This window comes from Geodermatophilus sp. CPCC 205761, assembly GCF_051383655.1.
In the GTDB taxonomy this organism is placed as follows: Bacteria; Actinomycetota; Actinomycetes; order Mycobacteriales; family Geodermatophilaceae; genus Geodermatophilus.
Map to the genome: position 1 here is coordinate 1 of NZ_JALPKQ010000033.1, position 57,671 is coordinate 57,671.

Genomic DNA, 57,671 nt, shown 5'->3' on the forward strand with positions numbered 1-57,671 from the left:
GGGCGCTCCGCTCCTCGCTCGTTCCTCGCTGCGATGCTCACGCCCCTGTCCGCTCACGCCGCCACCTCGCTCTGCGCGTACGCGTGCACCAGCGCCGCGTAGCCGGGCACCCGGGCGAGCAGCTCCTCGTGCGTGCCGCGCGCGGTCACCCGGCCGCCCTCCAGCCAGACCACCTCGTCGGCCAGCGCGATCGTCGCCTGCCGATAGGCCACCACGACGACGGTGGAGGGCCTCTCGGCGTCGCGGAGCGCGTCGAGGATGCGCGCCTCGACGGTGGGGTCGACGGCGCTGGTGGCGTCGTCCAGCACCAGCAGCCGCGGGCGGCGGACCACCGCGCGGGCCAGCGCGAGGCGCTGCCGCTGGCCGCCGGACAGGGTCGCGCCCCGCTCCCCCACGCGGGTGTCGAGGCCGTCGGGCAGCCGGGCGACGAAGTCGTCGGCGGCGGCGACCCGCAGCGCGGCCGTGACCTCGTCGTCGGAGAACTCGGCGCCGAGGGTCACGTTGCCCCGGACGGTGTCGTCGAACAGGAACGTCCCCTGCGGGACGAACGCCGCCTGCCCGCTCACCTCGCCCTCCCGCAGCGCGCGCACGTCCACGCCGTCGAGCAGGACCTCCCCGCTGCCGGGGTCGACCAGGCGGACGAGCAGGCCGGCCAGGGTCGACTTGCCCGACCCGGTCGGCCCGACGACGGCGACGGTGCTGCCGGCGGCGACGTCGAAGGTGACCCCCGACAGCGTCGGCCGGACGGCCGGGTCGAAGCCGAACTCCACGTCCCGCAGCGCCAGCCCGGCCCCGCTGGTCCCGCCGCGGGCGACGGCGGTGCCGTGCGGCGTCTCCCCGGTGGCGTCGAGGACGGGGGTGACCCGGTCGAAACCGGCCAGGGCGCGGGGCAGGTCGGCCAGCACCCAGCCGATCGCGCGGATCGGCAGCGCGAGCAGGGTGAACAGGTAGGCGATGGAGACCAGGTCGCCGGCGTCGGCGGCGCCGTCGGCCACCCGGCCGGCGCCGATGAGCAGCACGGCCAGCGTGCCGAGGCTGGGCAGCGCCTCCATGAGCGGGTCGAACACCCCGCGCACCCGGCCGACGGCGACCAGCCCGTCGCGCAGCTCCTCGGCGCGGGCGGTGAACCGCGCCGTCTCGACGTCCTCCCGGCCGAGGGTCTTCACCACCAGCGCGGCGTCGAAGGACTCGTGGGCGATCTCGCTGACCTCGGCGCGCAGCTGCTGCGCCCGCCGCATCCGCGGGCTCATGACCTGTGAGTAGACGGCGTTGACCACGAAGACCAGCGGGAAGACGACCAGGCCGACCAGCGCCAGCCACGGGTCGGTGGCCACGAGGGCGGCGACGGTGATGCCGATCATCACGACCGCGCCGCAGGCGAAGGGCAGCGGGGCGACGAAGTACCAGGACGCCTCGACGTCGGAGTTCGCGTTGCTCAGCAGCTGCCCGGTCGGGTGCCGCTGGTGCCACGACAGCGGCAGCCGCAGGTACTGGCCGGTGACCCGCCGCCGGTAATCGGCCTGCAGCCGGTAGCTCATGATCCCGGCGAACAGCCGCCGGCCCAGGATGCCGAGGATCTTGAGCACGGCCACGCCGAGGACCGCCGCGGCCGCCAGGGTCAGCGCGGCGGCGGTGGTGGCGCCGTCCCGGAACGCCGGCAGGACGACGCGGTCGGCGATCTCGCCGATGACGTACGCGCTGGCCACCGTCATCCCGCCGTAGAGACTGCTGGCGAGGAAGGCCAGGGCGAACATGCCGGGCTGCTCGGCGACCGCGCGACCGACGTGGCGCATCCCTCGCCGGACCACGGCATCTCGGCGGCGGGGCACAGCTCTCCTTCTGTTCCGTGCGGGGCGGTACCGCGAGCGTACTTAGGTCGGCTAACGGCTGCCTCCGGTTTCCCGGACCCGCCTGGTCGGTAACCCCGGGCGGTGACTGCCTCTTCCCGGTCGCTGGCGGAGCGTGAGCGCGCCGGGCTCGCCGACCTGCTCGACCGGCTCGGACCCGACGCGCCCACCTGCTGCGCGGGCTGGACGACCGCCCACCTCGCCGCGCACCTCGTCGTCCGCGACCGCCGGCCCGACGCGCTCGCGGGTTTCGGGGTGGAGCGGCTCGGCGTCGCCCGCCCGCTGACGGCGTGGTCGCACCGGCTCGAGGACCGGCTGCGGGCCACGACGCCCTACCCGGAGGTGGTGGCACGGGTGCGGTCGGGCCCGCCGGTCTGGGTGCCGATGGGCTGGCCGGTGGTCGGCGACGCGGTCAACACCGCCGAGTTCGCCATCCACCACGAGGACGCCCGCCGGGCGCAGCCGGGGTGGGCACCGCGGGAGCTGGCCCGGGCCGACCAGGACCAGCTGTGGCGGGCGGTGCGCTACTTCGCCGGCCGGCCGCCCGGCGGGGTGGTGCTCCGGCGCACCGACACCGGCGCCGAGCACCGGGCGGGCGAGGGGCGGACCACGGTGGCCGGCGAGCCGATGGAGCTGCTGCTCTGGGCCAGCGGCCGCACGGACGTCGCGCGGGTCACCGGCCCCTGACGGCAGCGCAGCTCACCCGGCCCGGAGGTCAGGCCCCCACCGGCACGCGCGGGCGGAACGGGAGCTCGCGCACCGTCTCGCCCACGACGAGCGCCGTGCCGACGGGCACCTCCCGCCACACGCCGGGCAGGTCCACCAGGGGTTCGGAGACGACGGCCCGGGCCCGGTCGGGGAAGTGGGCGAAACGCTCGACGGCCGGGTACAGCAGGCGCAGCGACTCCACGTCCTCGCTGACGAACAGGGAGTTCACCACCGGGCCGCTGGCGTACCGGGCCGCGTACAACCGGTCGCCGTCGGTCAGGCCGACCGTCATCTGCAGGGGCTCCGGGACACCCGCCGCCTCGGCGACCTCCTCCACGAAGCCGGCCATGGCCTCCAGTCCGGCCACCGGGTCCTCCTCCAACCCGTAGGTCAGCGCCAGGTGGAACATCAGCTCCGAGTCCGTCGTCCCGCCGATGTTGCCGAAGAGGTCCGGCCGGACGGCCAGCAGCAGCTCCCGCCGCAGCCGGGGGTGCTCGTTGATGTACCCGTTGTGCACGAACAGCCAGTTCCGGAACCGGAAGGGGTGACAGTTGCTCTGCTGCACCGGCGCTCCGGTCCCGGCCCGCACGTGCGCGAGGAACAGCCGCGAGGTGATCTCGCTGGCCAGCTCGAGGAGGTTCTCGTCACCCCAGGCGGGGGCGGTGGTCCGGAACAGGGCCGGCGTCTCCCGGCGCCCGTACCAGCCCAGCCCGGACCCGTCACCGTTCGGCAACGGCATGTCCGGGGCGTGCCGCCGGCTCTGCTCGATCAGCGACCGTTCCGGGTCGTACAGCAGCTCCCGGGGCGCGATGGGATCCCCGACGTAGCCCAGCCAGCGGCACACGGCGCCTCCCCGGTCGCGGGAACACCGAGCAGCGTCCCACGGCTGCGCGATCCGGTCGACGCCCGTCCGCGCTCAGGTGGTCGGGTGGTCGGCCTCGTGGCGGACGGGGACTCCGGCGCCGGCCAGCGCGGCCTTGACCTCCCCGATCCGCAGCTTGCCGAAGTGGAAGACGCTCGCGGCCAGGACTGCGTCGGCCCCGGCCTCGACCGCGGGCGGGAAGTGCCCGGGCTCGCCCGCTCCCCCGCTGGCGATGACCGGGACGGTGACCTCCCGGCGCACCGCCCGGATCAGCTCCAGGTCGAACCCGGCCTGGGTGCCGTCGGCGTCCATGGAGTTGAGCAGCACCTCCCCGACCCCGAGCCCGGCGGCCTGCACCACCCACTCGACGGCGTCCCGGCCGGTGCCGCGCCGCCCGCCGTGCGTGGTGATCTCGAAGCCGGAGTCGGTGACCGCGCCGTCGCGGCAGCGCCGGGCGTCGAGGGACAGCACCAGCACCTGGTTGCCGAACCGCTCGGTGATCTCGCTGATCAGCTCCGGCCGGGCGACGGCGGCGGTGTTCACCGCGACCTTGTCCGCGCCGGCCCGCAGCAGCCGGTCGACGTCGTCGACGCTGCGGACGCCGCCGCCGACGGTGAGCGGGATGAACACGCTCTCCGCGGTCCGGCGGACGACGTCGTAGGTGGTCTCCCGGTCGCCGGAGCTGGCCGTGATGTCGAGGAAGGTGAGCTCGTCGGCGCCCTCGGCGTCGTAGACGCGGGCCATCTCCACCGGGTCGCCGGCGTCGCGCAGGTCGACGAAGTTGACGCCCTTGACCACCCGGCCGGCGTCGACGTCCAGGCACGGGATCACCCGCACGGCCAGGCTCATGCCGGCACCCGCCGCACCGCGTCGGCCTCGATCTCGACCAGCATCTGCGGGTCGATCAGCGCGGCGACCTGCACCATCGAGGTGGCCGGCCGGATGTCGCGGAACACCTCGCCGTGCGCCCGGCCGACCTCCTCCCAGCGGGAGATGTCGGTGACGAACATCCGGGTGCGGACCACGTCGGCCATGGTGAAGCCGGCCCGTTCCAGCGCGGTGGCGAGGTTGGCCAGCGCCTGGCGGGTCTGCCCGGCCGCGTCGCCGGGGTGCACGACCGCGCCGTCCACGGTGGCGGTCGTCCCGCTCACCCACGCCATGTCGCCGTGCACCACGACCCGGCTGTACCCGACCACCGCCTCCCAGGGGGTGTCCGAGCCCAGCCGCACCACCCTCACGACGCCATCTCCCCGGTCACCCGCAGCGCCTCGGGCAGGGTGAAGGCGCCGGCGTACAGAGCCTTGCCCACGATGGCGCCCTCCACCCCGACGGGAGTCAACCCGGCGAGCGCGCGGATGTCCTCCAGCGAGCTCACGCCGCCGGAGGCGACCACCGGCCGCGGGGTGGCCGCGCAGACCTCGCGGAGCAGGTCGAGGTTGGGGCCGCGCAGCGTGCCGTCCTTGGTGATGTCGGTGACCACGTAGCGGGCGCAGCCCTCGGCGTCGAGCCGGGCCAGGGTCTCGTAGAGCTCCCCGCCCTCGCGGGTCCAGCCGCGGGCGGCCAGCCGGGTGCCGCGCACGTCGAGCCCGACGGCGATGCGGTCGCCGTACTCGGCGATCGCGCGGGCGCACCACTCGGGCGACTCCAGCGCCGCGGTGCCCAGGTTGACCCGCCGGCAGCCGGTGGCCAGCGCCGCGGCCAGCGACTCGTCGTCCCGGATGCCGCCGGAGAGCTCCACGTCGACGTCGAGCTCGCCGACGACGCGGGCCAGCAGCTCCCGGTTGCTGCCCCGGCCGAAGGCGGCGTCGAGATCGACGAGGTGCACCCACTCCGCGCCGTCCCGCTGCCAGGTCATCGCCGCCTCGAGGGGGTCCCCGTAGGAGGTCTCGCTGCCGGCCTCCCCCTGCACGAGACGGACGGCCTGGCCGTCGGCGACGTCGACGGCGGGGAGCAGCTGCAGCTTCGGCACGCGTCACAGGCTAGTGAGCCGCGGATCCGACACTCCTGACCACGCTCGTCGGCCGGCTCCCGGTCGGTCGCCGCCGGTCGACGACCTCACCGCCGGCTGCACTCCACGTTGCTCAGGCCTCCCACTGCGTCCGCCTGGTTGTCGCACGTCACCGTCACGCTGGCGCGGAGCTCCCGCGGTCCGGCGACGTTGATGCCGTAGCCGGCGACCCGGCCCACCCGGTTCCCCGCGAACACGACGTCGCGCCCCCAGCCGTCGACCACCTCGTGCACCTGGAAGCCGTCCTCCGGCGAGGACGTCCCGACGTTCCCCTCGACCACCCAGCCGTTGCCCTTCACGTCCACCCAGGAGTCGGCCTCCACCATCGTGGCGCCGTCGAAGGTGTTGCCGCGCAGCACGCCGTCGCTGGTCCCCTCCTTGACGTCGACCGACTCCGCCGTCGTCCCGGCCACGTCGTTGCCCTCGATCAGGTTCCGGTCGCTGCGGTCGGGCTGGCAGTCGGTCAGCTGGCACCAGTTGCTCTCCGCGCTGCCCACGTAGATCCCCTCGCCGAAGCTGGGCTTGCGCAGCCCGGTGTCGCGGACGGTGTTCCCGGCGACGACGTTGTCGCTGCTGTGCGTGCGCAGGTGGATCGCCTCGTCGCCCATCGAGGTGACGAGCAGACCCTCGAGGCGGATGCCGGACCCGGCGTCGACCATCACCCCCTTCTGCCCGCCGGTGACGGTCAGCCCGCTGACGTGCCAGTGCGTGGCCCCGCTCAGGTGCAGCGTGTAGTCGCCGTCGACCTCACCCCCGTCGAGCACCGCGCCCCGGCCTCCGCACAACCGGATCGGCGCACCCGGCGCGGCCTGGGCGGTGGCGAGGAAGTTGCCCGCGTACCGGCCGTCGGCCAGCCGGATCACCTGGCCGGGCCGGGCGTCGTCCAGCGCCCGCTGCAGGCCGGCGGCGTCGGTGACGTCGACCACCTCGCTCCCGGTGCACTCCGCCGGTGGCGTGCCGGCGGCCGGCGGCGGAACGCCCGGGGGCCGGTCCGGCGGTGAGGGGGTCGCGGACGAGGCCGGCGCGGACGACGACCCGCTCGCGTCCGGGCCGTCGTCGGAGGGTGAGGTGCAGGCGGCGGCCGCGAGCAGCCACAGGAGGACGGCGGAGCACCCGATCCGCCGGCGCGCGGGGCGCCGGGAGGCGACCCGGGTCATGCCGACGCCCCGGACGAGGGGGTGGCGCGGCCGACGTCCACGCGCAGCACCGGCGGCCGCTCCCGGAGCACCGGGTCCGGGTAGGGCGCCGTGCCCGGGGTCAGCGGGCGACGCCGCGCCCGCAGGGCGAGCGCCAGCGGGAGGCCCAGCACCAGGACCCAGAGGACGAGCGTGGGGTGGTCGGGGACGAAGCCGGCCCAGTAGTCCCAGTTGTCCCGGTCCCGCTCCCAGCCCTCGACGTCGTTGCCGGAGACGTGCACGGAGGAGGAGCCCGAGAGCCGGAAGGTGTCCAGGCCGCTGGGCCCCTGGCCGGCGACGGTGTTGCCCTGCACCGACGAGTCACGCACCGTGCCGACGACGGAGATGCCGTGGTCGGAGGCCCCTGCGACGGTGTTCCCGACGACGTCCGAGGTCGCGTCCTCCACCCGGATGGCCGTCTCGCCGCCCGTGACCTCGTTGCCGGAGACGGTCGCCGCGCCGCGCTGCACCGAGATGCCGAAGCGGTGGTCCCCGGAGACGACCGTGTCCTCGACGGTGGTCGGTGCCGAGGTCCCCTCGATCAGGATGCCGTCGCGGTTGTCGAACACCCGGGTACCGCGGATGGCGACCGAGTCCCCGTCGACGACGCGCACCCCGGCTCGGCCGTTGCCCTGGAGCCGCCCGCCGGTGATGACCACGTCCCCGTAGGTCCGCCACGAGGCGCCACCGGCCGACACCCCCTCGGCCAGTGGGCTGCCGCAGAAGTACATGCCGTACCTGCCGTTCCGCACGGCGGTGACGTCGGTGTAGCGCACCGACTCCGACCCCCGGTCGGCGGAGAAGCCGTGCCGGCCGTTGTCGTGGGCGACCGACGACCGGACCGTCGTCTGCTCGGTGCTCCGGTGCAGGGACAGGCCGTCCACCGTGTTGTCCGCGAAGGTTGTCCCCGAGATCTCGAGCCCCTCGCCCTGGGAGGCGAAGGCGCCGTAGTGGTTGGCCCGGAACGAGGAGTCGGTCACCGAGCCGGTGGCGACACTCGTGGAGCTCCCGGTCCAGGCCACCCCGCTCGTCCGGCCCGCCCAGAAGCCGAGGTTCGAGACGTCGGTCTGCCGGAAGGTCATCTCGCCGCCCGCGGTGCGGATGTAGGCCCGCCCGTCGCCGACCGTCTCGTCCGGTCCGCCGCGGCCCGGGTCCCAGCTTGCCACCCGCAGCCGCTGCCCCTCCGCCCCGGAGAGCTCGAGATCGGCCTTCCACGCCACGAGGGAGGCGAACCCGGTGGCCTCGCTGCGCAGGCGCAGGGACGTCCCCGGCGCGTCGACGACCAGCCGGGCACCGGGCGCCACGAACACGTTCCGGATGAGCAGCACCGCGCCGTCCGGCTGCACCTGGGCCGCTCCCAGGGTCTCGAGGTCGGCCAGGCCGTACGCGAGTCCGGCCGCCGTCAGGACGAGGGTGTCGACGCCACCCACCACGACGGTGTAGGGCCCCGACCCCGGGCGGATGGTCGAGACGAGGGTGAGCAGGCGCTGGTCCTCCTCGACGAGCAGGGTGCTCTGCCGGTCGGCACCCACGCCCGTCAGCGCCCTGATGAGGGCGACCGCCGCGCCCGGGGGCCCTGCGGCCTGCACCGCGCGGTCCGACCGCGGCCCGACGAGGGCGGAGACCCCGAGCGCGGCCGCGGTCACCACGAACGCGACCAGCAGGCGGCGGCCGGTGACCCGTCGCCGGCGGGGCCCGGTCACCCGGTCACCGGGGCGGGAGTGGCCGCCGGCGCGGTCGCCGGCGACAGGCTGGCCTCGTCCTGGGCCTCGCCGCCGGTGAGGTCGCTCCGGCGGGTGAGCCAGCCCTGCTTGTTCATGGTGAACAGCGCGTAGGTCTTGATGGGCAGCGCCACCAGCGCGATGACGACGGCCACCAGGGGCAGGATCAGCACGTCCGACGGCCGGCGCCGCAGGTGGCTCGTGCTGCGGATGGCCCGCCCGAGGACGACCCAGGCGAGAGCAAGGGACAGCGCCTGCCACCCGCGTCCGGACGCACCAGCCGCGACGACGTAGTAGACGGCGGCGAACATCGTCACCGGGGTGAGCAGGATCTGCAGCACGGTGACCTGGCTGACCAGTGGCACCCGCCACAGCCAGCCGTTCCACGCAGCGGTCAGGTAACAGCGGTAGGAGTTCCGGCTCCAGCGGACGCGCTGCTTGCAGAAGGCGCGGAAGGTGCTCGGGAACATCGACACCGCCCGTGCGCTGGCCTGGTGCACCGTCTTGTACCCGCTGGCCAGCACCAGCCAGGTGAGCCGCCCGTCGTCGCCGGCGATGCAGCGGCGACCCAGGAAGAACTCGTGCTCCAGGTGCTCGAGCACCGGCAGGACGGCACTGCGCCGGTAGGCCGCGGTGCGGCCGGAGACGCAGACCACGGCACCGGCACGAGCGGTCGCCGGCACGTAGTCCAGGTACCGCAGGTTGATGATCCAGTCGGCGACCCGACGCCACAGGCTCGACGTCGGCTGGTAGACGTTCTGCCGGGTGCCGACCGCACCGACCGTCGGGTCGGCGAAGGGCATCTGCACCGAACTCAGCACCCCTGGCAGCCAGCTGGTGTCGGAGTCGCACAGCACGAGCACCTCGCCGGTCGCGGCCCGGATGCCGACCCCGAGGGCTGAGCGCTTGCCCTGGTGGGCGAAGGAGATCACCGTCAGCCGCGCGTCCTCCCGCGCGGTCAGCCGTGTGAACGCCTCGGTGTCCCCCACATCGAGGACGACGATCACCTCCGTGGGGCGCTGGGCCAGCCAGCTGTCGAGGCACCGGTCGAGAACGTCGGGGTCCTCGCGGAAGGACGGCACGACGACCGACGTCGTCGTCCGGAAGTCGTTGATCGTCGAGCGGTACCGCGCCGACAGGACCTTGCGGATGAACCAGATGGACCACGACAGGACACCCACGACGCCGAACGGCAGCAGCAGGTGCCAGTCGCGGGCGACCACGGACAGCAGGTCGGACACGACGTTCCCCCTTCAGGACATCGGTGAGGGAGGTGCGCGGGGTGTCCGGCCCGAGGAGGTGCCGTCGACGGAGGCGACCGGAGGAGCGGTCCGGGCCGGACGGGTGGACCGACGGCGTCGTCGGTCGCAGGCGCGCAGGTGCCGAACGGCGCCCATGTGTCGGAACGGGGCCCCGATGTCGGATCAGTCACCTGTGGTCAGTGAGCCCTCGGACGGATCCACGGGGGTGCGGCGAGGGCGCCCGCAGCAGGTGCGGACCCGGGCCGTCCCCCCGTCGGGGACCGGTCCCGCAGCGCAGCCAGCCGCTGGGCCCGGCGGCTCGCTCGGGTGAGATGCTGGTGCCTCGTAACTCAGAGCGCACGCACGATCTGCGCGGGGCAACCGTGTCCTCGCGCTGCCGAGTCGGTCGATCACGGTGTGTGAGAAGTCGCGGGTCAGCGGTAGCCCTCGTCACCGGCCGGGCGTCCGGCGTCCTGCACCTCGACGACGTAGCGCCAGGCGTCGGGCTGCGTGCCGTCGACGTCGGGGAAGCCGTAGACGCGAGCCAGCTCGCCGCTGGAGGTGCTCCGCCCCGACCAGCGGGCCCGGTCCGGGTCGGCGGCGAGGGCGGCGACCGCCCGGCCGACGAACAGGGGGCTCTCGGAGATGCAGAAGTGCGGGTCGACCGCCGTCCCGTCCCGCCAGTTCGCCTCGGTCACGCCGAAGAGCTCGAGCATCATCTCCGAGCGCAGCCAGCCCGGGGTGAGGGCCACCGCGGTGCCGCCCACCGGGCGCAGCTCCGCGGCCTGGGAGAACGCCAGCCGGGTGACGGCGACCTTGACCAGGTCGTAGAAGACCGAGAGCCGGACGTGGGTGGCGTTGTACGCGTCGGTGCCGTCGGTCATCTCGACGACCAGCCCGCCGGGGCGGCGGGTGAGCAGCCGCAGCGCGTGCGCGCTGGTGACCAGGTGGGTCTCCAGGCCGAGGCGGACCAGCCGCAGGCCGCGGTCGAGGTCGGACGCCCAGATCGGAACGCCCTCCTCGTAGAGCGTCTCGCCGCCCCAGATGTCGTTGACCAGCACGTCGAGCCGGCCGGAGTCGGCGTCGACGCGGGCCACCAGCGCGGCGACCTGCCCCGGGTCGAGGTGGTCGCACACGACCGGGATCCCGCGCCCGCCGGCCGCGGTGACCAGCTCCGCGGTCTCCTCGACGGTCTCGGGCCGGTCGTACTCCGAGCGCCGGCCGGCCGTGCTGCGGCCGGTGCACCAGACCGTGGCGCCGGCCGCGCCGAGGGCGACGGCGATGCCCCGCCCGGCGCCGCGGGTGGCCCCGGCGACCAGGGCCACGGTGCCGGAGAGGTCGGGCGGCGTGTACGGCATGCGCGCAGCCTGCCCCGGACCACCGACGGTCCGGGGCAGGCTGCCGGGTCGCTACCGGCGTGCGGTCAGGCCGTCGCCTCGGCGGCGAGCGGCTCCGGGTGTCGCAGCGGGAACGGGCTCATGCCGCCACCGTCGATCGGGATGGCCTGCGCGGTGATGTAGCCGGCCTCGAGCGAGGCGAGGAAGGCCACCGCGGCGGCGATGTCGTCGGGCAGGCCGACCCGGCCGACCGGGATGGCACGGCCGCGGGAGGCCAGCAGGGCCGCCTCGTCGACGTCGGGACCGGAGCTGAGGAACGCCCGGCTGGTGCCGACCAGACCCGGGCACAGCGCGTTGACCGTGATGCCCCACGGGCCCAGGTCCATGGCCAGGGCCCGGGTGAGCCCGATGACGCCGGCCTTCGACGCCGAGTACGGCCCGGAGAACGGTGCGGCGGTGAGGCCGGCCATCGAGGAGATGTTGACGATCCGGCCCGAGCGCTGCTGGCGCATGACCGGCACCGCCGCCCGGCACATGAGCCACGGCCCGCGCAGGTTGACCGCCACTACCCGGTCGAAGACCTCGACCGGGATGTCGGCGACGTCGGCGCGGTCCGGCCCCTGCGGCGCGGCGGCGTTGTTCACCAGGACGTCGAGGCGGCCGAAGCGCTCGACCGCCTCGGCGACCATGCGCTCGGCGTCGGCCTCGACCGCGACGTCGCCCAGCGCGGCCGCCGCCGTCCCGCCGCCGGCGGTGATGTCGGCGACCAGCGCGTCGACCCCGCCCCAGCCGGTGCCGCGGTCCTCCTGCTGCCGGTTGGGTACCCCGGTCGCCTGCAGGTCGGTGACGACGACCGCCGTCCCCTGCGCGGCGAGCCGGCGGGCGATCGCCTGGCCCATGCCGTCCGGCTTGCCGCAGCCGGTGACCAGCGCGACCGGCTGCGCCGTCACGCGTGCACCGCCGGGGCGCCCTCGGGGGTGGCGACCTCGGTGATCGGGGCCGGCTTCGGCGGCTTGGGGCTGCTCGGGCCGCCGTCGACCGACAGGACCTGGCCGGAGATCCAGCGCGCGCGGTCGCTGGAGAGGAACAGCACCGACTGGGCGATGTCCCACGGGCTGCCCTCCGTGCCCAGCGCCGACCAGCCCTTGCGGATCGCACGCATCTCCTGCGACATGTTCGCCGCGGCGAACGCGCCCCAGATGGCACCGACCTGCACGCAGTTCACCCGGATGCCGCGGTCGCCGAGGGTGTTGGCCGCACCGACGGTCATGTTCTCCAGGCCGGCCTTGGCCAGGTTGTAGACCATGCCCGGCCCGCGGGCCCGGACGCCGACGGAGCTGATGTTGACGATCGCGGAGCCCGCGCCCATCACCTCAACGGCGTGCCGGGTCATCTGCCAGGCGGTGGTGAGGTTGAGGTCCATCAGCTGGTGGAACCGCTCGGGGGTCACCTCGAAGATGCCCGCCCGGTCCCCGACCGCCACGTTGTTGACCAGCGTGTCGAAGCCGCCGAACCGCTCGACGACCTCCTGGACGGCCCGTCGGCAGGCGTCGTCGTCGAGCAGGTCGGCGACGACGGCGATGGCCGTGCCGCCGTCGGCCTCGATCGCCTCGACGGTCCGCAGCGCGGCGGTCTCGTCCCGGTCGAGGACGGCCACCCGCGCGCCGTGCGCGGCGAACACCCGGCTGATGGCGTAGCCGACGCCGGGCTCGTTCTGGCTCTGCTGGCCGCCGCCGGTGACCAGGGCGGTCCGGCCGGCCATCCACGGGTCCCCGGCGCCGCCGAAGGGATCGCTGAGCAACTCGCTGAACTCGGTCACTGCGCGGCTCCTGCCTGGTTCGTGGGGGTGGTGCGGCCGGCGACCGGCACCGAACTGGCCGACCAGCCGGAGAAGACGCGCACGACCATGGAGATGCCGGCGTTGCGCGCGCCCGCGACGACGATCGGCAGCACCTCGGGGCCGGATGCGCCGAACAGCGGGTCGAACGCGGCGGGGTCGGTGCCCCCGTCGGCGAAGCGGACGCCGTTGTCGCCGACGCCGTCCTTGCCGACGCGGGCCAGGTCGGCCTTGGTGCGCCCGGAGCGCTCCACCAGCCACGCTCGGACGTCGGCCTTGCTCATCCCGGCGCCGGCCAGCAGCTGCGCGTGCTCCGGGCAGAAGACGATCCCGGCCGGGTGGTGGCGGAAGATCGCCGCGCCGCTGCGGGAGATCGTGTCCGCGAAGTCGGCCAGCAGCTGCTCGGGGTCGGCGGTGTGCCGGTTGTCGACGTACTCGACGGTGCGGGTGAGCATCCCGGAGACCGCGGAGGTGCCGGCGGGCACGCCGCCCTCGACCGAGAGCGGCTCCCAGGGGCTCTCCTCCTCGTTCTCCGCGATGCAGACCTGCCAGCGGCCGGGCAGGCCCTGGGTGGCCTGCTCGAAGCCGTGCGGGACGACGCCGAGGGCGTTGCGGACCATCAGCCCGATGCTGCGGGCGACGGTCGTGTTGGGGCGGAACCCGGGGCCGAACACGCCGCCGGCGGCGTTGAAGCCGAGCTCCTGGCGCACCGGGCCGTTCACCACCAGCAGCGGCGAGGGGCCGCTGGTGCTCTGCCAGCCGCCGCCGGTGGCCGACCGGTCGCGCTGCACGGCCTCCCAGGCGGCGAGGACGACGGGGAAGTACTCGGGCCGGCAGCCGGCCATGGCCGCGTTGATGGCGGCCAGCTCGACGGTGACGGTGCGCTTGAGGTGCTCCAGCGCGCCGATCACCTCGTCGGGCTGCCGGTCGACGGTGGCGAGGAAGCGGTCGACCAGCGAGCGGGTCGCCGGGACCAGCGGCAGGCCGTCGGACCAGCCCTGGGCGTAGCAGTGCTCGATGGCCGCCTGGGCGGCCTCGGGGTCGGCGTCCGGGACGACGACCGGCGTCTCCGCGACGGTCACGAGGCAGCCTTCTGCTGCGCCGCGGCGGCGGTCACGGTGGCGACCACCTGCGGGAGCAGCTGCCGGGCCCGCTCACGGACCGCGTCGGCGTCGAGGATCGCCACCGGGTGCGCGGTGGTCAGGTACCGGTAGTCGGGGGCGCCCTGCACCTCGGCCATGCCGCTGGCGGTGGCGGTGAAGGCGTCGGAGCAGATGACCGCCGCGGGCACGCCGGCGCGCTCCAGCGCGATGCCGTCGGCCACGGCCGAGGCGCTGCAGGAGCCGCAGTCGCCGACCCCGGTGAGGACGACGTCGCACTCGCGGACCAGCTCGCCGAGGGTCTCCTCGGGCAGCGGCAGGGCGAAGGCGGTCTTGGTGCGGCGCAGCACCTCGGCCGAGGCCCCGTGCTCGCGCTGCAGCAGCCCGGCCAGCTCGTCGAGCAGCAGCGCGGCGTTGTGCTTGGTGTTCTCGAGCAGGCCCAGCCGGACGCCGGACAGGTCGGCACGGCGGGGCGCGAGCGCGGAACTGCCGATGCGGGGGGTGGTCTGGCCGGTGGGGTCGAGGATGTCGGCGAGGGTGGCCATCACGCGCCTCCACCCGGGAGTCGGGTCGGGCAGGTCGGGAACGGGTTCACGCTGGCCTCTTGGATCGTCTCGGCGGGATGTGGGCCGTCGGCCGGGCCCCGGGGACCCGGCCGGCACGCAGATCACGGCTGGCGGACGGCGCCCGGCAACCCCGCGGTGGGCGGCGAGGTGGCTGCCGCCGTCCTTGCCGCCCAATCGTGTGCGGGACCACACCGGCCGGGCGACGGGCCTTCCCCCCGGTGGAAGCCGGGCGCACCGGAACGCGCTCGGGTGACGTGCTTGACTCCACCGTGGCGGGCACGCACAGTGACCCCGCCCACCTGCTGGGTGCATGTGCCAACCACTTCCGGAGAAAGGGCGTTGATGGGAGCAACGACGGTGACGGCAGCCCCCACGGAGCGCGCGTCCGGGCGGCTCCCCGGCGGGGGGCAGGCCACGGCCGCGGGCCGCGTGCTCGCCGTCCTCTCCGCCTTCGGGCCGGCACACCCGGCGTTGACGCTCAGCGAGATCAGCCGCCGCTCGGGGCTCACGCTGACCACCACGCACCGGCTGGTCGGCGAGCTGCGGCAGTGGGGCGGCCTCGAGCGCGGGCCGGACGGCCGGTACGCCATCGGGCTGCGGCTGCTGGAGCTCGGCGCACTCGCCCCGCACGGCCTGCAGCTGCGCGAGCTGGCCCTCCCCTACCTCGACGACCTGCACCAGGCCACCCGCGCCAACGTGCACCTCGCCGTCCGCGACGGCTCCGACGGGGTCTACGTCGAGGCGCTGCGCGCCCGCGGCGCGGTCAAGCTGATGAGCCGGATCGGCGGCCGGTGGCCGCTGCACGCCACCGGCACCGGACAGGTTCTGCTCGCCTTCACCGAGCGCGAGGCGCAGGACCAGCTGCTCAGGGGCCCGCTCAAGCGCTTCACCCCCGACACGATCACCGACGTCGCGGTGCTGCGGCGGGTGCTGGCCGACGTCCGCCGCACCGGCGTGGCGATCGCCGAGAACCAGCTGACGCCCGACGCCCTGGCCGTCGCCGTGCCGGTGCGCGGTCAGCGCGACGAGGTGGTCGCCGCCCTCGGCGTCACCGTGCAGCGCGGCACCGTGCAGAGCCACGCGCTCGTGCCGGCCCTGGCCGCGACCGCCCGCGGCATCTCCCGGGCCCTCGGTGCCCCCTCGGCCAAGCCCGAGGCCAGCGGCGCCGTCCGCGCCTCCCGGACGCCGGGGGCCACGGCGCTGCGCTGAGCGCCGTCCTCACCTCGCCGTCGCCGGCCTCGCGCCGTACCACGAGGTCGGCGGCGGCACGCCGTGGTCACGACCGGCCACGCACAGCACCGCGGCCGCCGGCCCCCTCGGGGGGACCGGCGGCCGCGGTGTCGTCCTCCTACTGCTCGTGCAGGATGACGCCGCGGATGTTCTTGCCGTCGGTGAGGTCCTGGTAGGCCTCGTTGACCTCCTCCAGCTTGTACGTGCGGGTGACCAGCTCGTCGAGCTTGAGCTGGCCGGCCCGGTACAGGCCCAGGAGCCGCGGCACGTCGTAGAGCGGGTTGCAGTCGCCGAACAGGGCGCCGCGGACCTGCCGCTGGTAGCCGATGAGCGCGCCGGCGTGGAAGTGCGCGGCCTTCTCGGTCAGCTTCCCGACGCCGGTGATGGTGACCTTGCCGCCCTTGCCGGTCATCTGCAGCGCGGCGTTGACCATCTCCTCGGTCACCACACCCGGGGTGAGGATCGCGTGGTCGGCGAGCTGGCCCCACGTCGTCTCGACGACGAAGTCGTGCGCCTCCTTCGCCGAGGCGAAGGCGTGCGTGGCACCGAAGACCGAGGTGGCCATCTCACGCTTGTACTCGACCGGGTCGACGACGACGACGTTCTTGGCGCCGGCGTACTTGGCGCCCTGGACGGCGTTGCTGCCGACGCCGCCGGAGCCGAAGACCACCACGGTGTCCCCCGCGCGGACGCCGGCGGCGTAGACCGCCGAGCCCCACCCGGTCGGGACGCCGCAGCCGACGAGGCAGGCGACCTCCCAGGGGATGTCGTCGGCGAGCGGGATGGCCGCCCACTCCGAGATCACCGCGTACTGCGAGAACGACCCCACGGTGCAGAAGCCGCCGAGGTCCTCGTCGCCGAGGTGGAACCGGAAGGTGCCGTCGAGGAACATGCCGGTGCCGGCGTTGAGGCCCTTGACGCACATGTTCTGGTGCCCGGTCGAGCAGGGCCGGCAGGCGCCGCACGCCGGGATGTAGGAACAGACGATCCGGTCACCCGGCTTGACCCGGGTGACGTTCGCGCCCACCGACTCGACGATGCCGGCACCCTCGTGACCGCCCACCACGGGCATGCGCACCGGAGCGTCACCCTGGGTGATGTGGTCGTCGGAGTGGCACAGCCCCGAGGCGACGAACTTGACCCGGACCTCGTGCTCCTTGGGGTCGTCGAGCTGGAGGTCGACGAGTTCCCAGCCGCGGTGTGCCGCCCGCGCGATGGCCGCGCGCGTCGTGATGCTGCTCATGCGATCCCTCTCAGTTCCCGGTGCCACGGAGGGACACGGTCTTGACCTGCGTGTAGTCGAGCACGGCGTCGGCGCCCATCGACCGGCCGAAGCCGCTGCGCTTGTAGCCGCCGAACGGGCCGCCGATGACCCCGGCGCCCAGGGCGGCGTTGACCGCGACCTGGCCGGCCTGCAGCCCGCGGGCGAACTTGACGGCCTTGCCCACGTCGCGGGTCCAGACGGAGGCGACCAGGCCGTACTCGGTGCCGTTGGCGACCGCGAGCGCCTGCTCGTCGTCGTCCACCGGGGTGACGCCCAGGACGGGACCGAAGATCTCCTCCTGGTGGATGCGCATGGCCGGGTCGACGTTGTCGAACAGGGTGGGCTCGACGAAGAAGCCGCGCTCGTACTTGTCGCCGGACGGGCGCCCGCCGCCGAGGACGAGGTCGGCGCCCTCCTCCTGGCCGAGCTCCATGTACTTGAGCACCCGCTCGTGCTGCTTGGCGTTGATGAGCGGGCCCATGTTGACCTGCTCGTACCAGGGGCCGACCTTGACCTGCGACATGTGCTCGGCCAGGCGCTGGACGACCTCGGACTGGATGGAGCGCGCGACCACGACCCGCGAGCCGGCCGCGCAGATCTGGCCGGTGTTGAGCGTGATGCCGCGGGCGATCGCCGGGATCGCGGCGTCCAGGTCGGCGTCGGCGAGGATGACCTGCGGCGACTTGCCGCCCAGCTCCAGGTGCAGCGGGGTGAGGTTCTTCGCACAGGCGGCCATGATCAGCTCACCGGTCTGCGGCGAGCCGGTGAAGCTGATCCGCCGGATCCGCGGGTGGGCCGGGATCGCCGCGCCGGCCTCGTGCCCGTAGCCGGTGACGACGTTGACCACGCCCGGCGGGATGCCCGCCTCGAGCGCGAGCTTGGCCAGGGCCAGCCCGGTGAGCGGGGCGTCCTCGGCCGGCTTGATCACGATGGTGTTGCCCGCGGCGATCGCCGGGCCGACGTCGGTGACGAACATCGGGCCGGGCGCGTTCCACGGGATGATCGCTCCGACGACGCCGTAGGGCTCGCGGAGGGTCAGCCCGAGGGCGTCGGGGGTGTAGGTCGGCAGCGAGAGGCCCTGCACCTTGTCGGCCTGGCCGGCCGTGAAGCGCAGCTGGCCGGACATGGGCGGCGGACCCCAGTGCGGGCGGCCGACCTCCTGGGACTCCAGGGAGTCCAGCTCGGCGATGTTCTCGTCGATCAGCGCGGCCCAGCGGAACAGCAGGGCGGCGCGCGCGGTGGCGTTGGTGTCCCGCCAGGCCGGGAAGGCGGCCTCGGCGGCCTGCACGGCGGCCTCGACGTCGGCGGCGGTGCCGCGCGGCACGCGGGCGAGGACGTCGCCGGTCGCCGGGTTGATGACGTCGATCGTCTCGCCGCCGGCCGCAGGGACCCAGTCACCGCCGATGAGCTGGGCATTGTCGATGATCAGGGACGACCCGGCCGTGGGCGCCGGAGGGGCGATGGTCATGGCTGCTGTCCTCAGTGCTCGTGGATGATGACGCCGCGGATGTTCTTGCCGTCGAGCATGTCCTGGTAGCCCTGGTTGACGTCCTCGAGCTTGTAGGTCCGGGTGACCAGCTCGTCGAGCTTGAGCTTCCCGGAGCGGTACAGGCTGAGCAGGCGCGGGACGTCGTGCAGCGGGTTGCACCCGCCGAAGATGCCGCCCTGGATCCGCCGCTGGTACCCGATGAACACGCCCGGGTGCTCGTTCACCCAGCCGTTGCCGACGGCGGTCACGGAGACCTGGCCGGTCTTGCCGACGACCTGCAGGGCGTCGGCGATGACCTCGTCGTGGAGGACGCCGACGGTGATGATGGCGTGGTCGGCCAGCTCGCCCCAGGTCGCCTCGACGACGAAGTCGTGCGCCTCCTTCGCCGAGGCGAAGGTGTGGGTGGCCCCGAAGACGGTGGCCATCTCGCGCTTGAACTCGACCGGGTCGACGACGACGACGCGCTCGGCACCGGCCAGCGCGGCGCCCTGGACGGCGTTGGCGCCGACCCCGCCGGAGCCGTAGATGACCACCGTGTCACCGGCCTTGACGCCGGCGAGGTGCACCGCGCTGCCCCACCCGGTGGGGACGCCGCAGCCGACGAGCGCGGCGATCTCGAACGGGATGTCCTCGGGGATCTCGATGACCGAGTACTCGCTGACGACGGCGTACTGGGAGAAGGTGCCCAGCACGCACAGCCCGCCGAAGTCCTCACCGTTCTCGTGGAAGCGGAAGGTGCCGTCGGGGAACACGCCGGTCGAGGCGTTCTTGCCCTCGTCGCACAGGTTCTGCCGGCCCGTCGAGCAGTAGCGGCACTTGCCGCAGGCGGGGATGAAGGAGCAGACCACGTGGTCGCCGACCTTCACCCGGGTGACGCCCTCGCCGACGGCGTCGACGATCCCGGCGCCCTCGTGCCCGCCGACCACCGGGAAACGCATCATCGCGTCGCCCTTCTGGATGTGGTCGTCCGAGTGGCACATCCCGGCCGCCATGAACTTGATGCGGACCTCGTTGGCCTTCGGGTCGTCGAGCTCGAGCTCGGTGATCTCCCACGGCCGACCCGGCTCGCGGCAGACCGCGGCGCGCGTGGTCATGCTCATATGGGCTCCTTCCCAGTTCTGGACGTCGGCCGCTGTGGGGTGCTCGTCGACGGCGGCGGCCTGGTGGGCCGTCCGTGCGCTGCACGAGCGCGCTCCCCGGCCGGATCCCACCCTGCGCCCCCAGGGTGGCGCGGACCACAGGTCTTCCCCATCACGGAAGACCACGCGGCCAGCGATCCCGCCCGAGGGCCGGCGGCCGCCCTGTGCCCTGGGTCTCCTTTCCGGCCCGTGGAAGATGCGGTTCTGCCCGGGCGGTCCGGCTGCTGGACTCTCCCCGCTCGACCGACGTCGACCGTGTCCCGGTCGTACCGGTCCGGACCCTGCGCCGCCGGCTCCTCCGGGGCGCCACCGACCGGCCCGCGAGCCCGCCCGCCCTGTGGAAGGACCCCTCCCCCCGTGAAGGACCGCCCGTGATCGACAAGTTCCGCGAGGATCTCCTGTCCGTGGTGGACGCCGTGCCCTCGGGTGCCTCCATCGCCGTCGGCGGCTTCGGCAGCTCCGGCCGGCCCGACGGCCTCATCGACGCGCTGTGCGAGCTCGACCGCCGCGACCTGCACGTCTACGTCAACAACGTGGGCCACGACTTCACCGGCGTCGGCCGGCTGCTGCACGAGGGCCGCCTGCGCCGGGTGACGGCGTCCTTCCCGATCCTGCAGGAGTTCTACGACGAGTACTTCGCCGGCAAGGTGGAGCTGGAGCTGATCCCGCAGGGCACGCTGGCCGAGCGGATGCGGGCCGGTGGCGCGGGCATCCCCGCCTTCTTCACGCCGTCCGGCGCCGGCACGATGCTCTCCGACGGGTCGTTCACCCTGCGCTACTCCCCCGACGGCGGCGGCGTCGCCGAGCACGTGCCGGCCAAGGAGACCCGCCTCATCCACGGCCGCGAGCACGTCCTCGAGGAGGGCATCGTCGCCGACTTCGGCTTCGTGAAGGCCAACAAGGCCGACCGGAAGGGCAACCTCCGATTCCGGCTGTCGGCCCGCAACTTCAACCCGATGGCGGGTATGTGCGGGAAGACGACGATCGCCGAGGTCGAGGAGCTCGTCGAGGTCGACGCGATCCACCCGGACGACGTCCACCTCCCCGGGGTGTTCGTGGACCACGTCGTCATGTCCACCGGCAAGGCCGCCAGCTCCCCGAGCTCCGCCGCCGAGACGACGAGGAAGGCCTCCTGATGACCGACACCATGCCCGCTGCCCCGCCGGTCACCGGCCGCACCCGCGAGGGCATCGCGGAACGGCTCGCCCAGGACCTGCACGACGGCTACGTCGTCAACCTCGGCGTCGGCATCCCGCTGCTGGTCCCCCGCTTCCTGCCCGAGGGCAAGGAGATCGTGCTGCACGCCGAGAACGGCGTCCTGGGCATCGGCGGCGACGCCGACCCCGGTGAGGAGGACCCCGACCTCACCGACGCCGGCAAGCAGCCGATCACCCTGATCCCCGGCGCGGCGATCACCGACTCGGCGCTGTCGTTCGCGATCATCCGCGGCGGCCACCTGGACGCCACCATCCTCGGCGCCCTGCAGGTCTCGGCCTCCGGCGACCTGGCGAACTGGTACGTCCCGGGGAAGAACCCCGCTGTCGGCGGCGCGATGGACCTGGTGGCCGGCACCCCGCAGGTGTGGGTCGCGATGGAGCACGTCGACCGCAAGGGCCGGCCGAAGATCGTGCCCGAGTGCACGATGCCGCTCACCGGCAAGGGCGTGGTCACCCGCGTCTACACCGACCTCGCCGTCTTCCACGTCGTCGACGGGCAGCTGCGGCTGGTGGAGTGCGCTCCGGGCGTCACGCCCGAGGTGGTCCGCGAGCACACGTCGGCGCCGTACACCGAGCACCTCGACGGCTGACCGAGGCCGCACTCCCCCTGGTTCCCGGGCCCGCACCGCCGTCCCGCGGTGCGGGCCCGGCCCGTTCTCTCCCCATCCGAAGGAGCACACATGCAGGACGTCGACGGCAAGATCGCCTTCATCACCGGCGGGTCCAGCGGCATCGGCCGCGGCATCGGGCTGGCGTTCGCCCGCGCGGGCATGCAGGTCGTCATCAGCGGCCGCCGGCAGGAGCACATCGACGAGACGAAGGCCGAGTTCGCCGCGGCCGGGCTCCAGGTCGACTCGGTGGTCCTGGACGTGACCGACCGGGAGGCCGTCGAGCGCGCCGCCGAGGAGACCGAGCGCCGCTACGGGCGGATCGACGTCCTGGTGAACAACGCCGGGATCGGCCTGACCGGGCCGGTCATGAAGGCCACCCCGACGGACTGGGACTGGGTCATCGACGTCAACATCAAGGGCGTCGCGCACGGGATCCACGCCTTCGTGCCGCGGATCCAGAAGCACGGCCAGGGGGGCCACGTGGTCAACACCTCGTCGATGGCCGGCCTCCTGCCGATCGTGGCGGGCCTGTACTCGATGACGAAGGCCGCGGTGATCGCGCTGTCGGAGGCGCTGGCCATCGAGCTGGCCCCCGACGGCATCGGCGTCTCGGCCTACTGCCCCGGGCCTACGCACAGCAACATCGCCGGCGGGGTGGCCCGTCGTCCCGAGCAGTACGGGGAGAGCGGCTACACGCCGCCGCCCGCGGAGTTCCTCGAGCGGGCCAAGACCCAGCCCTACATGAGCTACGTCGAGGCCGGCGAGCGGGTGCTCGAGGGCGTCCGCCGCAACGACCTGTTCATCCTCACCCACCCGGAGTTCAGGGACGGCGTGCGCGACCGGTTCGACACCACGCTGGCCGCCTTCCCCGACGAGCCGATCGACGAGGTGCGGGCCGCGGCGATCCCGTTCCTGACCGCGCACACCATCTACGCGCCGGAGAAGCGCCTCCCCTCCCCCCGCCACGACCCCAGCTGACCGACCCCGTGAGGGGCAGGCCCCGCCGTATCCGCTGGGGCCGGCCTCTGTCGTCCGCCCTGGAAGCGCTGCCCCTCGGCGTCGGTGTGCGGGGATGCGCAACTTCCCGCCCAGAACTGCGCATCCGCGCACACGGTCGGCCCGGATGCCCGGTCCGCGCCGGGCGCCGGGTCAGGGCAGCGGGGTCTCGTCCAGCGGGATGAGCGGGACCGGGCCGGCGAGATCCTCGGGGTCGGCCGGGAAGTAGGCGAAGTTCTTCGCCCGCGCGCCGCCGTCGACCACGAGGTCGGTGCCGGTGATCAGCCGCGCGTAGTCCGAGCACAGCCACGCGACGGCGTGCCCGATGTCGGTCGGCGTCCCGGTGCTGCCCATGGGCACCAGCGGCGGGCGCTCGCCCGACCAGCGGGCCGGACGCCGCCACGGCTCGTCCCCGGTGTTGCCGCCGAGGCCGCCGCCCTTCCGGCCGGCGTTGAGCATGTCGGCCGGCCGGCCCTGGGCGGCCAGCTGGGCCAGCAGCTCGGGGTTGTCGATGGTCGGCGCGGTCGGGGTGTAGCTGTTCACCCGGATGCCGTAGGGCGCGAGGTCCATGGCCGCGGCCCGGACGAAGTTGTTCACGCCGCCCTTGTTGAACGCGTAGGCGATGACGCCGGCCGAGCCGTTCCAGCCGTTGGACGACGAGATGCAGACGATCGAGCCGCGGATGCCGCGCTCGGCCATCGCCCGGCCGACGATCTTGGTGTTGAGGAAGTAGCCGAGGCCGGAGACCTTGATCGACCGCTCGAAGGTCTCGGCGGTCTCGTCGAGCACGCCCTTGCCGCCCAGCATCGCAGCGTTGTTGACCAGGATGTCGATGCGGCCCCACTGCTCCAGGACGGCGTCGACGTAGCCCTGCACCGCGGCCTCGTCCGTGACGTCACCCGGGGCGGCCATCGACTCGCCGCCGTTGCGCTCGATCCGGGCGATCGCGGTCTTGATCACGTCGTCGTCGACGTCGTTGCAGGCCACCTTCGCGCCGTACTTGGAGAGGGCGAGCGCGAGGCCGCTGCCGATGTTGGGGCCGACGCCGGTGACCAGCGCGACCTTCCCCTCGAGGGAGATCTCCACTCCGTGCTCCGTTCGATCGGGCTGCAGTGAGCCTGCAGCGGGTGCTCGGGCATGCCGGAGACCCGCGGGTGAGGGCACTCCCCTCACCCGCGGGTCCCTGCGGCGGGTGTCCGGACGGCGGCGGGCCGGTCAGCCCGCGACCGCCCGGCGCGGATCAGGAGCTGACGTCGGTCGGGTAGGTCAGCCGGATGCTCTCCGGCTGGACGCCGAGCACCGGCGCGAGCATCGACTGCATGAGCGGCTTGGGCACGAGGCACTCCTCGCACGCGTCCGGGCCGGCGACGATCGAGACATCGGCGCCGTCGCCGGTGACGTCCACGTCGAGCCGGTAGTCGTCGGCCTGCAGCGTCTGCTTCAACTGGTCGAGCTGAGCCTGGTCGATGCTCACGGGGACACCTCCTGGAGAGCGGTCGGCCGCGAGGAGGCCGACCAGCGGACGGGGATGGAGCGGCCGGACCACGGGGCCCAGCCGAACGGACGGAACACCATCGAGATCGCGGCGTTGGCCGCACCGGCGACGATCACGGGGATCTCGGCGGCCGACGGCATCATCGTCACCACGCCGTCCCGAACGGGGGCACCGCCGCCCTTGCCGGCGGCGGCGAGCTCGGCCTCGGTGTGCGTGGCGTGCTCGAACAGCCACTGCTGCACGTCGGCGCGGCTGTACCCGGCGTCGGCGAGGGTCTGGGCGTGCTCGGGGCCGAGCACCAGGCCGCCGCTGGAGTGCCGGACGCCGAGGTAGGCGCCGATGCGGGCCAGCGAGTCGGCGAAGTCCTGCAGCACCGCCTCGGCGCTGTCGGTGTGCCGGTTGTCGACGTACTCGCAGCAGCGGATGAGCACGGCCGACACCGCGTCGACGCCGGGCTCGAGGCCGCCGACGACGCTGAGCGGCTCCCACGGGGAGAGCTCCTCGTGCTCGCCGATGAGCAGCTGCCAGCGGCCGGGCACGCCCTGGGTGGCCTGCTCGAGCTCCTGCGGCTTGATGCCGTAGCCGTTGCGCACGAGCAGCCCGATGGCGCGGGCGATGGTGGCGTTGGCCCGGAAGCCGGGACCGAACACCCCGCCGGCGCAGTTGATGCCCAGCCGCCCGCGCATGGGGCCGTTGGCGACCAGCAGCGGCGCGGGGCCGCTGGTGGACTGCCACGCCCCGCCGTTGGTGGAGGCCTCGCCGTTGAGGGCGTCCCAGGCGGCCAGCACGACCGGGAAGTACTCCGGCTCGCAGCCGGCCATGATCGCGTTGACCGCGGCCTGCCGGACGGTCACCCGGCGGTTGAGGTGCGCCTGGGCGCCGATGACCTCGTCGGGGTCGCGGTCGGTGGTGGCCAGGAAGGCGTCGAGGTCCTCCCGGGTGGCGGGGACGACGGGGAGGCCGTCGGTCCAGCCCTGCTCGTAGCAGTACCGGATCGCCTCCCTCGCGGTCCGCGCCGGGTCGTCGACCGCTGTCATGAGGCCACCGCCACCGAGGAGCGGGTGAGCATGCCGACGATCTCGGGCAGCGCCTGGACGGCGCGCTCGCGCACACCCTCCCGGGAGAGGCTCGCCACCGGGTGCGCGGTGGTGACGTACTCGTACCCCGGGGTGCCCTGGAGGCCGGCCATGGCGTCGGCGCTGACCTGGAAGGCGTCGCTGCAGATGACCGCGGCCGGGATGCCGGCGGCCTCGAGCTGCAGCCCGTCGGCGATCGCCGAGGCGCTGCAGGACCCGCAGTCGCCCACACCGACGACCACGACGTCGGTCTCGCCGCGGAACTCCTCGAGCATCTCCGGCGGGGCCGGGTGCACGATGCTCGGCTTGGTCCGGGTGAGGACGGTCGTCACGCCGTGCTCGGACTCCAGCAGGGCGGCGACCTCCTCGAGGAAGTCCGCCGCGTTGCGCTTGGTGTTGACGAGCAGGCCCAGGCGCAGGCCGTTCAGCCCGCCGGGGCGGGAGGCCAGCGCCGTGCGTCCCCGCTCGTCGCCGGGTGCGCCCACGGTCGGGTCGATGATGGTGTCGAACACGTCTCTCCTCGCTCCGTGGACGCCGGCCCGCGCGGCGCCGTCCCTGGGAGGAACGCTAGGCGCGCGTGCGAGCCGGCTCCACGTCCTTCCCGCGCGGCGGAACCGGCGGGCCGACGTGGGATCTCAGACGACCGTGGACCCGGCCGGTGGCTTCGCGGTCGGGGACTCCCCGGGCAGGCTGGCCCCACCGGTCGCCTTCGGGACCTCCGGCATCGGGAGGTCCAGCGGGAAGTGGCAGGCCACCTGGTGCGCGGGCTGGTGCTCGACCAGCTTCGGCGCCTCGTCCGCGCACTTCTGCTGGGCCCGCGGGCAGCGGGTGCGGAACCGGCACCCGCTGGGCGGGTCGATCGGCGACGGCGGCTCGCCCGGCAGCGCGACCGGCCGGTGGGCGGCCCCGGTGACCGGGTCGACCCGCGGGATGGAGTCCAGCAGCGCCGACGTGTACGGGTGCAGCGGCTGCCGGTACATGGCCTCGGACGGGCCGATCTCGGCCAGCTGGCCGAGGTACATGACCGCCACTCGGTCGCTGACCTGCTTGACCATCGCCAGGTCGTGGGCGATGAACAGGTAGGAGAGGTTCATCTCCCGCCGCAGCTTCTCGAACAGGTTGAGGACCTGCGCCTGGATCAGCACGTCGAGGGAGGAGACCGCCTCGTCGGCGACGATCAGCGCCGGCTCCAGCGCGATGGCGCGGGCGATGGCCACCCGCTGGCACTGGCCACCGGAGAGCTCGAACGGACGGCGCTTCGCGTACTGGGACGGGTCCAGCCCGACGAGGTCCAGCAGCTCCTCGACCCGCCGCTTCCGGGAGTCGGCGTTGCCCCAGCCGTGGCCGACCAGGGGCTCCTCGACCAGCTCGGTCACCCGCCAGCGCGGGTTCAGCGAGCCGAACGGGTCCTGGTAGACCATCTGCATCTGCCGGCGGGACTCCTTGAGCTCCCGGCGGCCCAGCGTCATGAGGTCCTTGCCCTGGAACTCCACGACGCCCGACTTCGGCCGGGGCAGCTGGATCACCGACCGGGCCAGGGTCGACTTGCCCGAGCCGGTCTCGCCCACCACGCCGAGGGTCTCCCCCGGGTAGATGTCGAACGACACGTCCGACACGGCGTGGACGACGCCGCCCTTGACGCCGCCCGCGGCGCGCACGGGGAACTCCTGGACGAGGTTGCGGGCGCTCAGCAGCGGCGTGCGCGCCTCCGCCCGGTCGCCCGTCATGCGCTCCTCGACGGCGGTCATCGCTGCTCTCCGTTCGCGGTGGCGGTGCCGGCCCCGACGGGGTGCCAGCACGCCCAGTGGTGCTCGGGCTCGTGCTCGGTGAGGGGCGGGGTCTCCAGGCACTTGTCGGTCGCGTTGGAGCACCGGGGCCGGAAGGGGCAGCCCTTGGGCAGCGCGGACAGGTCCGGCGGCTGCCCGGGAGTCACCTCGAACAGCGAGTGCGGCTCCCGGTCCAGGGCCGGGATGGCCCCCAGCAGGGCGTGGGTGTAGGGCATGCGGACGTTGGCGAACAGCGTCTTCGTCGGCGCCTGCTCGACCGCGCGGCCCGCGTACATGACGACGACGTCCTGGGCGTAGCTGGCCGCCAGCCCCAGGTCGTGGCTGATCATGATGACCGCCATGCCGAGACGCTGCTGGAGCTCGACCAGCAGCTCCATGATCTGCGCCTGCGTCGTGACGTCGAGCGCCGTGGTGGCCTCGTCGGCGATGAGCAGCCGCGGCTCGCCGGCGAGGGCGATGGCGATCATGACGCGCTGGCGCATACCGCCGGACAGCTGGTGCGGGTACTCGTGGAAGCGCCGCTCGGCGGCGGGCAGCCGGACCAGCTTGAGCAGCTCGACCGCACGGGCGTGCGCGCCCTTCTTGTCCAGGTCGCTGTGCAGCCGGACCGCCTCGGTGATCTGCGTGCCGATCTTCATGGTCGGGTTGAGCGACCGGGCCGGGTCCTGGAACACCATGGCGATGTCGCCGCCGCGCAGGGCCCGCATGTCCTTCTCGGCCATGCCGATCAGCTCGCGGCCCTCGAACCGCGCCGAGCCGGTGATCTTCGCCGTCGGCGGGAGCAGGCCCATGAGCGCGCGGGAGCTCACGCTCTTGCCCGACCCGGACTCGCCGATGATCGCCATCATCGCGCCGGGGACGAGCTCGTAGGAGAGCCCGTTGACCGCGTTGATCTTCCGGCCGCCGCGGGAGAACTGGACCCGGAGGTCCTCCACCACCAGCAGCGGCTCGCCCGGCTGCGCCGGGGTGACCCGGGACGGCTTGCCCATCGACACCGGGTCGATGACTCCTTCGGACACCTGGGCCTCCCCCGCGGCGTAGGTCGCCGTTCGCTTGCTCATCGACCACTCCAACGTGCCCGCAGGTTCTCGCCGAGGAGGTTGAAGGCGAGCACGGTGATCAGCAGGGCCAGACTCGGCCAGACGACGAGCATCGGCGTGGCCGAGAGGCTGAGCTGACCGGTCGCGACCATGTTCCCCCAGCTGGGCGCAGGGTCCGGGATCCCGAGACCGAGGAAGCTCAGCGCGCCCTCGATGATGATCACGATGCCCATGCCCAGCATGCCGAAGGTGATCAGCTGCGGGGCGATGTTGGGCGCCAGGTGCTTGAACAGCATCCGGCGCGCCGGCGTCCCGGCCAGCTGTGCGGCCGCCATGAACGGCATCTCGCGCAGCCGGAGGACCGCCGAGCGGGCCACCCGGGCGAACGCCGGGATGCTGAAGAAGGCCAGCGCCAGGATCGTGTTGGTCATCGACGGGCCCAGCGCCTGGGCCACCGCGAGGGTGAGCACCAGGGACGGGAAGGCGATCAGCACGTCGAGGATGCGCATGATCAGCGTGTCGACCATCCCGGCGACGTAGCCCGACAGCGCCCCGAGGGTCCCGCCGATGGCCAGGCCGAGCAGGTTCACGGCCACGGCGATCCACAGCGAGGACTGACCGCCGTGGAGCAGCCGCGACAGGATGTCGTTGCCGTTCGGGTCGGTGCCCAGGATGTGCCCCGGGGAGAACGCCGGCAGGTTGCTCTCCAGGATGTTGCCGCCGACGGGGCTCGGCAGGGACAGCAGGGTGGGGCCCAGGTAGCAGGCGATCACCACGAAGGCGATCAGGCCGGCCGGGATCCAGGTGCCCAGGTTGTGGCCCCAGCGGCGACCACGGCCGCCGATCTTGGCCTCGGCCTCGTCGATCTCCGGGCCGATGGAGAACGACGGGGCCGGCTCAACGACTGCCATAGCGGATCCTCGGGTCCAGGACGGCGTACAGGATGTCGACGACCAGGTTCGCCAGCACCGCGACGAGCGCGAAGATGACGACCGCCGCCTGCACGACGACGAAGTCACGGGTGTTGATGGCCTGCAGCAGCATCTGACCGATACCCGGCAGCGCGAAGATCTGCTCGATGATCACGGTGCCGCCGATCAGGGCACCCAGGTTCAGCCCGACGATGGTGATCAGGCCGAAGGACGAGTTCCGGAACGCGTGCTTGAGCAGCACCGACCAGGAGCCGACGCCCTTGGCGCGGGCGGTGGTGACGTACTCCTCCTGCTGCATCTGGTCCACGAGGTCGCCGCGGAGGAACCGGGTGTAGAAGCAGAACAGCGGCAGGCCGATCGCCGCGGACGGCAGGATCATCGACTTGAGGTTGAGCCACAGCCCGTCCTCCAGCGGGACGAAGCCGATGGCCGGCAGCCAGCCGAGGTTCACCGCGAACACCAGCACCAGCAGCAGCGCCAGCACGTAGTTGGCGACCGAGAGGCCCAGCGTGCTGACGACCATGCTGATCCGGTCCAGGATCCCGCCCGGCTTGTGGGCGGCGAGGAGGGCCACCGGGATGGCCAGGAGCAGCGAGACGACGAACGCGAGGAACACGAGCTCGGCGGTCACGGGGAGGCGCTGGGCGAGGATGTCGCTCACCGGCTGGCGGCTGACGATGGACTGGCCGAGGTCACCGGTGACGGCGCCCTGCAGCCACTCCAGGTAGCGCTCCAGCCCGGGCTTGTCGAGGCCGAGCTGCTGCTCGAGGAGCGCGATGTCCTCGGGCGTGGCCTCGGGGCCCAGCAGCTGCTGGGCGGCGTTGCCGGGGATCAGGCTGAGCACCCAGAACGTCAGGATCGTGACGCCCAGCATGATCGGGATGGCCATCAGCAGGCGCTTGACGACCAGCCGGAGGACCGGCGACCCGGTGACCCGGGAGAGGCGGGAGGCCCGCGGGCCCCGGCTGTCAGCCGGGACCCGCGGGGTTGTTGCGGTGGCGGTCACTGCTCCCGCCAGACCTCGTCCCAGATGACCCCGGCGTTGACCAGGATCGGCGGGATCTTGGTGGTGAGGCCCGGGCCGTGCACGCCGACGGCGGCGAGGTTGGCCGGGGCGAAGGCCAGCCCGAAGGGCGCGTAGAAGTTCTGCGCGATGAGCTCGGCGGCCTGCCGGTAGAGGTCGGCCCGCTGCGTCTCGTCCAGGGTCGAGGCCGCGTCGTTCAGCAGCTGGTCGAGCTTCGGGTCCGCCACGCCGCTGTACGGGACACCGGAGTTGAACCGGAAGCCGACGCCGACACCGGCCGCCGGGTCCCAGGCGCCCGCGGTCTGCAGCATGGCCTGCCACTGACCGCCGGTGAACTCCTGGATGACGCCGGAGAGCTGGTAGTCGTTGATCTCCACGTCGATGCCGGCCTCCTGCCACTGCGTCTGCAGGGCGGTGTTGATCTGGGTGGCGACGTAGTTGCTGATCGTGCCGAGCCGGATCGTCATGCCGCCGAGCTCCTCGACGATCTCCTTGGCCCGGTCGAGGTCGTACTCCGGGTAGCCCTCGACCTCGGGCTCGTAGAACAGGCCACCGGGGCCGGTGAAGCCCTGGCTCACCTCGTACTGGCCGCCGAAGATGCCCTCGTTGATGGCCTCGAAGTCGGTGGCCCGGTAGATGGCCTCACGAGCGCGGGCGTCGTTGAACGGCGCGATCTTCGTGTTCAGCTGGATGACGTAGGGAGACGTCGCCGGCTGGATCGTCACCTGCAGCTGGGGGTTGGCCTGCGCCTGCTCGAGCAGCGGGGTGGTGTTGAGGCCCTCGTAGGCCTGCGCCTGGCCGGCCTGCAGCGCCTGGTAGGCGGGCTGGTCGCCACCGATCGACTGGAAGGTCAGCCGGTCCAGGTAGGGCAGGCCCTCCTTGAAGTAGTTCTCGTTCCGCTCGAGCTCGAGCACCGAGCTGAGCTGGTTCTCGACGACCGTAAACGGACCGGCGCCGACCGGGGTGATCTTGAAGGCGTCCTCGCCCTGCGCCTCGAGCGCGGACGGGGAGGCGATCCAGTTGACGTTCGCCGACGGGAAGGACGCGAGCACCGCGGGGTAGGGCCGGGTGAAGGACAGCTGGATGGTCAGCGGGTCGACCACCTGGATGCCGCCCTCGGCCAGCGGCCAGGTCGGCTTGCAGGTGCAGGGGTTGGCGAGGTCGCGCTCCCAGTTGAAGCGGACGGCCTCGGCGTCGAGCGGCGTGCCGTCGCTGAACTGGATGCCCTCACGCAGCTTGACGGTGAAGGTCAGCCCGTCCTCGGAGAACTCGTAGCTCTCCGCCTGGTTCGGCGTGACCTCGGCGTTGGAGCCGTCGTCGTCGGCCTTGAGCAGGAAGAGGCCACCGAAGACCGCCTGCATCATCGCGATGTTGGAGCCACCGGTGGTGTTGGTCGCCGGGTCGATGCCGGCCGGCCAGCTGCCGGCGAAGGCGGCGTCCTCCAGGACGGTCAGCTCGCCGCCCTGCTGCGGCTCGCCCGCCGGTCCCGCGGTGCCGGCGGCCGTGCCTCCGGAATCGCCGCCACCGCCGCAGGCTGACAACGCCAGCGCAGCGGCGGTGAGAAGGGACAGGATCGTCCGTTGCTTCATGTAGGTGCTCCCCTTGGGGCCTCGGTGACTCTGGGGTGGACGGTGGAGCTGCACGTCGAGGACTCGCTCGATCGGTCGCATGGCTCAGTGATGGGGGTCACTGGCGGCCGGTCCAGAGTCCGGGAGGGGGCCGCTCCGGGGCTCCGCCGCTTTCGCCTCGCGGAAGACAACTTGGGCCCCACGCGGCGGACCAGCCAGTCCGCACCGGGACGGGACGCAACCCCGCCTTGCCGATCGGGCTGTGCCCCGGGCGGCCCCGTTTGACACCCTCGACCGGCGGACCGACAGTGGGCCGGGACACGCCGTGCCCCGGTGCTGGATGCTGCCCTCGGGGCAGGAGCGGGAGGCTGCGGGTGACGACGACGAGAGCGCTCCCCCCGGCCGAACGACCCGGCCGGGAGATCGACCGGCGCGTGGCCGGCCGCGTCTCGGCCGGCGCCACCGCGGCCGGCCGGGTGCTCGCCGTCCTGGACGCGTTCGGCCCGGCCCACGCCGCCCTGACCCTCAGCGAGATCAGCCGCCGGTCGGGGCTGTCGCTGACCACCACCCACCGGCTGGTCGGGGAGCTGCGCGCGTGGGGGGCCCTGGAGCGGGGCCCCGACGGGCGGTACGGCATCGGCCTGCGGCTGCTCGAGCTGGGCGCCCTGGCCCCCCACGGCCTGCAGCTGCGCGAGGTCGCCGTGCCCTACCTCGACGACCTGCACCAGGCCACGCGGGCCAATGTCGTCCTGGGCGTGCGCGACGGCTCCGACGTCGTCTACGTGGAGGCGCTGCGGGCCCGGGGCGCGGTCAAGCTGATGAGCCGGATCGGCGGGCGGTGGCCGCTGCACGTGACCGGCACCGGGCTGGTCCTGCTGGCCTTCGCCGCGCCGGAGGTCCAGGAGGAGGTCCTCAGCGGGCCGCTGAAGCGCTTCACCTCGGAGACGATCACCGATCCGCAGGTGCTGCGGCGCCGGCTGGCGGACGTGCGCCGGACCGGCGTCGGGATCGCCGAGAACCAGCTGACCGCCGACGTGCCGGCGCTCGCCGTGGCCGTCCCGGTGCGCGGCGCGGGCGACGAGGTGGTGGCGGCCCTGGGCGTGACGGTGGAGCAGGGCACGGTGCAGGCCCAGGCGCTGGTGCCGGTGCTGAACGCGACCGCACGCGGCATCTCCCGGGCGCTCGGCGCGCCCTCGGCGCAGCCCACCCGGCGCAGCGCGCACACGCACGGCTGACCGGCGCCGGGACCCCTGCGGGCCCCGGCGCCGGAGGCGCTCAGCGGGTGGGCTCCATGCCCAGCCAGCGGAACGCGTTGTTCCAGAGGATGTCCTCGAGGACGTCGTCGTCGAGGCCCATGGACCGCAGCGTCCGGCCGGCGGGCTCCTCGCGCGGCATCGCCGGGAAGTCCGAGCCCACCAGCAGCCGGTCGGACCCCAGCAGCTCGATGAGGTAGGTCAGCGCGCGCCGGTCGAAGACCAGCGAGTCGTAGAAGAAGCGCCGCGCGTACTCCAGCGGGGAGGGGCCGTCGTCGGGCATGACGGCGCGCTCGGGGTTCTTCGGCTCCTCGTTCCACGAGCCGCCCCAGAAGTACTGGTGGCGCGGGATCATCAGCGGGAAGCCGCCGGCCGCGTGGCTGAACGAGATCCGCAGGTCGGGGCACTTGGCCGCGGTGCCGCCGGTGACCATCGAGGCGGCGGCGAAGGCGCCCTCGATGCCCACGACGTAGGTGCCCATGGCCGACATGGGCAGCCGCTCGGTGGGCGAGGGCATGGCGTGCACGAAGACCGACAGGCCCAGCCGCTCGACCTCGGAGAAGAACGGCAGGAACTTCTCGTGACCGATCGAGGAGCCGAGGATGTTGGACGCGATCTCGACGCCCTTGAGCCCCTGCTCCTTGATCGCGGCCAGCTCGTTGGTCGCCGCGTCCGGGTCCTGCATCGGCACCATGCCGAGGGCGATCATCCGGGTCGGGTCGGCCTGCACGAGCGTGGCGCTGAACTCGTTGACGTGGCGGGCCAGCGACAGCCCGTCGGACGCGGGCAGGTCGTAGCGCAGCAGCGGCGGCATCGGGGTGATCACCTCGACGTCCACCCCGGAGGCGTCCATCGCCTCGATGCGGCGCTCGGCGTCGAAGAAGACGTCCTTGGCCGTGAACCTCATCGCCCCGAACAGCAGCGTGCGGGCGGTCTGGCCGTCCACCGGCTCCATGCGGGGGAAGCACTCCGGCGCGTCGGCCGGGTAGTCGTACGGCAGCAGGTGGGCGTGGGTGTCGCAGAGCATGCGGAGGGCCCTCCGGTCGGGCGTCAGTTGTTGGGGTGGACGGAGACGTGGACGGCGTTCTCGCCCGGGACCTCGCCGGCGAGGACCTCGATGGCGTGCCCGGTGTCCTCCAGGCCGAACGTGTGGGTGTGCATCCGCTCGAGCGGGAAGCGGCGGGACTCGATCAGGGCGATCGCCTCGGCCATGGCCTTGGCGTCCACGCCGTAGGCGCCCTGGAGGGTGAGCGCCCGGTTGATGATCACGTCGGTGCGGACGGGGATCTCCCGGTCGCCCTTGATGCCGGCGAGGACGACCCGGCCGCCGTGCTTGGTGGCCAGCAGGGCGTCGGTGACCGGGCCGGCGGCCATCGGGGTGAGCTCGAGGGTGACGTCGACCCCGCGGCCGTCGGTCAGCTCCCGCACCCGCTCCACCACGTCCACGGCGTCGTCGCCGTCGACGACGACGGTGTGGTCGGCGCCGAACTCGCGGGCCAGGGCCAGCTTGTGCGCGTCGGCCTCGAGGCCGGTGACGACGACGGTGCCGGCCCCCGCCGACTTGGCCGCGATGACGGCGGCGATCCCGCGCTGGCCGGCGCCGAGCACGAGGACGGTGTCGCCGAGCCGGACCTGGCCGTAGTGCAGCGCCCAGCGCACGCCGGCGCCCATCGAGTTGTACATGGCCGCGACCTCGGTCGGCAGCGTCTTGTCGATCTTGTGCACGACGGCGCCCGGCGCGAGGTACATGTGCTCGGCGAAGCCGCCCCACAGCGCCGGCGCGACGTCGACGGGGGTGACGCCGTGGCCGCCGACGCGGTTGCGGCAGGCCTGGTAGTTGCCGGTCAGGCAGTCGAAGCAGTTGCGGCACGGGATGACGACCTCGAGCGCCACCCGGTCACCGGGCTGCACGCCCCAGCGCTTGGCGGCGTTCTCACCGACCTCCTCGACGATGCCCATCGGCTCGTGCCCGGGCACGAACGCCGGCATGTCCTGGCGCAGGTGCCCCTTGTAGAACTCGACGTCGCTGCCGCAGAGGCCGTTGGCCTCCACGCGCAGGAGACCGTCGTCCGGGCCGACCTCCGGCCGGGGGAACTCCTGGATCTCGATCTTGCGCGGCCCCACCTGGACCGCGGCGCGCACCATCTCGCTCATGTGGACCTCATCTCTCCCGACCGAGCCGGGACGCCGACCGTGCGTCGGGCGCGTCCCCGCGGACGGCGGAGCCGTGCACCGGCCCCGCACAGCTCGGTGTGCCGCCGGTCACGGTAGGTCGGGCCGGACGGCGGTCACCACGGGACTTCCGCCGTGCGGGCATCGGGCTCCGGGGAGCCGGTCAGCGGGCCGGGTGCAGCAGGCCGGCGTCGACGTCGGCGGGGGTGGCGCAGCCGGTGAGCGCCAGCGCGCGGACGAACTCCGCGCGCAGCAGCTCGAGCACCCGCTCCACCCCGGCCTGCCCGCCGGCCGCCAGCCCGTAGAGGTAGGGCCGGCCGATGAGCACCGCCCGCGCGCCGAGGGCCAGGGCCTTGAGGACGTCGGTGCCGCGCCGCACGCCGCCGTCGAGATAGACCTCCGCCCGGCCGGCGACCGCGGCCACGACCGCCGGCAGCGCCTCGATGCTGGCCGGCACGCCGTCGAGCTGGCGGCCGCCGTGGTTGGAGACGACCAGCCCGTCGACGCCGCAGTCCAGCAGCCCGGGCACCTCCTGCGGCCGCAGCACGCCCTTGACCACCAGCGGCCCGTCCCAGAGGTCGCGGACGACGGCGAGGTCGGCCCACGTCACCGGGCGCGGGGCGGCCAGGATCTGCCGCTGCGTCGCCCAGGCCGAGAGCCGGCCGTCCCGCCGGGTCGGCAGGTTGCCGCGCAGGAAGTCCACCGCCCAGACCGGGCGGGAGGCGCCCTGCAGGAGCATGCGCGGGTGCGGCCGGACGGGGAGCGAGAAGCCGTTGCGCCGGTCGCGCTCGCGGCCACCGAAGACCGGGGTGTCCACGGTGAGCACCAGCGCCCGGTACCCGGCGGCGGCGACCCGCTCGACCATCGGCCGCAGCCGCTCCCGGCGCTCCGGGAGGTAGAGCTGGTACCAGAGCTGTCCGCCACCGGCCCGCGCCACCTCCTCGAGCGGGTAGCCGGTCACGGTGCTCTGCACGTAGACGGTGCCGTGCGCGCGGGCCGCCGCCGCGACCGCCGGCTCGGCGCGGCGGTGGGCGACGCGGCCGCCGCCGGTCGGCGCCAGCAGCACCGGCATCGACACCCGGCGGCCGAGCACCTCCACCGCCGGGTCGACGGTGGCGACGTCGGCCATCGACGCGGGGCTGAGCAGCAGCTCGCGGAAGGCGGCCTCGTTGCGGGCCAGGGTCAGCTCGTCGTCCGCCCCGCCGTCGACCATGTCGAAGACCGGGCGGGGCAGCCGCCGCCGGGCCAGCTCGCGGACGTCGGCGAGGTTCACGGCGGCGCGCAGCCGCCGCGGGGTCGTCCTCGTCGCCATGCGCTGCTCCCCCTGCCGGGACGGGCGCCGGCCGGCGCCCCGTGACGCGGGCCACGGTCCACCGGCCGGTCCGGCGACGGGGAGCGCCCTTCCGCCGGGTGGCACAGAACTCCGGCCCACCCGCGTGGCAGTCTCGCCGGTCGTGGAGTTCGCCGACGTCGTCCGCCGACGGCGCATGGTCCGGGACTACGACCCCGACCGGCCGGTCCCCCCGGAGGTGCGCGAGCGGCTGCTGGAGCACGCCGTCCGCGCGCCGTCGGCCGGGTTCAGCCAGGGCTGGGCGTTCCTGGTCCTGGAGTCCCCGGAGGAGCGCGAGCGCTTCTGGACGGCGACCACCGGCGACGGCACCCCGGACGGCTGGCTGACCCGGATGCGCCGGGCACCGCTGCTGGTGGTGCCGCTGTCGTCGAAGGCGGCCTACCTGGACCGCTACGCCGAGCCTGACAAGGGCTGGACCGACCGCGACGAGGCCCGCTGGCCGGTCCCCTACTGGGACGTCGACGCCGGGATGGCGGCCCTGCTGATGCTGCTCACCGCGGTCGACGAGGGGCTGGGCGCCTGCTTCTTCGGCGTCCCGGCCGAGCGGGTGGCGTCCTTCCGCGCCGCGTTCGGGGTGCCGGAGACCCACCGGCCGGTCGGCTGCGTCTCGGTCGGCTACCCGGGGAGCGAGGACCGGCGCTCCCCCTCGCTGCGGCGCGGCCGGCGCGGGGTCGGCGAGGTCGTGCACCGCGGCCGGTGGTGATCCGGGGCCGGTCGCGGCCGCGGCGCACACTGGACACCGTGGCCGGGCCGCCGACACCGGTGCCGACGACGCCGGGGCCGCTCCGGCGGGCCGGGCGGCGGACCAACCTCGGCCTGCTCGGCCTGCTCCTCGTCGCCGGCGGCACGGGGGTGCTGTCCTTCGGTGTCGGGACGCTGCCCGCCGCGTCGCTCGTGGTGGCCGCGCACGGCGCCGCCGGGCTGGGGCTCCTGCTGCTGGTGCCGTGGAAGTCGGTCGTGGTCCGGCGGTCGCGGCACCGCACCGCCGGGCGCCGCGACCCGGTTGTCGCGCTCGCCCTCGCCGTCCTCGTCACGGTGACCGTCGGCAGCGGCGTGCTGCACGCCGTCGGGCTGCCCGGGCCGTGGCCGGCGTCGGGCGGGATCGCCGCGCTGCAGGTGCACGTCGGCGCGGCGGTGGGCACTGGTGCCCTGCTGGTCGTGCACGTGTGGGGCAGCCGCCAGCGGCCGCGCCGCACGGACCTCTCCCGCCGGTCACTGCTGCGCGCCGCGGCGCTGGGCCTGGGGGCGGCGGCGGTCTGGGCCGGCACGGAGGCCGCACTTGGACTGGGCGGCGCCCCGGGAGCGCGCCGCCGGAGCACCGGGTCCTTCGAGCGCGGCACCGGCGACCCCGCCGCGATGCCGGTCACCCAGTGGATCGGCGACGGCGTCCCCGCCACGGAGCACCGCGTCCTGGACCTGGTGGCCGGTGACCGGCGGGTGTCGGTGCCGGTGGCCGACCTCGGCGACGAGGACGCGGTGCGGGCGGCGCTGGACTGCACCGGGGGCTGGTTCGCCGTCCAGGAGTGGCGGGGCACCCGGCTGGACCGGTTGCTCGCCGAGCACCTGCCGGACCTGCCGCCCGAGGGCAGCGTCGACGTCGTGTCGGTGACCGGCTACCGCCGGCGGCTGCCGCTGCGCGACGCGGGGCACCTGGTGCTGGCGACGTCCGCCGGCGGCCGCCGGCTGTCGGCCGGCCACGGGGCGCCCGTGCGGCTCGTCGCCCCGGGACGGCGCGGCTTCTGGTGGGTGAAGTGGGTGCGCCGGGTCGAGGTGGTCGACGCGCCGTGGTGGGTGCAGCCGCCGTTCCCCCTGCAGTGACGGCGGGTCAGTGCAGCGTGCGCAGCCAGTTGCTGAGCAGCTGGGCGCCGGCGTCGCCGCTCTTCTCCGGGTGGAACTGGGTCGCCGAGAGCGGACCGTTCTCCACGCCGGCGACGAACCGGTCGCCGTGCTCGGCCCAGGTGACCAGCGGCTTCGGCAGCGGGGACGGGACGCCGCCGGCACCGAGCGGGAACTCGCGCACGCCGTAGGAGTGGACGAAGTAGAACCGCTGGTCGGCCAGCCCGTCGAACAGCACGCTGCCGGCCGGCGCCTCCACGGTGTTCCAGCCCATGTGCGGCAGCACCGGCGCCTGCAACGGCTCGACGACGCCGGGCCACTCGCCGCAGCCCTCGGCGTCCTGGCCGTGCTCGACGCCGCGCTCGAACAGGATCTGCATGCCGACGCAGACGCCGAGCACCGGCCGGCCCCCGGCGAGCCGGCGGTCGATCACCCGCGGCCCGTCCACGGCGCGCAGGCCGGTCATGCAGGCGGCGAACGCGCCCACGCCGGGGACGACGAGCCCGTCGGCGTCCAGGGCGACCTGCGGGTCGGAGGTCACGGTGACGTCGGCGCCGACGCGGGCCAGCGCCCGCTCGGCCGAGCGCAGGTTGCCCGACCCGTAGTCGAGGACGGCGACCTTCTTCATGGCTCCCACGGTATCGATCAGCTACGGCTGGACCTGCGGTGTTCCCGGAGGCCGGTCACAGCGCGGTCACACCATCCGCAGGATGCCCGCCGCGGTCGCCAGCAGCGCCGCCACCAGCAGCACGACGGCGAAGAGCACCTGCGGACCGGTGCGGCCGCGGCTGTCGGAGTCGGCCTTCCAGATGCTCCACGCCCCGCCGAGCAGGAACCCGCCGAGGACGAGGAGCAGGACGGCGAACGTCATGCGGCTACAGCGCGCCCTTGGTGGAGGGGACGTCGGTGACCCGCGGGTCCAGCGCCACGGCGGTGCGCAGCGCCCGCGCCAGCGCCTTGAACTGGCCCTCGACGATGTGGTGGGCGTCGCGGCCGGCGTAGAGCACGCGCACGTGGAGGCTGATCCGCGCGTTGAACGCGAAGGACTCCAGCACGTGCTTGGTCAGGCTGGTCGGGTAGTCCGGCCCGATCATCGGCGTCATGTTCTCCGGCTCGGCGTGCACGAAGTACGGCCGGCCCGACAGGTCGACCGCCGCCTGCGCCAGCACCTCGTCCATGGGGATCGTGGCGTCGCCGTAGCGGGTGATGCCCTTCTTGTCCCCGAGCGCCTGGGCGAACGCCTGCCCCAGGGCGATCGCGACGTCCTCCACCGTGTGGTGGGCGTCGATGTGCAGGTCACCGTCGGCCCGCACGGTGAGGTCGATGCCGCTGTGCTTGGACAGCGCGCTGAGCATGTGGTCGTAGAACCCGACCCCGGTGCTGATCGAGCTCTTCCCGGTGCCGTCGAGGTCCAGTTCGACGACGAGTTTCGTCTCGCTGGTCTCCCGCTCCACCCGTGCAGTCCGCGCCATGCGCTCATCCTCCCTCAGTGGTGCGGTGGTCCGGCGCGACCTCACCCAGGGCGGTGAGGAACGCGTCGGTCTCCTCCGCGGTGCCGGCGGTGACCCGCAGCCAGCCGGGCAGCCCGACGTCACGCACCAGCACGTCCCGGTCGAGCAGCGCCTGCCAGGCGGCCGGGGCGTCGGCGAAGCGGCCGAACAGCACGAAGTTGGCGTCGCTGGGGACGCTGGTCAGCCCCATCCCCGGCAGCGCGGCCACGATCCGGTCGCGCTCGGCCTTGACCGCGTCGACGGTGGCCAGCAGGGCGTCGGTGTGCGTCAGCGCGGTCCGCGCGGCCGCCTGGGTCAGCGAGCTCAGGTGGTAGGGCAGCCGGACCAGCTGCAGCGCGTCGACGACGGCGGGATCGGCGGCGAGGTAGCCCAGCCGCAGTCCCGCCATGCCGAACGCCTTGCTCATGGTCCGGCTGACGATCAGCCGGGGCCGCCCGGCCAGCAGGGTGAGCGCCGACGGCGTGCCGCTGCGCGCGAACTCCGCGTAGGCCTCGTCGACGACGACCACGCCGGTGGTGGCCTCGTACAGCGCCTCGATCGTCGCCAGCTCCACCGCGGTGCCGGTCGGGTTGTTCGGGCTGGTCACGAAGACGACGTCCGGCGCCACCTCGCGGACCTGCGCCGCGGCCGCCCCGGGGTCGATGGTGAAGTCCGGCCGGCGGCGGCCGTCCACCCAGGCGGTGCCGGTTCCGGCGGCGATGATCGGGTGCATCGAGTAGGACGGCGTGAAGCCCAGCGCCCGGCGTCCGGCGCCGCCGAAGGTCTGCAGGATCTGCTGGAGCACCTCGTTGGAGCCGTTGGCCGCCCACACCTGCCCGGCCGCCAGCGACACGCCCCCGGTGCGGGTCAGGTACGCGGCGAGGTCGGCGCGCAGGGCCAGGGCGTCCCGGTCGGGATAGCGGTTGAGGTCGACCGCGGCGTGCCGGAGCGCCTCGGCGAGGTCGGTGAGCAGCGCGTCGGGCAGCGGGTGCGGGTTCTCGTTGGTGTTGAGCCGGTACTTGGCCGGCAGCTGGGGGGCACCGTAGGGGGTGCGGCCCCGCAGCTCCGGCCGCAGCGGGAGCTCGTCGAGCCGCGTCGCCGGGGTCCCCGCGGGAACGTGGAGCGCCGGCGGAGCGCTTTCGTGGGGTTGGCTCATGCGCGCTGCCGGGCCCGGACGGCGGCGGCGTGCGCGGGGAGGTCCTCGGCCCCGGCGAGGGCGTCGATGTGCCCGGCGACCTCGGCGAGGGCCTGCTCGTCGTACTCGACGACGTGGATGCCGCGGAGGAAGGACTGCACGGACAGGCCGCTGGAGTGCCGCGCGCAGCCGCCGGTGGGCAGCACGTGGTTGGACCCGGCGCAGTAGTCGCCGAGCGACACCGGCGACCAGGCGCCGACGAAGACCGCACCGGCGTTGCGCACCCGGCCGGCCACCTCGCGGGCGTCCCGCGTCTGGATCTCCAGGTGCTCGGCGGCGTAGGCGTCCACGACCCGCAGCCCGGCGTCGAGGTCGTCCACCAGGACGACGCCCGACTGGCTTCCGTCCAGCGCCGTCGTGATGCGGTCGGAGTGCTTGGTCGCGGCGACCTGGCCGGGCACGAGCCCGAGGACGGCGTCCGCGAGCTCCTCGCTGGTGGTGACCAGCACCGCGCCGGCCAGCGGGTCGTGCTCGGCCTGGCTGATCAGGTCGGCGGCGACGTGCACCGGGTCGGCGGTGTCGTCGGCGAGGATCGCCACCTCGGTGGGGCCGGCCTCGGAGTCGATGCCGATGAGGCCGCGCAGCAGGCGCTTGGCCGCGGTCACGTAGACGTTGCCCGGGCCGGTGACCATGTCGACCGGCTCGCAGGCGCCCGCGCCGTACCCGAAGACGGCGATCGCCTGGGCGCCGCCGACGGCGTAGACCTCCGTGACGCCGAGCAGCGCGCACGCGGCGAGGACGCCGGGGTCGGGCAGGCCGCCGTGGTCGCGCTGCGGCGGGGAGGCGACCGCGATCGACTCGACGCCGGCGATCTGGGCGGGGACGACGTTCATGACCACGCTGGACAGCAGCGGGGCCAGCCCGCCGGGCACGTAGAGCCCGACCCGGCGCACCGGCACCCACCGCTCGGTGACGGTGCCGCCGCGGACGACCTGGGTGGTGACGTCGGTGCGGGCCTGGTCGGCGTGCACCCGGCGCACCCGCGCGATCGCCTCCTCGAGGGCGGCGCGGACGGCCGGGTCGACCTCGGCCAGCGCGCGGTCGATCGCGGCGCGCGGCACCGCGAAGTCCTCGAGGTCGACGCCGTCGATCCGGGCGGTGATCTCGCGGACCGCCTGCGCGCCCCGCACGCGGACGTCCTCGCAGAGCGGACGGACCGTCGCCAGCACCGAGTCGATGTCGGTGGCGGCCCGGGGCAGCAGGCCGGAGAGCTCACGCACTCCCGGCAACGTGGACCCACGCAGGTCGATGCGGGCGAGCACGGGCGGACCTCCGAGGCGGTTCCGGGGCGCGGACGGGAACACCCCAGGGTAGACGGGCGGCCGAGGTGCCCGGTCCGGGCGCTCCCTCCCCTAGTGTCAGCGCCCGTGGGCGACCTGATCCCGCTCTTCCCGCTGGGGACGCCGCTGTTCCCCGGGGTGGTCCTCCCCCTCCACGTGTTCGAGCCGCGCTACCGCAGGCTGATCCGGGACCTGTTGGCCGTGCCCGAGGGCCAGGAGCGGTTCTTCGGCGTGGTCGGCATCCGGCAGGGCTGGGAGGTCGAGCGGGTGGCCCCGGCCGAGGCGCTCTACGACGTCGGGTGCACGGCCCGGCTGAAGGCGATCCGCCCGCAGCCCGACGGCGGCTTCCGGATCGTCACCGTCGGCGGCGACCGGTTCCGCCTCCTGGACGTCGTCGTCGCCGAGGACCCGCCGTACCTGCGCGCGGAGGTCGAGTGGCTGGCCGAGGAGGAGGCGGCCGAGGAGGCCGCCGGCGACCAGGAGGGCCTGGCCGCCGACGGCGGCGTGCCCGACCCGGACGACGCGCTGGTCACCGCCGTCGCCCGGGGCTCGCTGGAGGTGCTCGTCCGCGGGGTGGGGAACCTGTTCGGCCGGTACGTGGCGGCGGTGTCGAGCCTGACCGGGGAGGGAGAGGACGACGAGCCCGAGGCCGAGCAGCTGCTGTCGGTGGTCGCCGGTGATCCGCGCGCCCTGTCCTACCTGGTCGCCTCCTCGGCGCTGCTGACCACCGAGGACCGCCAGGCGCTGCTGGCCGAGTCGGCGACCCGCCGGAGGCTGCGGGCGGAGTCCCGGCTGCTGCGCCGCGAGCTCACCCTGCTGGAGACCCTGGGCGCGGTACCGGCGCCGCTGCAGCGCTTCGCCGGCCCGGGCAGCGTCAACTAGCGCGCGGCGGGATCGGGCTCGACCGGCCGGACCTCCGACGGCAGCGCCCCCTCGACCGGGGGCGGCACGACCGACGGCGCGGGGCCGGGCCGGCCGAGGTCCTCCGCCGCTGCGAGCAGCGTGGCGACCACGTAGACCAGCACCGCGGTGAACGGGCCGACGGCGAGCGCGGGCAGGGAGTTCAGCCTCAGCGCGGTGGTGACCTGCGAGCCGACGTCGGCCAGCTGCGCCTCGGTGGGGCCGGCGCCGAGCACCTGCCCCAGCTGCCAGGCGGCGAGCGCGGCCAGCAGCGTGCCCAGGGCCAGCGCGATCAGCGTGCCGACCCCGCGACGGCGGCGCAGCGCCCACCCGGCCGCGCCGGCCAGGAGGCCCAGTCCCGCGAGCACCAGGGTGAAGACGCCGTCGTCGGCGGCGAGCAGCTCCGCCGAGGGGTGGCCGAGCACCAGCGGGCCGTCCGCGGTGACCTCGAACCGGGCCCGCGGTGCCAGCGCCCACCACAGCAGCCCGGCCGGCGGCCCGGTGAGCAGCAGCACGCCGGTGAGGAGCAGGGAGCTGGGCCGGTCGGCCCGCAGCTCGGCGGCACCGGGCCAGCGCGCGCCGGCGTCCGGGCGGGGGCGCCGCACGGCCGGCGTCGGCTCGCCGGGGCGGTCGGCGGCGCTGTGCACGTCCCCAGTGAACCCCGTCTCGCCGGCCGCGCCGTCCCGGGGAGCTCCCGGCGCGCTCAGCGCGGTGTCCTCGACCGCACCGCCCTCACAGCAGCGCCACGCTGGTCGGCCCGAGCAGCGCCTTGATGTCGCCCATGAGCGCGGTGCTGGGGCGGACCCGCAGGCCCTGGTCCAGCCGCAGCACGGTCTCCCGGCTGCCGTTGACCAGCTTGAGCTGGACCTCGGTGGTGCCCGGGTGGCTGCCCAGCACCTCGCGCAGCCGCTCGACCACCGGCGGGGTGCAGCGGGCCGCGGCCATCGAGACGAGCACCGGCCCGCGGGGACCCTCGGTGAGCTCGGGGAGGGTGACCTCGGAGCCGAACAGCGAGGGCTGGTCGTCCCGCCGGCTGATCCGGCCCTTGACCACCACGATCTGGTCGCGGACGACCTTCTCCGACACCTCGGCCCACGTCTTCGGGAAGAACAGCACCTCGATGCCCGACTCGAGGTCCTCCACCGTCGCGATGGCCCAGGGCGCGCCCTGCTTGTTGGTGCGCGGGGAGACCGACGTGAGGATGCCGGCGATGGTCACGTTCGCGCCGTCCTCGACGCCGCCGGCGTTGATCTCGGCGATCGGGGTGTCGGCGTGCGCGGTGAGGACGTGCTCGACGCCGTGCAGCGGGTGGTCGGAGACGTAGAGCCCGAGCATGTCCCGCTCGAAGACCAGTCGCTCGGACTTCGACCAGTCCGCCGTCGGGATCACGATGTCCAGCGCCCCGCTGAACGGGTCGTCCTCCGCCGCGCCGTCGCCGAAGCTGCCGAACAGGTCGAACTGCCCCTCGGCCTCCTTGCGCTTGAGCGCCATGGCCGAGTCGACGGCCTGGGCGTGCACCGCGGCGATGCCCTGCCGGGAGTGGCCCATCGAGTCGAAGGCGCCGGCCTTGGCCAGGGACTCGATGACCTTCTTGTTGCAGGCCACCGTGTCGATCTTGCGCATGAAGTCGGCGAAGTCCTTGAAGGCGCCCTTCTCCTCGCGGGCGCGCACGATCGAGTCGACGACGTTGTGCCCGACGTTGCGCACCGACGCCAGGCCGAAGCGGATGTCGGTGCCGACGGCGGTGAAGTCCCAGGAGGACTCGTTGACGTCCGGCGGCAGCACCTTGATGCCCATCCGCCGGCACTCGGCCAGGTAGATCGGCCGGCGCTCCTTGTCGTCGCCGACGCTGGTGAGCAGGCCGGCCATGTACTCGGCCGGGTAGTTGGCCTTGAGGTAGGCGGTCCAGTAGGAGATCAGCCCGTAGGCCGCCGAGTGGGCCTTGTTGAACGCGTAGTCGGCGAACGGGACGAGGATGTCCCAGAGCGTCTTGATCGCGGCGGCGGAGAAGCCGTTGGCCGTCATGCCGGCCTCGAACCCGACGAACTCCGCGTCCAGGACCGACTTCTTCTTCTTGCCCATCGCGCGGCGCAGCAGGTCGGCCTTGCCGAGGGAGTACCCGGCGACCTTCTGCGCGATCGCCATGACCTGCTCCTGGTAGACGATCAGGCCGTAGGTCTGGCCGAGGATCTCCTCCAGCGGCTCCGCCAGTTCCGGGTGGATCGGCGTGATCTCCTGCTGGCCGTTCTTGCGCAGCGCGTAGTTGGTGTGCGAGTTCGCACCCATCGGGCCCGGCCGGTAGAGCGCGCCGACGGCGGAGATGTCCTCGAAGTTGTCCGGGCGCATCAGCCGCAGCAGCGACCGCATCGGGCCGCCGTCGAACTGGAAGACGCCGAGGGTGTCGCCCCGGCCCAGCAGCTCGTAGGTGGCCTTGTCGGTGAGGTCCTTGCTGAGCTCGTCGAGGTCGATCGGCTCCTTGCCGTTGAGCACGATGTTGCGCAGCGCGTCGTCGATGACCGTCAGGTTGCGCAGGCCCAGGAAGTCCATCTTGAGCAGGCCGAGCGTCTCGCAGGTCGGGTAGTCGAACTGCGTGATGACGGCGCCGTCGGCCTCGCGGCGCATGATCGGGATGCTGTCGATCAGCGGGTGGCGGCCGATGATGACGCCGGCGGCGTGCACGCCCCACTGCCGCTTCAGCCCCTCGAGCTTGCGGGCCTGGTCGACGACCTCGGCGGCGCCCGGGTCGGACTCGTACCGGGCGCGGAACTCCGCGGCCTCCTTGTAGCGCGGGTGGGCCGGGTCGAAGATCCCCGACAGCGGGATGTCCTTGCCCATCACGCCCGGGGGCATGAGCTTGGTCAGCTCGTCACCGACCGAGTAGGGCCGGTCGAGCACGCGGGCGGCGTCCTTGATCGCGGCCTTGGCCTTGATCGTCCCGTAGGTGACGATCTGGCTGACCCGCTCCTCGCCGTACTTCTCCGACACGTAGCGGATGACCTCGCCGCGGCGGCGGTCGTCGAAGTCGATGTCGACGTCGGGCATGGAGACGCGCTCGGGGTTGAGGAACCGCTCGAAGATCAGCCCGTGCGCGAGCGGGTCGAGGTCGGTGATGCCCATCGCGTAGGCGGCCAGCGACCCGGCGGCCGAGCCACGGCCGGGACCGACGCGGATGCCGTTGTCCTTGGCCCAGTTGATGAAGTCGGCGACCACGAGGAAGTACCCCGGGAAGCCCATCTGGCAGATGATCCCGGTCTCGTAGTCGGCCTGCTTGCGCACGTGGTCGGGGATCCCGTTCGGCCAGCGCTTGTGCAGCCCGCGCTCGACCTCCTTGATGAACCAGGAGGTCTCGTCCTCCCCCGGCGGCAGCGGGAAGCGCGGCATGAGGTCCGCGCCCTCGGTGAACTGCACCTCGCACTGCTCGGCGATCAGCAGCGTGTTGTCGCAGGCCTCGGCCAGCTCGCCGGGGAACAGCGCGCGCATCTCCGCGGCGCTCTTCAGGTAGTAGCCGTCACCGTTGAACTTGAAGCGGTTCGGCTCGTTGAGCCGCGACCCGGTCTGGATGCACAGCAGGGCGTCGTGGGCCTCGGCGTCCTCCTTGTGCGTGTAGTGCAGGTCGTTGGTCGCCAGCAGCGGGATGCCGAGGTCCTTGGCGATCTGCAGCAGCGCCGGCCGGGTCTTCTTCTCGATCGACAGACCGTGGTCCATCAGCTCGGCGTAGAAGTTCTCCCGCCCGAAGATGTCCTGGAAGTCGGCGGCGGCCTGGCGGGCCTTCTCCTCCTTGCCCGCGCGCAGCCACATGTTGACCTCGCCCGACGGGCACCCGGTGGTGGCGATCAGGCCGGCGCCGTAGCGCTCCAGCAGGTCGCGGTCGAAGCGCGGCTTGCGGTACTGGCCCTCGAGGCTGGCCAGCGACGAGATCCGGAAGAGGTTGTGCATCCCCTCCGTCGTCCGCGCCAGGAGGGTCATGTGGGTGTACGCGGCCTTGCCGCGGTTGGACCCGCCGTCACCCTCCTCGTCGATGAGGTTGTCGCCGAAGTCGAACGGCGCGCGGTCGAACCGCGAGCCGGGCGTGTAGTAGCCCTCCATGCCGATGATCGGCTTCACGCCGGCCGCGTTGGCCTGCTTGTAGAAGTCGTAGGCGCCGAAGACGTTCCCGTGGTCGGTCATCGCCAGCGCCGGCATCCCCTGCTCGGCGGCGGCCTTGGTGACCTCCGGCAGCTTCGCCGCACCGTCGAGCATCGAGTACTCGGTGTGGACGTGCAGGTGCACGAACGAGTCGGACGAGGGGGTGCTGCTCACGGGGGTGCGTGCTCCTCACAGGTCGTGCGTGCCCGGCCGTCGGGATCCGGCGGGCGACCGGCGGGGAAGACCGGCGGTGCTGTGGTCCGGGGTGCGGGCCGGGGGATGACCCGATCCTCGCACCACGGAGGTCTACTCCGGGGGACCGACAGAACGTGTCTCGCCACAGGCGGACCGATCGGTCACAGCGGCCCCGCGGGCCCGTCAGGTCAGGTCCCGGCGCATCGTGACGTGCGCGATGCCGGCCTCCTCGTACTCCTCCCCCACCGCGACGTAGCCGGCCCGCTCGTAGAAGCGGCGGGCGGTCAGCTGGGCGTGCAGCTCGACCTCGGCCAGCCCCAGCCGCCGCGCCTGCCGGTGCAGCACGGCGAGGACGGCGGCGCCGTGGCCCCGGCCCCGGACGGACGCGTCGACCGCCATCCGGCCGATCACCGCCCGCCCGTCGCGGACCAGCAGGCGCCCGGTGGCGACCACCCGGCCGTCGTCGTCCCGGGCGAGGGCGTGCACCGCGGTGGCGTCGTGCTCGTCCTGCTCGATCTCGGCCGGCACGCCCTGCTCCTCGACGAAGACCCGGGTGCGCAGCGCGAGGATCTCCGGCCGGTCGGCGGCCGTCGCCAGGTCGGCCCTCACCGGGCGCCCGCCGGGAGGGCGCTGGCCGGCACGAGCAGGAACCGCAGGTCGATGAGGACGTGCAGCAGGACCGGCAGCAGCAGCGACCCGGTGTCCAGGTACAGCGCGGCCATCACGCCCCCGAGGACGCCGGTGGTGAGCACCCCCGCCACGCCCTGGTAGGCGTGCGCCAGCCCGAAGCCGGCCGCGCCGACCGCGACCAGCACCGGCGTCGACAGCCCGCCGGCCACCGCGGCCGCGACGGCCAGGAAGAACCCGCGGTACAGCCACTCCTCGCAGACGCCGGCGGTGACCCCGACGACGGTGAACAACCGGCGTTCGGCCCCGGTGCGCGGGAGCAGCGCCAGCGTCGCGTGGACCTGCGGCTCGGCGTGCCGCCCCTCGCCCGGCCGCCGGACCTGCGCGGCGGCCACCGCCAGCGCCCCGGACCGCAGCGCCCGCGTGGAGAGGACCACGAACACCAGCACGAGGACGGCGGCCACCCCGGAGACCGGCCCCGGCCACGACTGCGGCCAGCGCAGCCCGACCCCCGCGGCGTCGACGCCGGGCGCGGACAGCCAGACCACCAGGGCCAGCAGGGCCAGTCCCCACTCCAGGACGAGCAGCCGCCGGTAGAACGAGCGGCGGGCGCCGTCGTCGGTGCGCAGCCGGCCCTCGAACCGGCGGTGCAGCACGTGGCCGACCAGCGGCTCCCCCAGCACCAGGTAGCCGGCGACGGCGACCGCCGACAGCGCGGCCGGGCCGTAGTCGGCGAGTGAGCCGGGCAGCCCGTCCACCGCCGGGCCTCAGCTCTCGGCGCGCAGGATGTCGAGCGCGCCGGCCAGATCGGGCGGGTACGGGCTGGTGAACTCCATCCAGTGGCCGTCGGCCGGGTGCGGGATGCCCAGCCGGACGGCGTGCAGCCACTGTCGCGAGACCCCGAGCCGGGCGGCCAGCGTCGGGTCGGCCCCGTAGGTCGTGTCGCCGACGCACGGGTGGCGCAGCGCGGAGAAGTGCACCCGGATCTGGTGAGTGCGGCCGGTCTCCAGCCGGATGTCGACCAGGCTGGCCGCCGGGAAGGCCTCCACCACCTCGTAGTGGGTGACCGACGGGCGCCCGCCCTGGACGACGGCGAACCGCCAGTCGTGCTTGGGGTGCCGGTCGATCGGCGCGTCGATGGTGCCGCGGGAGGGGTCGGGGTGCCCCTGGACGAGGGCGTTGTACCCCTTCTCCACGGTGCGCTCCTTGAACGCCGCCTTGAGCAGCGTGTACGCCCGCTCGCTCTTGGCCACGACCATGAGCCCCGTGGTGGCGGCGTCCAGCCGGTGGACGACGCCCTGCCGCTCGGCCGCCCCCGAGGTGGAGACGCGGTAGCCGGCCGCGGCGAGGCCACCGACGACGGTGGGCCCCTCCCAGCCGGGGCTGGCGTGCGCGGCCACCCCGACGGGCTTGTCGACCACCACGATGTCGTCGTCGTCGTGGACGACGGTGAGCCCGGCGACCGGCTCCGGCGCGGTGGGTTCGCCCGGCGGCGGGGGTAGCTCGACCTCCAGCCAGCCGCCTCCGGTGACCCGGTCGCCCTTGCCGCGGACCCGCCCGTCGATCAGCACCCGCCCGCCGTCGGCGAGGTCGGCGGCGGCCGTGCGCGACAGCCCGAACAGCCGGGACAGGGCCTGGTCGACGCGCTGGCCCTCCAGCCCGTCCGGCACCGGGAGCGCGCGGTGCTGGCCCGGGGAGTCGATCACGGCACCCATCGTGACAGAGGAAGGACCGCGTCCTCCTCACCCCTGGCAGGCTCGCGGCGAGCCTCTGGACGGGGCCGGGACCCGCGCATCGCCGCCGGAGCGGTCAGGGGTGGGCCGGGCCGCCGTCGCGCGCGGCCCGGTCGCCGGACGTCCGGGAGCCGTCGAACTCGATCCCGCGCAGGGCCAGCAGCACCCCGAGGATGCCGCCGCAGACGATCGCGGAGTCGGCGACGTTGAAGATCGGGTAGACCTGCCCGTCCGGGGCGAAGACGGAGACGAAGTCGACGACGCCGCCGCGGAGGAACCCGGGCTCGCGGAAGACGCGGTCGACCAGGTTGCCGACGGCGCCCCCGAGCACCAGACCCAGCGCGACCGCCCACGCGGTGGAGAACAGCCGGCGGGCGGTGCGGACGATCACCACCGCCACCGCGACGGCGATCAGCGTGAAGACCACGGTGAAACCCTCCGCGAAGGAGAAGGCGGCACCGGTGTTGCGTGCGTGGGTGAGGTACACCGCGCCGCCCAGCAGCCGGATGTTCTCGCCCGCGTCGATCGTGGCGACGACGAGCAGCTTGGTCCCGAGGTCGGCCAGCAGCACCGCCGTCGCCAGGAGGAGCAGCAGCCGGGTGCGCGGCCGCCGCCGGGCGTCGTCCGCGGGTCCGGTCGCCCGGTCGCCGCCGTCCTCGGGCTCGCTGCGTTCGGACAGGACGGGCTCCTCGGTCGTGGCTCCTGCGGCCGGCTGCCGCGCCTCCCGACGATAGCCGCGCCCGCGCCGGGCCCCGCCGCACCGAGCGGCCGGGCGCGCATCCGGGGCCGCGGTGATCCGTCTCATGCCGGTGTGCGACGGATCTCACAACGCCGGGTGACATGTTCTGCGCAGAAAAGGCCGAAGTTGGAGGGGATCGTCATCCCCGAGCCCGGAAGGCCGACGTGTCCACCGACCTCGCACCATCGACCGACCCCGACGTGGTCCTCGTGGGCGGCGGCATCATGAGCGCGACCCTCGCGTCGCTGCTCGGTGTCGTGGCCCCCGACTGGAGCGTCACCCTCTTCGAGTCCGGCCCCGACGTGGCCGCCGAGAGCTCGGACGCCTGGAACAACGCCGGGACCGGTCACGCGGCCCTCTGCGAGCTCAACTACACGCCGGCCGGCCCGGACGGGTCGGTGGACATCAGCAAGGCCGAGACGATCAACGAGCAGTTCCAGGTGTCGCGCCAGTTCTGGTCGCACCTGGTCCGCTCGGGCCTGACCGGGGCGCCGAAGGAGTTCATCACCCCGGTCCCGCACGTCGGCTTCGTCACCGGCGAGGACGGCCGCGCGTACATGCGCAACCGGTACGCGGCGATGTCCGCCTCCCCGCTGTTCGCCGGCCTGGAGTACACCGACGACGCCACCGAGCTGGCCGGGTGGCTGCCGCTGATGATGGCCGGCCGCCCCGCCGGCGAGGTCGTCGCGGCCACCCGCTCGTCCGCCGGCACCGACGTGGACTTCGGCGCGCTGACCCGGCTGCTGATCGAGGCGGCCGAGGAGCGCGGCGTGCACGTGCACGTGCACCAGCGGGTCACCGGCGTGGAGCGCCGCACCGACGGCCGCTGGACGGTCACGATCACCGACGCGCTCACCGGCGAGGAGCGCACCGTGCGCACCCGCTTCCTCTTCGTCGGGGCCGGCGGCGGCGCGCTGCCGCTGCTGCAGCGGGCCGGCATCCCCGAGATCCGCGGCTTCGGCGGCTTCCCGGTCAGCGGCAAGTTCCTGCGCACCGGCTCGCCCGAGCTGGTGTCGGCGCACCAGGCGAAGGTCTACGGGCAGGCCGCCGTCGGCGCGCCGCCGATGTCGGTGCCGCACCTGGACCTGCGGCTGATCGACGGCGACCACTCGCTGCTGTTCGGCCCCTACGCCGGCTTCTCCCCCAAGTTCCTCAAGGCCGGCTCGCTGTTCGACCTGCCCCGCTCGGTCCGCGGCCACAACCTCGGCTCGATGCTGGGCGTGGCCAAGGACAACGTGCCGCTGACCCGGTACCTGATCACCGAGCTGCTCAAGGGCGGCAGGTCGCGGCACAACACGCTGACCGAGTTCGTGCCCGAGGCCGAGGCGGCCGACTGGGAGCTCATCACCGCGGGACAGCGGGTGCAGGTCATCAAGCGCGACGCCGCCGGCCACCCGGTGCTGCAGTTCGGCACCGAGCTGGTCGTCGGCGGCGAGGGCACCATCGCCGGCCTGCTGGGCGCCTCCCCCGGCGCCTCGACGGCGGTCTCGGCGATGCTGACCGTGCTCGAGCGCTGCTTCCCGGACCGGATCGACGCCTGGCGGCCGTCGCTGCAGGAGGCGATCCCCTCCTACGGCCGCCGGCTGGTCGACGACCCGGCGCTGCTGGCCGAGGTCCGCGCGGAGACGATGCAGACCCTCGAGCTCAACGGCTGACCCGACCGAGGGGCAGAGATGGCCATGTCTGCCCCTCAGTCGATCTCGGTGGCGCCGCCGGTCTCGCCGCGCCAGCTGGCCAGCCGGCCGGCGCGGCTGACCGCCCGCAGCCGTCGCTCGGCCTCCAGCCGGGACCGCCGCGCCGACACCAGCAGCGCCTGGTCGCCGCGCATCAGGCGGGTGCTCGCGTCGGGCACGAACGGCCGGCCGTCGCGGACGATGAGGACCACGGCGGCGTCGTCGGGCAGGCGCAGCTCCGGGAGGTAGACGCCGTGCAGCCGGGACCCGGCGGGCACGGTCACCTGGAGCAGGTCGGCGTCCAGCTCGTCCAGCGGCGCGGACTCGACGTCGACGTCCCGCGGGGTCACCGGCGCGGCGATGCCCAGCCGCCGCGCCACCCAGGGCAGCGACCAGCCCTGGATCAGGGTGAAGACGACGACCAGCACGAAGACGGTGTCGAAGATGACCAGGGCGTCCGGCACACCGGCGGCGACCGGGAAGGTCGCCAGGACGATCGGGACCGCGCCGCGCAGCCCGGCCCACGAGATGAACGCCTGCTGCGACAGCGGCATGCGGAACCACACGAGGCTGGCCAGCACCGACAGCGGCCGGGCCACCAGCAGCAGCGCCCCGCCGACGAGGAGCGCCGGCAGCAGGGCCTCGTCCAGCCGGGTCGGCGACGCCAGCAGCCCGAGCATCACGAACAGCCCGATCTGCGCCAGCGAGGCCATGCCCTCGGCGAAGCCGATGCTCGCCGAGCGGTGCGGCAGCGCGGCGTTGCCGAGCGCGACCCCGGCCAGGTAGACCGCGACGAAGCCGGAGGTGTGCGCCAGGGACGCCGCGGAGAACGCCAGCACGCACAGCGCGAGGGTCGCCAGCGGGTAGAAGCCGGCGAGCGGGAGGGCCACCCGGCGCAGCAGCTCCGCACCGCCGAGCCCGACGGCCGCGCCGATGGCCGCCCCACCGACCAGCTCCACCACGATCTCCAGCGCCACCAGCCACCAGGCGTGCGCCTCGGCGCCGGTGAGGTAGGCCGAGAGCGCCGTCACCAGCAGGATCGCCGGGGCGTCGTTGAGCCCGCTCTCGGCCTCGATCGACGCGGCCAGCCGGCGCGGGAGGGGCAGCCGGCGCAGGGCGGCGAACACGGCGGCGGCGTCGGTCGACCCGATGACCGCGCCGAGCAGCAGGGCGAAGGCCCAGGGGAAGTCGAGCAGCCAGACCGTGATGCCCGCCGTGACGCCCACGCTCACCAGGACGCCGATCGTGGCCAGGGACACCCCCGGCCCGATCGCCCGCCGGACGTCGTGCCACCGGGTGGTGAGACCGCCCTCGGCGAGGATGACCACCAGCGCCGCGACGCCGAGGGTGGAGGTGAGCTGCACGTCCTCGAAGTCGACGCCCACGCCGTTCTCGCCGAGCGCAATGCCGAGGGCCAGGTAGATCAGCAGGCTGGGCAGCCCCAGCCGGTCGGCCAGCCGCAGCGCGACCGCCGCCACGAGGACGACCAGCGCCCCGGCCGCGAGCCCGACGGTGACGGTCGTGTTCACCGCGGGGCCCTGTCCACCTCCGCAGTCTCCCGTACGCCGGTCGCGCGCCCGTGACCTCCGGCTGCGGACCGGGGTCGGGCACCGCCGCCGGTCCCCCGCGGGCCTCGGGGATGATGGACGGCGTGAGTTCTCCAGGCCCCTTCCGCGCACTGCCCCCTCAGGTCGACCTGCCCGCCCTCGAGCAGGAGATCCTGGGCCGCTGGGAGGCGGAGAAGGTCTTCGCGCGCACGCTAGACACCTCGGCCGGCAAGCCGCAGTGGAACTTCTACGAGGGCCCGCCGACCGCCAACGGCCGCCCCGGCACCCACCACATCGAGGCCCGTGTCTTCAAGGACGTGTTCCCGCGGTTCAAGACGATGCAGGGCTGGCACGTGCCCCGTCGCGCCGGGTGGGACTGCCACGGCCTGCCGGTCGAGATCGCCGTCGAGCAGGAGCTGGGCTTCGCCGGGAAGCCCGACATCGAGCGCTACGGCATCGCCGAGTTCAACGCCCGCTGCCGGGAGTCCGTCGAGCGGCACGTCGACGCGTTCACGGGCCTGACCCGCCGGATGGGCTACTGGGTCGACATGTCCACGGCCTACTGGACGATGGACCCGGCCTACATCGAGAGCGTCTGGTGGTCGCTCAAGCAGGTCTTCGAGAAGGGCCTGCTGGTCGAGGACCACCGGGTCGCCCCCTACTGCCCCCGGTGCGGCACCGGCCTGTCCGACCACGAGGTCGCCCAGGGGTACGAGTCGATCACCGATCCCTCGGTCTACGTGCGGCTGCCGGTCACCAGCGGCGAGTGGGCCGGCAAGGCCGACCTGCTGATCTGGACGACGACGCCGTGGACGCTGCCGTCCAACACCGCGGTCGCCGTCCACCCGGACGTCCCCTACGTCGTGGCACGGCGCGGCGACGACACCCTGGTCGTGGCCGAGCCGCTGCTGGGTGCCGTCTTCGGCGACACCGACGACGTCGAGGTGCTGGCCCGCACCACCGGCCGGGAGTGGGAGCGGGTGCACTACCAGCGGCCGTTCGAGCTGGTCGACTTCCCCGAGGGCCCCGACGGCGGTCCGGTCGACGCGCACTTCGTCGTCCTGGCCGACTACGTGACCACCGAGGACGGCACCGGCCTGGTGCACCAGTCCCCCGCCTTCGGCGCCGACGACCTCGCCGTGTGCCGCGCCTACGGGCTGCCCGTGGTCAACCCGATCGACCCGTCCGGGCACTTCCTGCGCGAGGTCCGGCTGGTCGGCGGCCGGTTCTTCAAGGCGGCCGACGACGAGCTGCTCGTCGACCTCGAGCACCGCGGTGTGCTGTGGCGCGAGCAGCGGTACGAGCACAGCTACCCGCACTGCTGGCGCTGCCACACGCCGCTCATGTACTACGCGCAGCCCTCCTGGTACATCCGGACGAGCGCGGTGAAGGACCAGCTGCTCGCCGAGAACGAGAAGACGCACTGGCACCCGGAGCACATCCAGTGGGGCCGCTACGGCGACTGGCTGCGCAACAACGTCGACTGGGCGCTGTCCCGGGACCGGTACTGGGGCACGCCGCTGCCGATCTGGCGCAACGACGCCGACCCGTCGCGCGTGGTGGCGGTGGGGTCGCTGGCCGAGCTGTCGGAGCTGTCCGGGCGCGACCTGTCCGACCTCGACCCGCACCGGCCGTTCATCGACGACGTCACCTTCACGCTCCCCGGCGAGGAGGGCACCTTCCGGCGGGTGCCGCAGGTGATCGACGCCTGGTACGACTCCGGGGCCATGCCCTTCGCCCAGTGGGGCGCGCCGTACCGGAACCAGGCGGAGTTCGAGGCGGCCTACCCGGCGCAGTTCATCTGCGAGGCGATCGACCAGACCCGCGGCTGGTTCTACTCGCTGATGGCCGTGGGCACGCTGGTGTTCGACCGGAGCTCGTACGAGAACGTGCTGTGCCTGGGCCACATCCTGGCCGAGGACGGCCGGAAGATGAGCAAGCACCTGGGCAACATCCTCGAGCCGATCCCGCTCATGGACCGGCACGGCGCCGACGCCGTCCGCTGGTTCATGCTGGCCGGCGGCTCGCCGTGGTCGGCGCGCCGGGTGGGCCACGAGACGCTGTCCGAGGTGGTCCGCAAGGTGCTGCTCACCTACTGGAACACCGCGAGCTTCTTCACCCTGTACGCCGACACGAACGGCTGGGACCCGCGCTCGACGCCGGCCCCCGCGCGGGCCGAGCGGCCGCTGCTCGACCGCTGGGCGCTGGCCGAGCTGGCTGCGGTGACCGAGGGGGTCACCACCGCCCTCGAGGACTTCGACACCCAGGGCGCCGGACGCCTGCTCGCCGAGTTCGTCGACGACCTCTCCAACTGGTACGTGCGCCGCTCGCGGCGCCGGTTCTGGGACGGCGACGCCGCCGCCCTGGCCACGCTGCACGAGGTGCTCGACGGGCTGACCCGGCTGATGGCGCCGTTCACCCCGTTCGTCACCGAGGAGGTGTGGGCCCGGGCGGTCGCCCCGGGCGTGCCCGACGCGGTCGACAGCGTCCACCTCACCTCGTGGCCGCTGGTGGACGCCGGGGCGCGGGACGACGAGCTGGTGGCGCAGGTGGCTCTGGTGCGCCGGCTGGTCGAGCTGGGCCGTTCCGCCCGGACGTCGGCCAAGGTGCGCACCCGCCAGCCGCTGGCCCGCGCCGTCGTCGCCGCCCCCGGCTGGTCGGCGCTGCCCGGCGAGCTGGTCGCCGAGATCGCCGACGAGCTGAACGTCCAGGGGCTGCTCGACCTCTCCGCGGTCGGCGGCGACCTCGTCGACGTCAGCGTGAAGATCGACTTCCGCGCGGTCGGCCGGCGGCTGGGCAAGCAGGTGCAGGCCGTCGCCAAGGCGGTCGCTGCGGCCGACCCGGCCGCCCTGGTCGCCGCCTACCGGGCGGGCACCGCCACCGTCGAGGTCGACGGCGCCCCGGTGCCGCTGGAGGAGGGCGACCTGGTCGTCACCGAGACCCCGCGCGAGGGCTGGACGGTCGCCAGCGGCGGCGGGCTCACCGTGGCGCTGGACCTCCAGCTCACCCCGGAGCTGGAGCGGGCCGGGCTGGTGCGCGAGGCCGTCCGGCTGGTGCAGGAGGCCCGCAAGAGCAGCGGTCTGGCCGTCAGCGACCGGATCGAGCTGTGGTGGACCGCCGAGGACTCCACCGACCCCATGGCCGAGGCGCTCCGCGAGCAGGCCGACCAGGTCGCTGCCGAGGTGCTGGCGGTGCGGGTGCACGCCGGCACCGCGGGCTCCGGCGCCGGCCTCGAGGGGCCCGGCGGGTCGCGCTTCTGGCTGGCCCGCGCGACGGACTAGCCGCGCGAACGCGAGAGCGGCCCCCGGACGGATCGTCCGGGGGCCCCTCTCACGTCAGGCCGTTCGTCAGGCCGGGGCGTGCTGGTTCTGCCGGCTGTTGGACGCCGGCTCGGCCGAGCCGCGGCTGTCCAGGTCGCGCAGGTGCGACTCGAGGTAGGACCGCAGCCGGGTGCGGTACTCGCGCTCGAAGGTGCGCAGCTCCTCGATCTTGCGCTCCAGGCTGCTCTTCTTCTCCTCGAGCGTGCCCATGACCTCGGTGTGCCGGCGCTCGGCGTCCTGGTCGAGGGCCGCGGCCTTGGCGCGGGCCTCGCGCTCCATCGTCTCCGACCGGGTGCGGGCGTCGTTGACCATCGAGTCGGCGCGCATCTTCGCCTCGCTGACCATCTGCTCGCTCTTGGCCCGCGCGTCGGTGACCATGCGCTCGCTGTTGGTCTTGGCGGACACGACCATCTGGTCGGCCTGCGCCTTGGCCTCGTTGACGTACCGGTCCGCGGTCTCGGTGGCCAGGGCCAGCATCCGCGAGGCGCGGGCGCTGTCGTCCTCCCGCGGGGCGGGCGGAGGCGGCGGCGGGGCGGCCGCGGGGGCCGGCGCCTCGACGCTCTCGGCGCGCGGCGTGCGGCCGGTGGCCGAACCGGCGCGGAGCTCGTTGTTCTCCTCGATCAGCCGGGCCAGCTCGGCCTCCACCACGTCGAGGAACGCGTCGACCTCGTCCTCGTCGTAGCCGCGTTTGCCGATCGGAGGCTTCTTGAAGACGACGTTGTGCACGTCGGCAGGCGTGAGTGGCATCGGGGTCACCTCGGGTCGGACTGCGGGAACAGGGACGTTCTCGGACGAGCGACGGCGGACCACACCCGGCCCCCGGTGACGCCGTCCTCAGGGGACTCAGCGGTCACACGGCGCCCCGTGCGAGGCTGTCCACGATCCCCTTCAGGATGTACACGGCGATCAGGAGCACCATAAACCCGAGGTCCAGCCGGATGGTGCCCAGGTTCAGGGGCGGGATG

Annotated in this window: 53 protein-coding genes (1 of these 53 running past the window's edge); 11 read left to right on the forward strand and 42 right to left on the reverse strand. The window is 73.8% G+C overall.

Translation table 11 applies throughout. From position 1 onward, the window contains the following. Positions 1-53 precede the first annotated feature (53 nt). Positions 54-1,793, reverse strand: a complete 1,740-nt coding sequence (locus MY526_RS18520; protein ID WP_436704777.1) for an ABC transporter ATP-binding protein — start codon at positions 1,791-1,793, stop codon at positions 54-56. Positions 1,794-1,931: 138 nt separating this feature from the next. Between MY526_RS18520 and MY526_RS18525 the strand changes: the two genes are divergently transcribed. Next, positions 1,932-2,534, forward strand: coding sequence for a TIGR03085 family metal-binding protein (locus MY526_RS18525; protein ID WP_436704778.1), 603 nt, complete (start codon positions 1,932-1,934; stop codon positions 2,532-2,534). Between the two features lie 28 nt (positions 2,535-2,562). Here MY526_RS18525 and MY526_RS18530 read toward each other — a convergent pair whose 3' ends face one another. The 12 genes from MY526_RS18530 to MY526_RS18585 form a co-directional block, all read right to left on the reverse strand. Continuing rightward, positions 2,563-3,399, reverse strand: a complete 837-nt coding sequence (locus MY526_RS18530; protein WP_436691543.1) for a class II glutamine amidotransferase — start codon at positions 3,397-3,399, stop codon at positions 2,563-2,565. A gap of 72 nt (positions 3,400-3,471) precedes the next feature. Beyond that, positions 3,472-4,266, reverse strand: coding sequence for an imidazole glycerol phosphate synthase subunit HisF (gene hisF, locus MY526_RS18535; protein ID WP_436691542.1), 795 nt, complete (start codon positions 4,264-4,266; stop codon positions 3,472-3,474). Then, on the reverse strand, positions 4,263-4,655 hold the full coding sequence (locus MY526_RS18540; RefSeq protein ID WP_436691541.1) for a RidA family protein: 393 nt from the start codon (positions 4,653-4,655) through the stop codon (positions 4,263-4,265). Before MY526_RS18540 ends, hisF begins: the two co-directional genes overlap by 4 nt. Further along, positions 4,652-5,386 carry a bifunctional 1-(5-phosphoribosyl)-5-((5-phosphoribosylamino)methylideneamino)imidazole-4-carboxamide isomerase/phosphoribosylanthranilate isomerase PriA gene (priA, locus tag MY526_RS18545; protein ID WP_436691540.1) on the reverse strand — a complete coding sequence of 245 codons (735 nt, stop codon included), beginning with the start codon at positions 5,384-5,386 and terminating at the stop codon, positions 4,652-4,654. The genes MY526_RS18540 and priA overlap by 4 nt, the downstream gene beginning before the upstream one ends. A gap of 86 nt (positions 5,387-5,472) precedes the next feature. Next, positions 5,473-6,582 carry a hypothetical protein gene (locus MY526_RS18550; RefSeq protein WP_436704779.1) on the reverse strand — a complete coding sequence of 370 codons (1,110 nt, stop codon included), beginning with the start codon at positions 6,580-6,582 and terminating at the stop codon, positions 5,473-5,475. Further along, positions 6,579-8,303: a right-handed parallel beta-helix repeat-containing protein gene (locus MY526_RS18555; protein WP_436691538.1), complete on the reverse strand. Its 1,725-nt coding sequence runs from the start codon at positions 8,301-8,303 to the stop codon at positions 6,579-6,581. The genes MY526_RS18550 and MY526_RS18555 overlap by 4 nt, the downstream gene beginning before the upstream one ends. Continuing rightward, complete coding sequence (locus MY526_RS18560; RefSeq protein WP_436704780.1) at positions 8,300-9,562, reverse strand: glycosyltransferase; 1,263 nt, start codon at positions 9,560-9,562, stop codon at positions 8,300-8,302. Before MY526_RS18560 ends, MY526_RS18555 begins: the two co-directional genes overlap by 4 nt. A gap of 434 nt (positions 9,563-9,996) precedes the next feature. Further along, positions 9,997-10,920, reverse strand: coding sequence for an SDR family oxidoreductase (locus MY526_RS18565; RefSeq protein WP_436691536.1), 924 nt, complete (start codon positions 10,918-10,920; stop codon positions 9,997-9,999). 65 nt (positions 10,921-10,985) lie between these two features. After that, a complete protein-coding gene (locus MY526_RS18570) occupies positions 10,986-11,849 on the reverse strand; it encodes an SDR family NAD(P)-dependent oxidoreductase (protein WP_436691535.1) in 864 nt (287 codons plus the stop codon). Further along, positions 11,846-12,718 carry an SDR family NAD(P)-dependent oxidoreductase gene (locus MY526_RS18575; RefSeq protein WP_436691534.1) on the reverse strand — a complete coding sequence of 291 codons (873 nt, stop codon included), beginning with the start codon at positions 12,716-12,718 and terminating at the stop codon, positions 11,846-11,848. Before MY526_RS18575 ends, MY526_RS18570 begins: the two co-directional genes overlap by 4 nt. Further along, on the reverse strand, positions 12,715-13,818 hold the full coding sequence (locus MY526_RS18580; RefSeq protein WP_436691533.1) for a hypothetical protein: 1,104 nt from the start codon (positions 13,816-13,818) through the stop codon (positions 12,715-12,717). Before MY526_RS18580 ends, MY526_RS18575 begins: the two co-directional genes overlap by 4 nt. Further along, entirely contained in the window at positions 13,815-14,381 is a 567-nt protein-coding gene (locus MY526_RS18585; RefSeq protein WP_436691532.1) for a UGSC family (seleno)protein, read from the reverse strand. Before MY526_RS18585 ends, MY526_RS18580 begins: the two co-directional genes overlap by 4 nt. Positions 14,382-14,759: 378 nt before the next feature. On the opposite strand from MY526_RS18585, the gene MY526_RS18590 reads away from it, so the two are divergent. Further along, positions 14,760-15,611 (forward strand): IclR family transcriptional regulator, encoded by an 852-nt coding sequence (locus MY526_RS18590; protein ID WP_436704781.1) that lies wholly within the window; start codon positions 14,760-14,762, stop codon positions 15,609-15,611. A 139-nt stretch (positions 15,612-15,750) separates the two neighbouring features. Here the strand turns inward: MY526_RS18590 and MY526_RS18595 are convergent, their stop codons facing one another. The 3 genes from MY526_RS18595 to MY526_RS18605 are packed head-to-tail and all read right to left on the reverse strand — an operon-like array spanning position 15,751 to position 19,485. Then, positions 15,751-16,875 (reverse strand): NDMA-dependent alcohol dehydrogenase, encoded by a 1,125-nt coding sequence (locus MY526_RS18595; RefSeq protein WP_436704782.1) that lies wholly within the window; start codon positions 16,873-16,875, stop codon positions 15,751-15,753. 10 nt (positions 16,876-16,885) lie between these two features. After that, positions 16,886-18,364, reverse strand: coding sequence for an aldehyde dehydrogenase family protein (locus tag MY526_RS18600; protein ID WP_436691529.1), 1,479 nt, complete (start codon positions 18,362-18,364; stop codon positions 16,886-16,888). An 11-nt stretch (positions 18,365-18,375) separates the two neighbouring features. Next, positions 18,376-19,485, reverse strand: coding sequence for an NDMA-dependent alcohol dehydrogenase (locus tag MY526_RS18605; protein ID WP_436691528.1), 1,110 nt, complete (start codon positions 19,483-19,485; stop codon positions 18,376-18,378). Between the two features lie 410 nt (positions 19,486-19,895). On the opposite strand from MY526_RS18605, the gene MY526_RS18610 reads away from it, so the two are divergent. From MY526_RS18610 to MY526_RS18620, 3 genes are all read left to right on the forward strand, one after another. Beyond that, positions 19,896-20,660 (forward strand): CoA transferase subunit A, encoded by a 765-nt coding sequence (locus tag MY526_RS18610; protein WP_436691527.1) that lies wholly within the window; start codon positions 19,896-19,898, stop codon positions 20,658-20,660. After that, positions 20,660-21,331, forward strand: coding sequence for a 3-oxoacid CoA-transferase subunit B (locus MY526_RS18615; protein ID WP_436691526.1), 672 nt, complete (start codon positions 20,660-20,662; stop codon positions 21,329-21,331). Before MY526_RS18610 ends, MY526_RS18615 begins: the two co-directional genes overlap by 1 nt. A 90-nt stretch (positions 21,332-21,421) precedes the next feature. After that, on the forward strand, positions 21,422-22,330 hold the full coding sequence (locus MY526_RS18620; RefSeq protein WP_436691525.1) for an SDR family NAD(P)-dependent oxidoreductase: 909 nt from the start codon (positions 21,422-21,424) through the stop codon (positions 22,328-22,330). Positions 22,331-22,501: 171 nt separating this feature from the next. On the opposite strand, the gene MY526_RS18625 is transcribed toward MY526_RS18620, so the two are convergent. From MY526_RS18625 to MY526_RS18665, 9 genes are all read right to left on the reverse strand, one after another. Next, positions 22,502-23,434 carry an SDR family NAD(P)-dependent oxidoreductase gene (locus MY526_RS18625; protein WP_436704783.1) on the reverse strand — a complete coding sequence of 311 codons (933 nt, stop codon included), beginning with the start codon at positions 23,432-23,434 and terminating at the stop codon, positions 22,502-22,504. Between the two features lie 154 nt (positions 23,435-23,588). Further along, complete coding sequence (locus MY526_RS18630; RefSeq protein WP_436691523.1) at positions 23,589-23,822, reverse strand: hypothetical protein; 234 nt, start codon at positions 23,820-23,822, stop codon at positions 23,589-23,591. Beyond that, on the reverse strand, positions 23,819-24,880 hold the full coding sequence (locus MY526_RS18635; protein WP_436704784.1) for a hypothetical protein: 1,062 nt from the start codon (positions 24,878-24,880) through the stop codon (positions 23,819-23,821). Before MY526_RS18635 ends, MY526_RS18630 begins: the two co-directional genes overlap by 4 nt. Beyond that, on the reverse strand, positions 24,877-25,431 hold the full coding sequence (locus MY526_RS18640; RefSeq protein WP_436704785.1) for a UGSC family (seleno)protein: 555 nt from the start codon (positions 25,429-25,431) through the stop codon (positions 24,877-24,879). Before MY526_RS18640 ends, MY526_RS18635 begins: the two co-directional genes overlap by 4 nt. A gap of 123 nt (positions 25,432-25,554) precedes the next feature. Beyond that, entirely contained in the window at positions 25,555-26,667 is a 1,113-nt protein-coding gene (locus MY526_RS18645; RefSeq protein ID WP_436691520.1) for an ABC transporter ATP-binding protein, read from the reverse strand. Next, entirely contained in the window at positions 26,664-27,767 is a 1,104-nt protein-coding gene (locus MY526_RS18650; protein WP_436691519.1) for an ABC transporter ATP-binding protein, read from the reverse strand. Before MY526_RS18650 ends, MY526_RS18645 begins: the two co-directional genes overlap by 4 nt. Continuing rightward, positions 27,764-28,657, reverse strand: a complete 894-nt coding sequence (locus MY526_RS18655; protein WP_436691518.1) for an ABC transporter permease — start codon at positions 28,655-28,657, stop codon at positions 27,764-27,766. Before MY526_RS18655 ends, MY526_RS18650 begins: the two co-directional genes overlap by 4 nt. Beyond that, the gene (locus MY526_RS18660; RefSeq protein ID WP_436691517.1) at positions 28,644-29,684 is read right to left on the reverse strand and encodes an ABC transporter permease; all 1,041 of its coding nucleotides are present in this window, start codon (positions 29,682-29,684) and stop codon (positions 28,644-28,646) included. Before MY526_RS18660 ends, MY526_RS18655 begins: the two co-directional genes overlap by 14 nt. Then, complete coding sequence (locus MY526_RS18665; protein ID WP_436704786.1) at positions 29,681-31,291, reverse strand: ABC transporter substrate-binding protein; 1,611 nt, start codon at positions 31,289-31,291, stop codon at positions 29,681-29,683. The genes MY526_RS18660 and MY526_RS18665 overlap by 4 nt, the downstream gene beginning before the upstream one ends. A gap of 353 nt (positions 31,292-31,644) precedes the next feature. Between MY526_RS18665 and MY526_RS18670 the strand changes: the two genes are divergently transcribed. Beyond that, positions 31,645-32,505, forward strand: coding sequence for an IclR family transcriptional regulator (locus MY526_RS18670; protein ID WP_436704787.1), 861 nt, complete (start codon positions 31,645-31,647; stop codon positions 32,503-32,505). A gap of 40 nt (positions 32,506-32,545) precedes the next feature. Here the strand turns inward: MY526_RS18670 and MY526_RS18675 are convergent, their stop codons facing one another. The 3 genes from MY526_RS18675 to MY526_RS18685 form a co-directional block, all read right to left on the reverse strand. Next, complete coding sequence (locus tag MY526_RS18675; protein WP_436704788.1) at positions 32,546-33,550, reverse strand: amidohydrolase family protein; 1,005 nt, start codon at positions 33,548-33,550, stop codon at positions 32,546-32,548. Between the two features lie 23 nt (positions 33,551-33,573). After that, positions 33,574-34,677 carry a zinc-dependent alcohol dehydrogenase gene (locus tag MY526_RS18680; RefSeq protein ID WP_436691513.1) on the reverse strand — a complete coding sequence of 368 codons (1,104 nt, stop codon included), beginning with the start codon at positions 34,675-34,677 and terminating at the stop codon, positions 33,574-33,576. 181 nt (positions 34,678-34,858) lie between these two features. After that, positions 34,859-36,007, reverse strand: a complete 1,149-nt coding sequence (locus MY526_RS18685; protein WP_436704789.1) for an alpha-hydroxy acid oxidase — start codon at positions 36,005-36,007, stop codon at positions 34,859-34,861. A 124-nt stretch (positions 36,008-36,131) separates the two neighbouring features. Here MY526_RS18685 and MY526_RS18690 point away from each other — a divergent pair, with 124 nt between their 5' ends. Both MY526_RS18690 and MY526_RS18695 read left to right on the forward strand, forming a co-directional pair. Next, positions 36,132-36,749, forward strand: coding sequence for a nitroreductase family protein (locus MY526_RS18690; RefSeq protein WP_436691511.1), 618 nt, complete (start codon positions 36,132-36,134; stop codon positions 36,747-36,749). A 38-nt stretch (positions 36,750-36,787) separates the two neighbouring features. After that, a complete protein-coding gene (locus MY526_RS18695) occupies positions 36,788-37,864 on the forward strand; it encodes a molybdopterin-dependent oxidoreductase (protein ID WP_436704790.1) in 1,077 nt (358 codons plus the stop codon). A 7-nt stretch (positions 37,865-37,871) separates the two neighbouring features. Here MY526_RS18695 and hisH read toward each other — a convergent pair whose 3' ends face one another. From hisH to hisD, 5 genes are all read right to left on the reverse strand, one after another. Then, positions 37,872-38,510, reverse strand: coding sequence for an imidazole glycerol phosphate synthase subunit HisH (gene hisH, locus MY526_RS18700; protein WP_436691509.1), 639 nt, complete (start codon positions 38,508-38,510; stop codon positions 37,872-37,874). A 66-nt stretch (positions 38,511-38,576) separates the two neighbouring features. Further along, positions 38,577-38,753, reverse strand: a complete 177-nt coding sequence (locus tag MY526_RS18705; protein ID WP_436691508.1) for a hypothetical protein — start codon at positions 38,751-38,753, stop codon at positions 38,577-38,579. 4 nt (positions 38,754-38,757) lie between these two features. Further along, positions 38,758-39,354 (reverse strand): imidazoleglycerol-phosphate dehydratase HisB, encoded by a 597-nt coding sequence (hisB, locus tag MY526_RS18710; RefSeq protein WP_436704791.1) that lies wholly within the window; start codon positions 39,352-39,354, stop codon positions 38,758-38,760. Positions 39,355-39,358: 4 nt separating this feature from the next. After that, positions 39,359-40,528, reverse strand: coding sequence for a histidinol-phosphate transaminase (locus tag MY526_RS18715; protein ID WP_436691506.1), 1,170 nt, complete (start codon positions 40,526-40,528; stop codon positions 39,359-39,361). Continuing rightward, positions 40,525-41,829 carry a histidinol dehydrogenase gene (gene hisD / locus MY526_RS18720; protein ID WP_436704792.1) on the reverse strand — a complete coding sequence of 435 codons (1,305 nt, stop codon included), beginning with the start codon at positions 41,827-41,829 and terminating at the stop codon, positions 40,525-40,527. The genes MY526_RS18715 and hisD overlap by 4 nt, the downstream gene beginning before the upstream one ends. Positions 41,830-41,934: 105 nt before the next feature. Between hisD and MY526_RS18725 the strand changes: the two genes are divergently transcribed. Beyond that, on the forward strand, positions 41,935-42,729 hold the full coding sequence (locus MY526_RS18725) for an LON peptidase substrate-binding domain-containing protein (RefSeq protein WP_436704793.1): 795 nt from the start codon (positions 41,935-41,937) through the stop codon (positions 42,727-42,729). Here MY526_RS18725 and MY526_RS18730 read toward each other — a convergent pair. The 6 genes from MY526_RS18730 to lspA all read right to left on the reverse strand — a co-directional run bounded on the left by MY526_RS18730 (position 42,726) and on the right by lspA (position 50,232). Continuing rightward, entirely contained in the window at positions 42,726-43,394 is a 669-nt protein-coding gene (locus MY526_RS18730) for an LPXTG cell wall anchor domain-containing protein (RefSeq protein WP_436704794.1), read from the reverse strand. The genes MY526_RS18725 and MY526_RS18730 overlap by 4 nt on opposite strands. A gap of 85 nt (positions 43,395-43,479) precedes the next feature. After that, a complete protein-coding gene (gene dnaE / locus MY526_RS18735) occupies positions 43,480-47,046 on the reverse strand; it encodes a DNA polymerase III subunit alpha (RefSeq protein ID WP_436704795.1) in 3,567 nt (1,188 codons plus the stop codon). A gap of 204 nt (positions 47,047-47,250) precedes the next feature. Then, entirely contained in the window at positions 47,251-47,676 is a 426-nt protein-coding gene (locus MY526_RS18740; RefSeq protein ID WP_436691501.1) for a GNAT family N-acetyltransferase, read from the reverse strand. Continuing rightward, positions 47,673-48,452, reverse strand: coding sequence for a CPBP family intramembrane glutamic endopeptidase (locus MY526_RS18745; protein ID WP_436691500.1), 780 nt, complete (start codon positions 48,450-48,452; stop codon positions 47,673-47,675). The genes MY526_RS18740 and MY526_RS18745 overlap by 4 nt, the downstream gene beginning before the upstream one ends. Before the next feature lie 9 nt (positions 48,453-48,461). Continuing rightward, on the reverse strand, positions 48,462-49,400 hold the full coding sequence (locus MY526_RS18750; protein WP_436704796.1) for an RluA family pseudouridine synthase: 939 nt from the start codon (positions 49,398-49,400) through the stop codon (positions 48,462-48,464). A 103-nt stretch (positions 49,401-49,503) separates the two neighbouring features. After that, complete coding sequence (gene lspA, locus MY526_RS18755) at positions 49,504-50,232, reverse strand: signal peptidase II (RefSeq protein WP_436691498.1); 729 nt, start codon at positions 50,230-50,232, stop codon at positions 49,504-49,506. 98 nt (positions 50,233-50,330) lie between these two features. Here lspA and mqo point away from each other — a divergent pair, with 98 nt between their 5' ends. Continuing rightward, complete coding sequence (gene mqo / locus MY526_RS18760; RefSeq protein WP_436704797.1) at positions 50,331-51,821, forward strand: malate dehydrogenase (quinone); 1,491 nt, start codon at positions 50,331-50,333, stop codon at positions 51,819-51,821. A 35-nt stretch (positions 51,822-51,856) separates the two neighbouring features. Here mqo and MY526_RS18765 read toward each other — a convergent pair whose 3' ends face one another. After that, on the reverse strand, positions 51,857-53,368 hold the full coding sequence (locus MY526_RS18765; protein WP_436691496.1) for a potassium/proton antiporter: 1,512 nt from the start codon (positions 53,366-53,368) through the stop codon (positions 51,857-51,859). Positions 53,369-53,490: 122 nt separating this feature from the next. Between MY526_RS18765 and ileS the strand changes: the two genes are divergently transcribed. Beyond that, on the forward strand, positions 53,491-56,667 hold the full coding sequence (ileS, locus tag MY526_RS18770) for an isoleucine--tRNA ligase (RefSeq protein ID WP_436691495.1): 3,177 nt from the start codon (positions 53,491-53,493) through the stop codon (positions 56,665-56,667). Between the two features lie 66 nt (positions 56,668-56,733). Here ileS and MY526_RS18775 read toward each other — a convergent pair whose 3' ends face one another. Together MY526_RS18775 and MY526_RS18780 are read right to left on the reverse strand one after the other, a co-directional pair. Next, positions 56,734-57,453, reverse strand: a complete 720-nt coding sequence (locus MY526_RS18775; protein WP_436691494.1) for a DivIVA domain-containing protein — start codon at positions 57,451-57,453, stop codon at positions 56,734-56,736. Between the two features lie 103 nt (positions 57,454-57,556). Beyond that, positions 57,557-57,671, reverse strand: the 3' portion of a protein-coding gene (locus tag MY526_RS18780) for a YggT family protein (protein WP_436691493.1). It continues 185 nt past the right edge of the window; the window shows 115 of its 300 coding nt (coding positions 186-300); its start codon lies beyond the right edge, outside the window — the gene reads right to left on this strand; its stop codon occupies positions 57,557-57,559.

Coding starts and splice junctions, on each gene's coding strand:
- MY526_RS18520 (WP_436704777.1), bottom strand. CDS start 1,793: ATGCGCCACGTCGGTCGCGCGGTCGCCGAGCAGCCCGGCATGTTCGCC.
- hisF (WP_436691542.1), bottom strand. CDS start 4,266: ATGAGCCTGGCCGTGCGGGTGATCCCGTGCCTGGACGTCGACGCCGGC.
- MY526_RS18550 (WP_436704779.1), bottom strand. CDS start 6,582: ATGACCCGGGTCGCCTCCCGGCGCCCCGCGCGCCGGCGGATCGGGTGC.
- MY526_RS18565 (WP_436691536.1), bottom strand. CDS start 10,920: ATGCCGTACACGCCGCCCGACCTCTCCGGCACCGTGGCCCTGGTCGCC.
- MY526_RS18585 (WP_436691532.1), bottom strand. CDS start 14,381: ATGGCCACCCTCGCCGACATCCTCGACCCCACCGGCCAGACCACCCCC.
- MY526_RS18595 (WP_436704782.1), bottom strand. CDS start 16,875: ATGAGCAGCATCACGACGCGCGCGGCCATCGCGCGGGCGGCACACCGC.
- MY526_RS18600 (WP_436691529.1), bottom strand. CDS start 18,364: ATGACCATCGCCCCTCCGGCGCCCACGGCCGGGTCGTCCCTGATCATC.
- MY526_RS18605 (WP_436691528.1), bottom strand. CDS start 19,485: ATGAGCATGACCACGCGCGCCGCGGTCTGCCGCGAGCCGGGTCGGCCG.
- MY526_RS18615 (WP_436691526.1), top strand. CDS start 20,660: ATGACCGACACCATGCCCGCTGCCCCGCCGGTCACCGGCCGCACCCGC.
- MY526_RS18620 (WP_436691525.1), top strand. CDS start 21,422: ATGCAGGACGTCGACGGCAAGATCGCCTTCATCACCGGCGGGTCCAGC.
- MY526_RS18635 (WP_436704784.1), bottom strand. CDS start 24,880: ATGACAGCGGTCGACGACCCGGCGCGGACCGCGAGGGAGGCGATCCGG.
- MY526_RS18645 (WP_436691520.1), bottom strand. CDS start 26,667: ATGACCGCCGTCGAGGAGCGCATGACGGGCGACCGGGCGGAGGCGCGC.
- MY526_RS18650 (WP_436691519.1), bottom strand. CDS start 27,767: ATGAGCAAGCGAACGGCGACCTACGCCGCGGGGGAGGCCCAGGTGTCC.
- MY526_RS18655 (WP_436691518.1), bottom strand. CDS start 28,657: ATGGCAGTCGTTGAGCCGGCCCCGTCGTTCTCCATCGGCCCGGAGATC.
- MY526_RS18665 (WP_436704786.1), bottom strand. CDS start 31,291: ATGAAGCAACGGACGATCCTGTCCCTTCTCACCGCCGCTGCGCTGGCG.
- MY526_RS18675 (WP_436704788.1), bottom strand. CDS start 33,550: ATGCTCTGCGACACCCACGCCCACCTGCTGCCGTACGACTACCCGGCC.
- MY526_RS18680 (WP_436691513.1), bottom strand. CDS start 34,677: ATGAGCGAGATGGTGCGCGCCGCGGTCCAGGTGGGGCCGCGCAAGATC.
- MY526_RS18685 (WP_436704789.1), bottom strand. CDS start 36,007: ATGGCGACGAGGACGACCCCGCGGCGGCTGCGCGCCGCCGTGAACCTC.
- hisH (WP_436691509.1), bottom strand. CDS start 38,510: ATGAAGAAGGTCGCCGTCCTCGACTACGGGTCGGGCAACCTGCGCTCG.
- MY526_RS18705 (WP_436691508.1), bottom strand. CDS start 38,753: ATGACGTTCGCCGTCCTGCTCCTCGTCCTCGGCGGGTTCCTGCTCGGC.
- hisB (WP_436704791.1), bottom strand. CDS start 39,354: ATGGCGCGGACTGCACGGGTGGAGCGGGAGACCAGCGAGACGAAACTC.
- MY526_RS18715 (WP_436691506.1), bottom strand. CDS start 40,528: ATGAGCCAACCCCACGAAAGCGCTCCGCCGGCGCTCCACGTTCCCGCG.
- lspA (WP_436691498.1), bottom strand. CDS start 50,232: ATGAGACGGATCACCGCGGCCCCGGATGCGCGCCCGGCCGCTCGGTGC.
- MY526_RS18775 (WP_436691494.1), bottom strand. CDS start 57,453: ATGCCACTCACGCCTGCCGACGTGCACAACGTCGTCTTCAAGAAGCCT.